Source organism: Micromonospora parva, assembly GCF_000718515.1.
Taxonomy (GTDB): domain Bacteria; phylum Actinomycetota; class Actinomycetes; order Mycobacteriales; family Micromonosporaceae; genus Micromonospora; species Micromonospora parva.
Genome location: NZ_JNZS01000015.1, coordinates 1 through 57,255, shown reverse-complemented (window position 1 = coordinate 57,255; position 57,255 = coordinate 1). Strand labels below are relative to the sequence as shown.

Below are 57,255 nucleotides of genomic sequence, written 5' to 3'. Positions count from 1 at the left end.
CTCAGCACGTCCGGCACCGTGGGGTCGCGGTCCAGGCGTTCGGCGAGTACGTCGATCGCGCGCCCGAGGATGATCTCCTCGGTGTTGTTGAGCGACTGTCCGCGTACCAGGGCGCACAGCGCCAGCAGTAGCGACATGCGACGGCCTCGGACCTCCAATCGCAGTTGCCTAGCCTCGGCGGTGCCCATGCGGGCGAGCGCGCTGCCGAGAGGGCCGGAGTCCAGTGGATTGAGTCGGTCCAGGCCACGGCCTACTCGGATGACCTGCCCGCCGAGGTGCTCAACGAGTCGGGTGTAGTCGGGCTTGGTGTCGCCGAGGATTAGGGCGCTGGTACCGAACCCGGTCATGCCGGTGATGAGTCGCTTGACCACCGTGGACTTACCGACGCCGGGTTGACCGAGGACGAACACACCGGGGTTGGTGATGAGGCCTTCGCGGAGCCATTCAAGGGGGTCGAGGCAGACGACCTCGCCCCACAGCATGTGCCGCCCGATCGGCACGCCGATCGTGGTGCGCCGGATCCGGCGACGAAGGGGAACAGTCCGCAGAGCTGGACGGTGGTGCCCTGGTACTCCATGCCCGGGGAGATGTGACTGGCTCGTCCAGTGCCGGGTGCCCGTACACCCCATGCTGGCGCCGGTGTGACTGCGTCTGCAGCGATGCTCTTCATGGATTTCTCCTGAAATTTGGCTTCAGCGGGGCCAGTGGCGGGCCAGCTGCGGCGGGCATACGCCGCAGGGCAGGGTGGTGGCGAAGCCGGCGGCCTGGCTGGCGCGCAGCTGCCGGAGCCGGATCTTTGCGACGTCGGCGCGGGACTCGACGTCGGCGATGGCCCGGCCCAGTTCGTCGGCGCAGACGACGGTGGTGGTGACGAACAGCGACATCAGGCCCACCCCGGACCCTGTCGCTTCTTCCCGCGCGGTCTGTAGGGCCCGTTCCCGGTCGGCATGGTCGCGGGCGGACTCGTCGCGTTTCTGGGCCCGGTTGTATGCCGCCCGGAATGCTGCCGCGTTGACCTCGCTCTCCACGATCCGCGCGGCCTCCCCGGCGGGGAAGGGGCGGTAGAGCAGCGAAACCCGCTTTGGGTACGGGCCGGGTGCCAGCAGCCGGGCGAGGACGTCGGCGTGCACGTGCTGGCGCGGTGCCTCATGCCATGCCCAGGACACCGAGGTGCCGGAGTCGTGCACGTACCGGTCGAGGTGCTCCTCGGCCATCACCGGGCCGGCGCTGTCCCAGTCCAGCCACCGGGTCAGATCCAGGCCCGGAGTCGCTGCCAGCCGGGCCACGTCACCGCGGCTGGCCGGGTCGAACGCCGTCCGCACGATGGCCGAGATGGTCTGCGCGCTGGCCCGGCCGAGGACGGTCAGTCCGCAGCTGCCCAGAGAGTCCTGCAGACCGGGCAGGGTCCGGCTGATCTCCTCCAGGGCTTCGTCGTGGTTCTTGGTTTTGCTGGGGGATGCGTCTGGTTTGAAGGTCACCGACACCCGCGTCTCCACGTCGGCGGCGGCCGCCGGGGACACCTCCACCAGCCGTTGCAGAACCCGCCGAGCGGAAGCCGGTCCGTGCGGGACGATCCGTCGGCTGACGTGGTCGGCCAACCGGGATCCGGGGTCCGGTGCGGTGTCCACCGTGACGGTGACGTGGTCGATGATCGGCAGGTAGCCCAGGTTCGCCAACCAGCCACCCCAGTTGGCCACCCACGCCGCGCTCGCGTCGGGGTCGGCCAGCCAGGTTGACGTGGCCGCGCAGCGCAGCGTCACCGTCATAGTGCCCAACCGGCGGTTGTAGACCACCCCGTACCCGCCGGCACCCTCGTCCTCGATGGTCAGCAGGGTGGTGGGCGCGAGCACACCCGGCAGTTGCCAGGCGTGTTCGCCGGCCACCATCACTCCGGAGCGGTACGAGGTGTAGCCGCGGCTAGTGCCGATCAGCCATCGCACTCGCTGTGCGATTCCGGCTGACAGCGGCACCCCGTCCCAGCGGAGGACCAGCAGCGCGACGAGCAGCACACAGGGACCGGCGGCAACGGCCAGCGTCTGCAGCCCCATCGATCCGGAGACGATCAGCACGGTGATCGCCGCGAGGACGGCGAAGGTCTGCATCGGTCCAAGGCCGAACAGCCCCATGCCCCGCGCCCGCCGCCAACCCCCGTAGGTACGGATCTGCGCCTGGTCGGTGCTCATGACGCCGTACTCCCGCCCCGCATCGCGGAGTTGGCCGTGTTCGCGCCCGTCTTCGCTGCCGTAGTTCCGGCCTGTCCGGCCAGGACGGTGCCGATGACAACCGGTGCCATCGGACCGGTCGCAGCTCCCGCCGCCCCGGCTGCAGCCGTGCCACCCCCAGCCGCCGCGCCGCCCGAGGCCGCAGCGCTACCAGCGGCGGACGCGGTAGCGCCGGTGCGGGCGGGCACGGTGGTCGTGGGTGTTACCGGACCTGGCTTGCCGCCCACCGTGGCGCTACCGTCGATCACCGTCGGCGCGTTACCGGTCCCACCCCCACCGGACCCGCTCGTGGGCGAGGGCGCGGACGGACTCGGCATGGCCCCGGTGGGTCCGTTACCGCCGCCGCTACCAGGTCCGCGTGAATCCATGTAGCGCGCGTGGTCGCCAGCGCTGTGACCGCCGACAGCTCCACGTGTCGAGGACGCGGCGTGCAGGCCTGCAGCCGCGCCTGCGCCGACGATGCCGAGGCCTGCGCCCCCGGACGCGATGCCGCCGGTGAAGACGGTGAAGAACTTCAACAGCGCGGGCAGGGCGATCACCGACAGGGCCAACATTCCGAGGCCCATCAGCCAGTCCCGTCCGTTACCGCGCATCATGACGAACGAGGTGCCGTACACCGATACCGCAGCCGGCTTGTACAGCGCGAGCGCCAGCGCCCAGCCGAGGGTTTTGTGCAGCCACGGACTGGTGCCTCGGGTGATGGAGCCTGCAGCCGCCAGCTGCAGCAGTCCGGCCAGGATGACCGCGGCGCCTTCGCGGAAGACCATCAGAATCGTTTGCACCACGGCGGCGAGGATGACGATGACACCGACCAGGATCATTACGAACGGAGCCACCGACGTGCCGGGAAGCAGCAGCGCGCCGAGCGCGGCACTCATCGCCTCGTTGGGTGGCTGATTGGACTCCTTGAAGATCGCCTCGTTCAGCAGCCACATCGAGTAGCTGTCCCCGGTCTTGAGGACAAGGTGGGTGCCGGCGACGCCGACGCTGCCCCACAGGGCGGTGTTCCAGACTCCCCGGACCGCCTGCAGAAGCGGCGCCCCCTTACGGCTGATGACGATGGTGATGCCCTGCCACACCAATCCACCGACCAGGACCAGGATCGTGATCGGCAGCATGAACCCACGCAGCTGCTGCGCAGGCCCGGCCGCGCCGTTGCACTGGGCCACCCAGTCGGTAGCCCACTGACTCGGGTCCGAACCGCTGGTCGGGCACAGGCTGTTCGACGGAATGAGCGTCCAGCTGGTCAGCAGGCCGGCGACCCACTGAATGGCGTCCTTGGTCGCGTCGGCCAGCCCGTCGAGGAGCGTGTCGACCATAGAATCCCGGACGACACCCGGGGCTTGGGCGCCGCCAACGATGATGCCGGCGCAGGTCGTGGGCATGAAGGGGTTGCAGAACGGCATGAGATCACCTGCCTGCGCTGAAGGGTAGGAACATGGCGGTGTAGGGATCCAAGACGACGGTCACGGCTTGGTCGAACGTCCCGCCGGCGGGCGCCTGTAGCGCCCAGTCCGACCCCGTCCAGCGCACGCGTACCTCGGTGCTGACCATCAGCGAGCTACCCGAGCCGTCCGGTGCCTCCGTCAGCAGGCGTAAGGCCACCTGGTCGTCGGTGTAGCTGAGGATCCGGTAGCCGAGAAGAGTCGCGCTCAGGCGCCCGGCGGGTTGCCCATCCGCCACGCCCATGTGGCGGCGCAACTCGTCGTACGCCTGCGCGACCTGGACCCGCATGGAGGCGGCGTCGGCTCCGACGACCTGGGTACGCAGCGTGGGTTCGAACACGCTCGGGCCGACCTGCGGGTTGGCGCGCACCAGGATGTGTGCGGCGGCCAGCACGGCGCCGCCGCGGTCATGTGTGAACCCGCGAGCCCGCCCGTCACTAGTTATGCGAGGACCTGACTGTTTCGACACGGGGACCCAGACTCCCGCGACGTCAATCCAGTCCAAGTCATCAGGTAGGGCCGCCTGTCCAGTGGAGGTGGTCTCGGGGCGGACCAGTACTGGACCCATAGGTGAGCTCGCTGAACGATTCGGGCCTGCGCTGATGGTCACCGCTGCTGCTACGGCGCAGACCGCCGCCACAGTGGCGATCAAAATTGCGGTGACCCGGCGGCGCGTGGTGCGGCGGGCGCGAGTGATGACGTCATAGGTCATGGCTCAGCCCGGCAGAATTGCGCCGACGACTACTGCCGCAACCGCGCCGCACGTGAGCCCGGCCAGCACCCACGGGATGCCAGCCGCGCCGTCGGCCGCGAACGCCGACCGATTCCGGCGCCCGACGGCCATCATGATCCCGCAATAAAGCATGCCGCCAACGCCAGCGACGACGAGGCCCCATTTCATCCAACTGATGAACAGATTCCCCGTGGCCTCAAGGCCGGGTGGGGCGGCGGGCGGGGGAGTAGGGGCTGCCAGGGCGTCCAGCGCAGTCCCAGCGAGGTAGTAAGCAAACACAGCAGTCTCCCGAAGGTCTCGATGCCCTCGGTTGGGCATCTGCCCTGGACCTTCGCCGGGTAGGGCTGACGGCAGAGTTGACGCTGGCATTGCTGCCACAGTTACCGCCGCTACCAGGCGCGACTGGCAGCGGTAACGGCCTTGGCAGCTCGGCACCGTCGTGGTCATGAATGCGCGAACTCGAGCCGCAGTGGCGCTCACCCTGACGTTGGCCGTTACCGGCTGCACCGCCGGCGGACAGCCAGCGCCGGCCAAGCCGGGGGGCACTGTCCCAAATTCGTCGGCGGTCGTCGCCCCAGCGCCACCGCCTACACAGCCGGGCTTCGCGTACACCGACCCGGGCGAGGTGTGCAGCCGATTCACGGCCGCCCTCTACAGCGGCGACACCCTGCGCGACGTAGGACCGGGCGACGCCTACGAGCGCGCCGTCCGCTTCGCCAGCAGCACGTTGGCTGGGCAAAGCCCGGCCGCCAACCAGGATGGCCGCTGGGCTACCTGGGCTGAACACCGGGCATACGTCGACGCGGTCGTGGAGCCCTTCGTCGACGCACTGCAGCCGGCTGGCACGGTGATCACCGCACGCCGCAGGGTTCGGGTGACCTCGACGCCCCTCGGCGAAGACAGCTGGCGAGGCTGGACCGAACACAGCTTGCTCGACTGCATGCTGCGTCGCGGCGGCTCGGACGGACCCGGTTGGCGGGTCGCTGAGTACGAGATCCGCCAGGCAGCTCTGCGATGAGCGGGCGCTGGCCGATCCTCGCTGGAGGGCTCGCCGTCGTAGTCCTGGCACCGCTTGCGCTGGTTGTGTTCGTTGCCTTCGCGGTGATCGGAGCGAGCCCGGCGATGGGCTGCACCATGAGCCCGACGAGCATCTCGCCTGGCGCAACTCTTGCGCCGCCGGACTGGTCGGATCAGGGCTCCTGGACCTCCGAGCAGGTCGGCTACGCGGCCGTCATCGTCTCCGTCGGAGCCGAGCTGCGCGTGCAGCCCTACGGCTGGGAGATTGCCGTGGCCACAGCCATGCAGGAGTCCACCCTGCGCAACCTCGGGCATCTCGGCGCGGACAACGACCACGACTCGCTCGGGCTGTTCCAGCAGCGACCCAGTCAAGGCTGGGGTACCCCCGAGCAGATCCTCGACCCCCGCTACGCCGCCCGGCAGTTCTACGAGCGCCTGGTCAAGGTTGATGGCTGGCAGACCATGCCGCTCACTCGAGCAGCGCAGGCCGTGCAGCGGTCGGCGTTCCCTGACGCGTACGCGAAGTGGCAGCCCGAGGCGCAGCAGCTGGTCGCGCTGATCAGCGACGGCATGAACATCATCTGCACCAGCGACGGCGGAGACCGACTACCGCCCCTGGACGACGCCGGCCTTCCCGACGGCTTTCTCCTGCCGACTGATCCGCAGCTGAGGGCAGTCGTCTCCTTCGCCCTTGCCCAGCGGGGCAAACCCTACGTCTGGGGTGCTGAAGGGCCGGATAGCTACGACTGTTCCGGTCTGATGATGGCCGCGTGGGCTGAAGCCGGTGTGCGAATCCCCCGGGTAACCGCCGACCAGGTCCACACCGGCGTCGCTGTTCCGTCCCTCGCCGCGATGCGACCGGGCGACCTGATCTTCATCCCTGGTTCGGACGGCACGATGACCCGGCCTGGCCACGTCGGGATGTACATCGGTGTTGATCGGAGCGGGCGGCAGTACCTCGTTCAAGCACCCAGGACTGGTGACGTCGTAAAGGTCGTCGCGGTCAGCAACTGGAGCCGCCAAGTTGCTGCTATCCGTAGGCCGCTCCTGATGTGATGCACCGCAGGCGCTTCGCTGTCGGAAACTTGACGCAGGTGCATTTGCGCCTTGATGCGCGCATAGGACGGCAGCCGTTCGCTCGTCGAAGAGGTGATCGCACAGCATCCAGCGGGACGCTGCCGCGTGCGGACCCGTTCAAAGCCAAGTGCGGCGGTATCACGACCGCTGCAAACCCGCATTCAACCGGCTAGATGATTGTTGAGCGCGAGGCGTGGTACCTAGCCGCGGCTCGATCGCTCTACCCTATGCACTCACTCTACGGACCGGCATGATGACGGAATGAGACGGCGCTGGGTCCTTTACGGACTCGTATCGGCAACGCTGCTGTCAGCGCTCATCGGGCTCGGCTTTCGCCTCGAGTGGTGGAAGGTCCTTGCCGACCCCGAGGCGGGCGCATGGCCCTGGGTCGAGGCTACGAGCTGGATCATCAGCATCGTCACCGGGACTTGTTCAGTGCTCGGTGTGCGTGCCGGGCAGGCGGACACCGCGCCTGCGGTCGCCGACGGCACGCCGTTTCCGCCGCAGCCCTACGTGGCGGCGGCACCGAGACGAGACGGGTCCCTGCTGAACCGGAACACCGAGTATGAGCATCTACGTGGGCTGCTGAGCGAGGACCAGCCGCCGGGCGTGGTGCTTGTGACCGGCCCAGCGGGGTCCGGCAAGACAAAATTCGTGGATACCGTGCTGAAGGACATGCAGACACAAGGCGTTGACCTTACGGTACACCAACGCAGTGTGACGCCCAGCCTCCGCTTTGACGTGCGCACGATAATCGGCGACATCGAGGGCAGGAGCCAACCGGCTGAGCTTCACCCAGGGGAAACCCGGCTGAGCCGTCTACGGCTCGCGTTGCCGTCGACAGGACTGACCCGCATCGTCATCGTGATCGAGGGCGCGGAGCACCTGGCCAACGCTGGTGACGGGCGGCGTGTCGACCTGCAGATGGATGAAGCTTTGGAGACAATTCTCCGGCCCACCGCTCCACACCGGGTGACGATCGTCCTCGTGAGCAGAGACGTCTTGGAGTCTCCGGCCCGGAGGCTCTGGGCGCAGGAGTCGCCAATCTCAATCGGCAGGCTGCCGCCACCCTACTTCAAGGCCTTCCTGGAAAGATGCGACCCGCACCTCCTGAGCAACGTTTCCGAACTCAGCCGCAAGATGCTGTACGACCGGCTTGCCGGCAACCCCAGGAACGTGCAACTGATGCTCACGGCGGTTGAACTCTCCCAGCATGGGCTGAGCTTGGAGGACCTGTTGGATATGGTCAAAGGGCTCGACCCCCGGGATATACCCCGGCGGCTCGCCGAGGTGCTGGTGGAAAATCTCAACGACTTTCACCGCGCCGTGATCGAGGCGGTCGCCGCGTTCGGAACGCCGATCGACGCCCGTGCTCTCGCCGAAGTGATCGGCCAGTTGGCCACCCCGGCACGCATCATCGCCAGCCTGCAACTGTTCGAGCGGCGCGACTTGGTGCGTATGACCGATGGCAAGTGCGCTCTGACGCACGGCGATGCCGACTGGTTCTTGCCGAAAGATCGGTCAAATCTGCTGCGTCGCGTCGCTGGGGAGCTCAAGCAACGGCTTGTGGCTACCCCTCGCTCTCTCACCGACCTTCAAGGCCACTTCGCCTACGTTGCTGTTCTGCTTGCCGCTCGGCGTTACCCGGTCGCGTTCTCAGCTTTGGAACCGATGACCGCCGCCCTCAAGCGATGGAACTGTGGCCACCTGCTGCTCGCCCAACGCGAGAGCCTGCGCGGCAAGCTCGGCATTCCCGAGTTGGAGATGTTGAACGACAACGAGCTGGGTGATGCGTACGCGACCCGGGGGGACTTCGATAAAGCCAGCGACGCCTATGGGCGGGCGCTCACCGAGGCGAACAAGCTCAAAGATCCCAAGGTGCGCGCTACCCTCCGCTACAACTTTGGGACGTACTACTGGCAGGAGGGGCGCGGCGACGAAGCCTACAACTACTACGAGAAGGCTAGAGCGGAGGCGGAGCTGCATCACCTGCCAGAGGTCATGCTGGTCGCGCTGCAAGGGTTGGCCGAGTGCCACCGGCGTTGGGGCGAATATGACCTCGCTTTTGCTCGTGTAAGTCGGGCGCTCGTTGAGCAGGCTCCGGTGGATCTCCTGTTGCGCGTCGCCCGGTGGCGGGTGGAGACGGGCAGCACTGAGCTGGCGGAAGAGCTGATACGGCGTGCCAGAGCCGCCTCACGCGATAGCGAATGGCATCTGGTCGCCTGCCAGGATGCCTATGCGGATCTGCTGCTCGCTCAAGGCGATCTCGCTGGAGCCCGCCGGGAAGCAAGCCAGGCGCTAGAACAGGCGGTCCAGGCCCACAATCCCGTCGCGGTGCTTCAAGCACGCACCACTCTCTGCTGGACTGCCGTCTACACCGGAGATTTAGACGAGGCGAGACAGCACATTGAGGATGCCGAGCACTACCGGACACCGGGCAGTGCACTCATCGTGCTCGCCCTGAACGCGCTGGTGCATCAGTCATCAGATCCCGGAAAGGCATCGAAGCTGTTCGACAGGCTGGCAGAAGAGGCAAGCGAACGGATCAAAGACGAGAGAGACCGTGGCGCTCGCGACATGATGGGATTCGCGATCTGCGGGCAAACATTCGATCCGGAAGCCGCGATCGGGTTCTTCGATACCTCCGAAGGCGCCCCGGTTCTGCGGGCACGGCGAGACCTGTTGGTGAGACGGCTCGACGAGTACGCCCGTCCAGCCGGGCGCCTCAGGCCGGTGCTCGACGTCCTTGCCCAGGGCTCTTCACGAGCCGCGGATTGACGACGGAAGCCAACCTAGCTCTTGCGCTCGCAGTACGGCCTCCATCCGGTTGCTCACGTCCATGTCGCGGTAGAGCTGCTTAAGAATGCGGAACATCGCGCGCTCGGAGTAACCAGCCGCATCTGCCAATTCCGCCACGGTGGACCCGGCGGCGAGTCGGCGCAACCACGACAGCTGCACCTCTGAGAGCATCCCCGGTTGGCCCTGCGGCCCGCTGGTGAGCGCCGCGAGCACGTCGGCTGGCAGGACCGCCTGGCCGTCCGCAGTGGCCTCCACCGTCCTGCAAAGGCTCGCCGGACCCGAGGCGCGTGCCAGCACCGACCTCGCGCCCAGGTGGACTGCCCGGACTGCGGCGGGGTGCAAATCCTGCAGCACCGCGACCACGGCTGCGGCAGGCTCGTCGCGCAGCCTGACCAGCAGCTCCCAGTTTGGCTCATCCAACAGCGTCAGTAGGACGACGACCAGCCGGCGGGAGGCCGCCCACGCAAGCACATCCTCCGGTGCCTCCACCCGGTGTCCGGCCCTAGACAGCACCGTCGCCGCGCCCTCCCGGAACAGGGGAAGCGGGTCGAGGACGGCAACATGCAGCACCGGCAGAGGTTAGACACCTGCGGGCCTCGGTGGGCAGATCGGCACGCGCGAACGGCAGAGTAGTGCCGTCCCGACGTCGTAGTCACGCCATAAGTGGTCATGGACCCGAAATGGGAATCATCCGTAGCTTTGTAGTAGAGACAGCTCAGCTGGGAGGCGCCGATGGTTCCGGATGACATCGTTAAGCCGCCGCACAAGACCGTCGAGATGACTCAGCTGACGCCGCAAGTCAGGCCTGCAGAGCTCAGCACCGAGATTTACGAACTCATCCGGCTGTGTGCAACCGAGAATCCGAACAACGACGCAGCGGAGATCCATGAGTGCCTGACAGCAGGGCGTTGCAGCGGGAAAGTCGTGCAAGGGCACGAACGCATATCGCTTCTCCTGGTGCTCTACGTCATTGCTGACCAGCGGAAGACCGAGGCGTCCTACCGCCCCGTCCACGGCCGGTGATGTCAACCCGTTCGAACTGTCGACGGCTGCGCCGTGGCTTATGAACACAGGCTCTCGCGCGCTGCGTCCCCGCTTTACAGCATTCAGTAGGTAGGTGAGTCAACGTCTAGCCCCATCGCCGGTTCAGGCGAGACAACGCGGGACCATGGCTTGAGACCGACCGGGTACATCAGCAAACTCCGCCTCGAAATTTTCAACGTCGCCCCAGCGTCATCGGAACGGCCCGGAGCCGTGCTAGTAGTCGCGACCGCGTTGGCTGACTGGCCAATGGTGCTAAGCGTGGCGGGGTGCCGAGTGCCAATATTCGCTGAGAGCCAGGTCGGCTCACGCAAGGAGGATAAACGTTGGCACAGCGATGAGGATGCCAGCCAGAGCGCCTGCGACAACCTGGCCAATAGTGTGATCACCCAGCCGCACGCGGGACCAGCCCACCAAGACGACGATCGCCAGCGATGCGATCAGCGCCGGCCCGAAGACGATGATCAGTACGGACATCGAGCCGCTGGCGACCGCAGCGTGTGCACTGAGCTTCCACACCTGGTTGATGGCGGTGACGATGAGCAGCACGGCGAACATCACCACGACCATGGCGACGAGCGGTCGAGGCGCACCGGCGAGGACGAGCACGGCGAGACCGACAAGGACGGACAACAGTCCGTAGACCAGGGGCATGCGGCGCTGCTCGCGTACGCCGATGTGGTGGTCGGTGAGTCGTCCCCGTCGTACTCCGACCCAGATGACGGCGTACGGGACGGCGGAGCAGAACAGTATGGCGAGCAGTGCCCAGCCGAGGCCGGTCACCACGGCGGGGGCGGTGCTGTGCAGAGCAATGATCAGCGGCATCAGGGCTGCGAAGACGGCCGGTGCACATGCTTCGGTGACGACCCGTGCCACTCGGGAGGTGCTGATGGCGGGCAGGTCAACGAGTGCGGGCACGATGGAGTTCTACCTCTCGGACGACTGCGTGTGAAGAGACATCGCTTCGGATGTGGCACGCGTGATGATCTTTGTGGCCATCGGCGATGTGATTGCGCGGGCTACCTGAGCGAGCCACGTCACCTGGTCGGCGGCGCCGAGGTCACCAGCGGCCGAATCTCGCGACGGGCCCAGCGGTAGGGCAAGGGCTTCGGTGGCCTCACCCGACGGGGGCGCGCCATCGAGCCGGGAGGCCAGTGCCGCACCGATGACGACGGCTTCGACCATGGCCGTCTGCTGGTCACCGAGGAGGCCACCTTTCTGGGCTGCATCTTTTGCGTGGGCGGCGACTGATGCCGACATCCATGGCCGCAGGGTGGCGTAGCCGTCGAGAATCTCCACGGTGATCCTGACCCGTCGCAGAGAGGCGTCCCGGGCGATCGAGAGAGCGCCGCGGACGCCTGACGGCGGCGGAAGCAGCGCGATTTCGGGCAGCACGGCATGGATCCGCGCCCATAGCGGGTACAGCCGGTAGTAGTCACGAGCGGCTGCGGCCCCTGCCCATAGGCGGTCCAGGCCGACGCGAGGACCCCAGGAAGGAATTGTGGAGCCGATCAGGACCAGCAGGATCGACGTGCTGAACGCCAGCACCACTACCGCATCCGTAATCTGAGCCCAATCGGCGGACCTGTTTGCCAAGGCAATGGCCACGAGCTTGGCGGCCACGTATGCGAGCCCCCACAGCGAGCCGACCGTGATCATTCGAAGGCCAAAGCGCAACAGCGGCCGATGTGCGATGGCGGCGTAACGGTTCGCCAGGACCACTACCTGCGTCAGTGACCAGCCCAGGTAAGCCAGGTACACGAACAGGTAGGCCAGGTACGCGAACTGGAATGGCGGGTGGGAAGGCCCGCCGTCGTACTCGGTCGCGCGAACGCGCGGATCGGAGCGACTGCCGTCCAGAAGTGTTGCGACAAACATCATGATCATGACAGCGATGGTGAGCGCCAGAGCGATAGTCCGCCGCCGTACCCGCCGTCGGTTACTGACGTCGCGACTGGTCATGTAGAGAAGAAATGCTTGCGCCGCTGTGGCGCACACCAGCGAGAGGCAGTTGGACAGCAGGCGAGTGACGTCCGGGATCCCGGACAGCTCGTCGATCTTTGACATGAGTGGCTGAATGGTCATCGATATGGTGATCGCGATCAGGGCAAGGCACAGTGCCCGTAGAGGGCGGTTGTCTCGGTCCCGCGCCAGGTCACGCAACTTATAGAGGCTCATACCCCAGCAGACAAGCGTCACGGCGATCATGAGGCCGTGAGCGAGCTTCACCATCAGGCGGCCCGGCCTTCCAACGTCGCCACCAGCCTGGCGGAGACTCGAGGATCAGCTGGCTCGGAGGTCGGAATCGTGGACCATGATTCGGCGCGTTGCACGGCGACCGTCCCGAAGACCTCCGCCCGGCGCTCGATCGGCTCGTCATACGCGAGACGCGCCAGCGCAATCTCGGGTACCGACGGATCTACCGACGGCATGAGCATGGCCGCAAGACATTCGAGATCATTTGGGATGGCGACATCGTCGAACATCATGTGCCCGTATTCGTGGCCGATGATCAGGCTCTGCCGCACTTTGTTGGCATTGGCGTCGTAGAAGACGTAGTCGGCGAGTTCACCAGCTACCCAGAGGCCGTGGGGGGCAAGGGCTGGCAGATGCCGGGGGATGAGGTGAACCTGCCGTCCACGGCGATGCTCGACCCGGTCGTGCAGCTGAGTGAAGGTGAACGTCGAGGGCAGCTTGAGTGCGGCGAGGAGCTGCGCCGCCTGCTGGCGCAGGTGGCTCACGCTGCTATCGGGATGACGTTGCATCGCATTCCCTGTTCATCGGGCTCCGGCATGGTTTGGTCCCGTGGCGAGCACTCGGCGGCTTCACCGCACTGACCTGCCCGCGTGGTACTCGAGAACGGAGGAGAGCTGCTCCAGCATCTGTGTCTGGGATCCTGAAGATGGCTTTGGTGCTACCCAGCCGTTCGTCAGTTGCAGCACCCGGGTGGCGAACACCTCGGCCTGGTGTTCCTCGCGATGGGTGTAGACGACCCGCTTGAGATCCCGCCGCAGGCCGGCCAGGTCGGCTGTATGGAGAGCCTTCCTGATATCGCGGCCGACGGCGGGACTACCGACGTGATCGAAGACCATATGGCCGATGCCGTGCAGGACGAGATGGTCCCGGTGGAGGCGAGGTAGAGCCGAAACGATCAAGATGTGATCCGTCGTCGCGCCGCGGCACCACATGGCGCGAGCATCTGCTCGGCGCGTCCGGACACCCTTCACCACCAGCGGTCGGCCTCGGGCCTGCTCCAGTTCCGTGCAGAACTCGCCCACCGTGAAGGACGTTGGCAGGGTCAGGCTGTGTAGGACCTCGTCGCATCGGCGAATCTGCTGCTCGTTCCACGCTGTGGTCCGGTCGTCGTACCACCACCAGCTCTGTAACCGTACGCAGCCGGCGGTGACCGGCGGCCGGTGGCTTGATTGTTTGAGGACGTCGGTCATGAGTGGGGCTGCCGATCGGTGTTCCTCAGCCGGCTGCGGGCGGCAGCCTCGAGTCGCTGCACCTGCTCGATCATGGCGACGACTGCCGCGTGGCCCTCTGGTGATAGCCGGGCGTCTATCAGGCGCATGGCTACCTGCTTGATATGCGGATCGGTCAGGGCCTGGGCGAGCCTGTGTTCATGCTGATCCTCTGACGTCTCAGCGAAGAAGGTGGGGGGCTGCCCAAAGAAGGCTGCAATGGCGTCGACAACCGAACGCCGCGGGTCGGGCGATCGACCCTGTCGGAGGTTGCTCAGGTGAGTGTGGGAGATCTTGCAACCTCGCCGCGTCAACTCGTTCGCGACGTGACGGACGCTATAGGGCTTACCCGCGGGGTCTCTGACATGGAGAAATAGCCAGTCGAGCCGTTCGGCGAACGTCTCGCCAGCTGAATCGTCCGCATCAACCATCGGGACTCCTTGCGACTTGGAACACAAGGTTTACACGAAGGTCCTTGATGGAATCAAGCATTGACATGGCTACGCGGTGTGTGCGTAACATTACGAGCCTCTGGCAGCGGGCGTGGCCAACGGGGCTGAAGTGTCATTGGCCGCTGCCAGAGTGCTCCTCCGCGACGGCTGCAGCGCCATTACTACCTGCCGCCTCTGCCCAGGCCCTGGCCCAGTCATCTCAATGCCGGGGTTGCGGAAGAGCCCGCCTTGCAGCCTGCAGTACGGCCACGGGCTGGACGCCTAGTAAAAGGGGGAAGCGTCGTTGCGTCAGATTCAACTGATCACGAGCCGCGCCGCCATCGCAGCTGCCCTAGCCCTGAACCTGATGGCATGCACCTCGGACGATGGCGGTGCCACGCCGGATGCAGGACCGGTCAGTTCACAACCGCCTCCCAGCATCGACGCGGAGGACGCCAGTGTGAAGGCGTCCGCACTGGCCGCTTACCGGAACTACGTACGGGCTTATGTCACCGCGTCGAACAAGGGCGACTACAACGCCAAACTTGACCGATTCGTGGCTGAGCCTGCGCTGCTGACCGTGCGCCAGGACCTGCTGATCAAGTTTCAGCAAGGACTCGTCACGAAGGGGGAACCCACCTCCACGCCCAAGGTGAGCACGGTCGACACGAGCCGACGTCCCTTCGCCGCAGAGGTGGAGGACTGCTTCGACACCGGCGCGTGGGATGTGGTCTCCAAGAAGACCGGCAAGTCGGTGCGGACCACGGGCCAGGCAACGAGGTACGTGGTGATCGCGAAGGCGGAGCTGTTCGACGATGGCCAGTGGCGTATTCGAGAGGTCAGCGCCCAGCGGGAGAGGCCATGTTGATCCGCAGGGTGTTCACCGCCCTGATCCTCGCGATCGGCGGCGGCAGTCTCGTAGCACCGAACGCGGCGTACGCCGACTACGAGCACTGCGACGCACTGGGCAACTGCTACTGGGTTGTGGAGAAGCCCGGAACCGGGGGCGGCGGTAACGGCGGCGGAGGCAGCAACAACGGTGGCGGTGCCGGCCAGGGCTGCAGCTACGAGGGCCAGACCGTGCCGTGCGTGGTCGATGGCCTCGGCGTTTGGGACGGCTCCTGCTACGTCAGCCGAGTCCCCCCTCCGCCGGGCGGCCGGACCGATGGTTACTGGAGCATCCGCACGTGCGGCATCTATGGAGGTGTCGCCTCGCAGACGCCGGCGACCTGGTCGGCGGATCCGCCAGCGGGAATCCTGCCGTCGTACCAGGAGCTCGCTCAACGAGCCGTCGCCCAGATGAACCTGGACGGTCCGAACATCGGAATCGCTCCACAGACAGACGGCGCCGGCCTGGTCGGACTGCCCATTTGGCTCTGGAACACGGTGAGTCCCAGTACCTGGGGCCCGATCACGCGGACAGCGGCAGTGCCAGGACGGTCAGTGACCGCCACCGCCAAGGCGCAGAAGATCGTTTGGAGCATGGGCGACGGCAGTTCGGTCACCTGCACCACGCCGGGCACCCCTCATCAGCCCTCATACGGCAACAAGAAGTCGCCGGACTGCGGCTATGACGGCTACTCCCGGCCGAGCAGCACCGAGGCCGGAGGTCGATACACGGTCACAGCGACCACGTCGTGGCTGGTCACGTGGAGCGGTGGAGGCGGGACCACCGGATCCCAGACCGTCGACCTGTCCTCCACGACCACGATCGACATCGACGAACTGCAGGTGATCACGTCATGACGAGCGCACCGATCACGCCCTCCCGCACTGCCTCGCCGGTTGCTGCACCGTACGCCGTTCCCCGGGTTGCACCCCAACGCCGCTGGCGGCCAGCACTCGTCTGGTTGGCGGTAGCGCTCGTTGCGGCCGGTGGACTGATTGCTGCTGCAGTACTACGCAAGGTCGGCACCACTGCGGAGTACCTGGCAGTGAACAGCGCGGTCGAGGCCGGCTCCGCCATCGATCGGTCGGATCTCCGCACGGTACGCATCACCGTCGACCCGGCGCTCAAGCCGATCAGAGCCAGCGCTGCCAACGAAGTTGTCGGCAAGTTCGCCGCAGTCGGACTGGTATCCGGAACCTTGCTGACCAGGGCGCAGCTGACCGAGACGGCGGTACCGAAGCAGGGTGAGCAGCTGGTGGGGGTCAGCCTGCCGCAGGAGCGCATGCCCGCCGAGAGGGTGAAGGCTGGTGCTCGGGTACTGCTCGTCGTCACCGCGGACGACGGTCCGGTCTCGAGCCAGCAGCAGCCGACGGCTACGCCGATCAGCATCAAGGCCACAGTGGTGGACGTACGGGCCGGCGCCAAGGAAGGAACAACGCTCCTCAACGTCGCTGTCCCCGATCGGGAAGGACCGCTCATCGCGTCCCGTGCGGCTGCCGGTCAAATCGTCGTCGCACTGACCACGGGGAGCTGACGTGGCCATCATTGCGATGGTTTCGGCCAAGGGTTCGCCCGGCGTCACCACCACCGCGTTAGCGTGCACTCTGTCCTGGCAGGGACGCACCGTACTTGCCGAGTGCGACCCGGCTGGCGGCAGCATCCTGAGCGGGTATCTATCCAGACTTGAGATCCCACCGATCGGCCTCCTGCCGCTGGCCGCGGCGGCCCTCCGCGACCAGCTCGCCGACGCCTTTCCTCACCAGCTCGTCGACCTCGACGCCAAGGATCCTGGACAGCGTCTCGTCCTGCCGGGCATCAACGACACAGTCCAGGCGGGCACCATCCGACCGACCTGGGAGCCGCTGACCGCATTCCTCGGCCAGTTGGAGTATCGCGATCCCGGCTACGACGTCATCGCCGACTGCGGCCGACTCGCGACCAGCACACCGCCGTGGCCGCTGCTGCTCCGCGCCGATCTTCTGCTCCTCGTGGTACGCGTGGCGACCCTGCGGACCATCGCACCGGCAGCAGGAGCGGCGGAGATGCTCCGGCGAGAACTGACCCAGTACGGCCAGGGGACCGGGTCTCTTGCCCTGGCCCTGATTGGCGATGGTCTCTACAGCCGACGAGACATCGAGCAGCGACTGCAGCTACCCACCGCGATCGAGCTTCCCGACGACCGGCGTACCGCCGAGGTGTTGAGCGACGGCGGTGGTCGACTGCGAGGCAGCGAGCGGTTACTCCGAGCCGCAGCCAGCGCGGAGCCGGTGGTACGCGACGCCATCGCACGGCGGCGCGCACGTCTGGCACCTACGTCAACGAGGGGGAGTGGCCGTGCCTGATGAGCGCCCGTCCAGCGGCCCGACATGGCCGGCGCCGGTCGACCGCGTTGCCACGAACGGTCACCGCTGGCCGACGAATGGCAATCCTGCAGCCTTCAGGTCAAAGCCTGACTCGCCCGCCGCCGTACATCACTCTGCGCCGGTCAACATCGATTACGCAGCGGTGCGACTGCTGCGTGCCCGAGTCAGCGCGGAGCTCACCGTCGCACTCAGGGAGACGCCCAACGTCTCCAACGCCCACCGACACGCCGAAGCGGAGCGCATCGCCGCTCGGCTGGTACGCGAGCACGTCGACGCGCTGCATCAGGCCGGGCAGCCGATCTCGCAGGCGGAAGAAGACGCCCTGCTCGATGCGGTCGCGGCCGACATGTTCGGCCTCGGCCGTCTGCAGCAGCTGCTTGATCGTCCGGACATCGTCAACATCCACATCCTCGGCTGCGACAACGTGCGGATCGAGCACACCGACGGTCGGATCACGGTGGGTGAGCCGGTCGCCGAGACCGACAAGGAACTCATCGACATGTTCCAGGTCCTGGCGATGCGCGCAGGCGCGACCGAGCGCTCGCTGTCGTCGACCAAGCCGTGGCTGGACATGCAGCTGCCGGATGGTAGCCGTCTCACCGTGCTCATGCAGGTGGCGGTGCGCCCCTACGCGGCCATCCGCCGGCACACCCTGATGGATGTCAGCCTGGAGGACCTCCGCGACCGGTATGGCGCCATGGATGACCTGATCTGCCAGTTCCTCAAGGCGGCCATGGCAGCTGGCCTCAACATCATGGTCGCCGGACTGGCCGATGCCGGTAAGACCACCCTGCTACGTGGTCTGGCCCGGGAGATCCCCGACCGGGAGCAGTTCGTCACTCTTGAGGAGTCCCGCGAGCTCGGTCTGCACACCACCGGACGACACCGATGGGCGATGAGCCTCGAGTCGCGGGAAGGCCACGGATCCCGCGGTGCCGACGGTCGGCCCGCCGGCGAGGTCACGATCATGGACATGATCCCGCTTACCCTCCGGATGTCCGTGCAGCGGATCATCGTCGGTGAGGTCCGATCCCGGGAGATCGTGCCGATGCTGCAGGCCATGGCTACCAGCAAGGGCTCGCTCTGCACCATCCACGCCCGGCACCCCCGCGCAGTGATGGACCGCGTCATCGAGCTGGCGCTGCAGCACGGGCCCGAGATGACCGCCGAACTGGCACGGCGGATGGCCGGCGGCGCCATCGACCTCATCGTGTACGTCAACGTCGAGGACGAAACCAAGCTCGGTGGGCGCAAACACCGCTACGTCTCGGAAGTTCTTGAAGTGGGCGGGATGAGCGGAGACCAACTCGTCACGACCCAGATATTCGGGCCTGGCCCAGATGGCCGCGCCGTGCCCCGGCACCTACCGGAGCGGCTACTCGAACCGCTGCTGCGTATCGGCTACGACCCGCGCCAACTGACCGCCTACATCCAGCAGGGCGAGCACAACCACGGCGCTTGGACGGCCGGTCTCGACACTTTGAAGAGGCAGCGATGAGCCTGCTCGACCTCGCTGCGGTGCTGGCGGGCATGCTTGCTGTCTCCGGTGCGGTCCTAGGCGTTGTCGGCGTCGCGGGGACCACCCAGCCGCCCCGGCCTCCGTCTCGTCTACACCAGCGGGCCCGCCGTTGGTGGACTGGACCTGGACGTACGCGTCGGGAGCAACGCGCCCGCCAGACCAAGTTGTTGATGGCGATTGGCGTCGGGGCCCTGACCTGGTTGTTGAGCGGCTGGCCCGCCGCGGGGGTGATCATCGGCATTGCCCTCCCCGGCATACCGTGGCTGTTCGCCGCCGGTCGCGCGGAGAAGCAGGCGATTGCCCGGCTGGAGGCCGTGGAAGCCTGGACTCGCCGGCTGGCTGACATCGTCGCCCGGGGAATCGGTCTGCAGCAGGCCGTAGTCGCCACCGCCGCGACGGCACCGCAGCTCATCGAGCAGGAGGTCCGCGACCTGGCGGCGCGTCTGCAGGGCAGCGCCGACCCGATCTCTGCTCTCCAGCAGATGGCCGACGACCTCACCGACTACACCGCTGACCAGGTCATCGCCCCGCTCATGCTGCACGTCACTGACCGCGGTGAAGGTCTGCACGAAGTGCTGACCGGCATCAGCCGATCCATCGCGGCCGAGATCGAGATGCGCTCGACGGTGGACGCGAAACGCGAGGGCCCACGCTTCGCCGTTCGGTTCCTGACTGGCATGACCATCCTGCTGCTGGCTTACGGGGTGATCAACCCGCACTACCTGCAGCCGTACGGCAGCGTGCTCGGGCAGCTCGTGCTGCTCTTCCTCGCCGGCCTGTACGTCGTGCTCATGACTTCGGTCCGCAAGCTCAGCCTGCCGCCGAAGCGGGAACGGCTGCTACCACCGGTCGAGGTGCAGACCTTGGCGGCGAGAGCATGAGCAACAGCTACCTCACCGCCATGGTCCTCGCCGGCGCGATGGCCGGGCTCGGGGTGTTCCTGCTGGTCGTACAGCTGATTCCCGCTCCGCCGGCGCTGGGTCCCGCGCTTCGGCGGCTTCACCCGCTGAGCGCTGCCAGCAATACCCCGGCCGGCATCAGCTGGCTTCGGCGACGCTTCACGGTGCCGTACGCCGACCTGCGGCTGCTGGACCGCACCACCGACCAGTACTTCCTCACCTTGGGCCTGTCGGCGCTGTTCTGTTTCATCCTGCCCGCCCTGATCACCGTCGCCGTTGCGGTGCTGTCGCTGCCAATCCCGGTGTTCATCCCTGTGGGCGCGACGATCGCCGCGGCCCTGGCCGGTGCAGTACTGGCCCACCGTGAGGTCGTGTCGAAGGCCGCGGTCGCTCGGGCCGAGTTCACCAGGGCCATGTGCACCTACCTCGACCTTGCGGCGCATCAGGTTCTTGGCGGACATGGCCCGGTGGAGTCGCTGGACCGCGCGGCCAGCGTCTGCCACGGCTGGGTCTTCGCCCGCATCCGAGAAGCTCTGCTCAGCGCCCAGCTGCAACTGCGACCGCCATGGGACGAACTGAAGGTCCTCGCCCGCGACATCGAGGTCATCGAGCTGGGTGACCTGGCGGACATCATGCGTACCGCCGGCAGCGAAGGCGCCAACGTCCATCAGACACTCCGCGCTCGCGCCGACTCGATGCGAGACCGGATCCGCACTGAGGCCCTCGCCCTGGCCGAGCTGCGTACCAACAAGCTCGACATCCCCGCTGCGGCGCTGATCCTCGTACTCCTTGTCCTCATCGGCTACCCGTTCATGGCCCGACTGTTCGTCCGCTGATTTCGACATCCCTCCACGGAAGGAACCCGCATGTTCACCATCCACGGCATCACCACCCGTCTGGTGACTCGCTGGCAGTACCTGACCGATCCAGCTCAGGCTGACCGCGGCGACAGCCCAGTCGGTACCGCCGTCATCACCGCCATTCTCGTCGCCGGCGCTGTGGTCGTCGCCGGTGCGATCGTGGCCGTCGCCAACGGCTGGGTCGCCCTCATTCCCACCCAGCCGTGACCCGTTGGCAGCCCACCGTCTGCCTGAGCCTGACCAGACGCGGGCAGACGGGTCCCTGGCTCAACGACCGTGGCAGCTCACCTGTCGAGTTCGCCATCATCGCGTTGCCGATGATCCTGCTGACCTTCGCCGTCGTTCAGGCCGGGCTGGTCTTCTTCGCGCAGTCCATCGCGCTGGGTGCGGCCACACAAGGGGTCAACGCTGCACGGGGTTACCAATCGTCAGCCGCAGCTGGAGAGACACGAGCCATCAGCTTTCTGTCGACCGCTGGGGTGGGCTTGGAGGACCAGCAGGTCGACGTCACCCGCACTGGAACAGAGGTGCACGTTACCGTTACCGGCCACGCGATCACGGTGTTACCAGGGTTCAGCTGGACCATCAGCAAGTCCGCCCACGGACCCGTCGAGCGGCCAACCACGCCATGAACACCTGGTGGATCAGCGATCAGCGCGGCTCGGCGAGCATCGAGATGGCGGTGGTGGCGCCGGCTATCCTGGCGCTGCTCGCCGGTGTCCTCATCGGCGGCCGGGTCAACCTCGCCCGCCAGACGCTTGAAGCGGCGGCCTACGACGCCGCCCGTACGGCATCCCTGGAACGCACCGCGAGCGAGGCGAACGCGCAGGCGCTGGCCGCCGCCAACTCCACCCTCGACGCCCAGGGGCTCAGCTGCGCTGACCTGGACGTCACCGTTTCCACCACCGGCTTCGGTGTGCCTGTCGGCCAGCCCACCACCGTTACCGCCACAGTTAGCTGCACCGCTACCTTCTCTGATGTCGCATTGCCCGGGATGCCCGGCACTGTGCCGCTCACGGCTTCCTTCACTAGCCCGCTGGACACGTACCGAAGCAGAGCTCTCGGGTTCGGGATGACTGAGGCCCCTACCGCTGCGAACCCGAGGACGGGTGGTGCGTGATGAGCGCAGCGTTGAGCCCCGGTTCAGGAACTGGATTGGTAGCTTCGGAGCGCGGACAGTGCAGTAGGGGTGATCAGTCTGCCTCGTCGGCAATCTCCAGCACGGTGCAAGCGGTAAGGATCGCATCGACCAGCCCGCTCGGCGGAAGAACGACGTGGGCGCCAGGAAACAGCATCTCGATTAGTGCCTCCTTCGCCAGCTGTATCGCGAGGTCGCGGGCCAGGTCCTGGGTCAGGTTCTTCATCGCGGCCCAGAACTGCCGCTGTCTGTTGCCGTCTCCGGCAGATGCCTCGCGTGTGGGATCTGTCCAGTTCTGCAGAGCGTCCAAGAACTCACGGCGTTGGTTCAGCTCGGTGACGGCTTTGGCGACGAGGTTGGCGGCCTCAGTCCAGATATCACGGGCAGCCGCCTGCACGTCCTTGTCGAGACGATCCCAGCTTCTAGTATCGAGCTGCTCGGTGTGCTCGGGGTGGAGTGCAACGAAGCTTGTGATTTCCTCCTTGAGCGACTCCTGCTCATCGGCATATTTGGACCTCAGTGCGGCGTTGATGAGCTCTCCGTACTCCCGCCATTCCTCTGCTGGCTCCCCTACTGGTTCAAGGTGTTCCAGTCCGGGTGCCTCAAGGCTCTCCAGGAATTCATCACTGCGAGGCGAGTCACCAAAACCACGGGTCTCGTCGGGCGAGGCGGACGTGGACTCTGGCACGAACGTCATGGGCTCGATGACCTCGTATATGCCAAAGGTTGCCGGGGTCGGGGGGAGGATAGGGTCGCCGAAGCAAATATCAACATCCTCGCTGCCGCCTTCCGGAATGATCGCGGATATCCCGTCCGGTTCTTCAAATCCGTCGTCAGCGGAGGATTCGTGGTCGTACTCGAATCGCAAAGGAACGTCGCCAGTTAAGTCATGGCCCTCGAATGGCGTCACAATCTACCTCCGTCGCTGGCTCCGTGTCTCCACGGTAAGGGCGGCCGTCACGCCGCGGCGCGGCCGTTCGCCGATGGCTCGGCAGACGCGTTACGGGAGCGGCCAGCAACGCTGCGGGCGGGAGTGTGTTGAGTTCGTCCTGGTCGTGAGTTCTCTCCGTGCGCTGGTGGCCTGGCTGTGCTTCATTTCCGGGACGAGCTCGGGTGTGGTCGGGATGGTCGAGGGTGGCGGTGGAGTGGGTGCCCACATGGTTGCTCAGGCCGAACAGGTCGGCGAGGCGGCGGACGTCGTCGCCGGTGCCAGGGGCCTCGTCGAGGATGCGGTGTTCGCGAAGGGCGGCGATCGAGAGGTCGGGACCGATGGTCAGTCAGATCCGCCAGCCGATAAACAGCTGCGCGACCTCGTCGTCTGCCGGCGGCACCCCTGGCACGTCTTGGTAGGGCTTGCTCGGCCGGTTGAACTCGTCGATCGGTTGTCGAGATGACGGATGAAGTCGAACAGCACGCTCGCATCTCAGTTCACCGGGTTGCCGAACGCCTTGAAATTGATGTCGATCATTCGGAATTCCGGCGAAACGTCAACGTTGCAGCATCGTGCGGCGGACCGAAAGCCACCAGGCCAGCAGCTCAGGGGCATCGGAAAATGGTCGGAAGGATCCGAAGGGTTGGCTGGCACACGGCAGCGACCACGTTCCGGCGCCGGTTGGGCGACGACGACGGGCGGATCACGATCTGGTTCGCCGTCCTCGCGCCGGCCTTCCTCGCCTTGATCGGCCTCGTCGTCGACGGTGGCGCCAAGGTGCGTGCATACCAACGGGCGGACAACATCGCGGCCGAGGCGGCCCGGGCAGGCGGGCAGGCAATCAAGGCAGGGCAGGCCATCGACGGCGGCTCCAAGGAGATCGACGCATCAATGGCCTCCACCGCCGTCCAGGCGTACCTCGGCGACCTCCACGGAGTCACGGGCACCGTCACGGTGGACGGCGCCCAGCAGCTCACCGTCACCGTCACTGTCACCTACAACCCGATCCTGCTCGACCTGTTCGGTGGGGGAGCGGGCACGACGGTGACCGGCCGGGCGACCGCAACCCTTATCGCTCAGTAACAGACAGGGAAGGAGTAACCGTGGCGCGGACCGTCCCGAAGATCGGTCGGGGTAGGCGAGCACTCGACGGCCTCGGCGCCCTCGCCGTGGTCGCGCTGATCGTCGCCCTGCCGGTACTTCTCGTCTGGGCCGCCGGCAACCCGCTGCCTGGTCTGGGAGCATGGTTCACCGACCTGGTCGAAGACCCGAGCGCAGCCGCCTCCCAGGTCTGGCACGCCCTCGGCAGCCAGGACGATGGAGACCTCTTTCTGCAGACGTTGGCGCTGATCGGTTGGGTCGCCGTCGTGCTGGCGGCGTGGGCCTGGGCCACCTTCCTGGTCGCCCTGGCCGTGGAGACCATCGCCCAACTGCGTGGGCATCGGCGAGGTCGTGTCCCGCGCAACACCACTCGAATCCCCGGCATGCGACTGCAGCAGCGCGCGGCGGCCGCGCTGGTTGCCGCGATCCTCGGTGCGCTCGCCGCTCCGGCACTTGCATCCGCATCAGTGCCCGCCGCCATCGCCAGTCCTCCCTCGGTCGCACCCGAGCAAGTGAACCCGGAGCAGGTCGCTTCACTCGCGGCCGCACCGGCGAGTGGTCCGAACGCCGTCGGCTACCTCGAACATTCGGTGGAGCGCGGGGAGAGCCTGCTCGACATCGCGGAGGAGTACAACGTCTCCTGGCAGCGCTTAGCCGAGGCCAACCATGGCATTGCGCAACCAGACGGGCGGAGCCTCCAACCAGGCAACACCAGGGTGTACGCGGGCTGGAGGCTGCGGATCCCGGTTGATGCCTCCCTGACAGCCAAAGCGGTAATGGTGGCTTCAGCCGCAACGGCCGGACCGCTGATCTATGAGGTGGCGCGCGGCGACTGGTTGGCTGGTGTCGCTCAACGCTTTCTCGGCGACGCCGACCGCTATGCCGAGATCGCCGCTGTCAATCCGGAACTCGAACGACGTGACCACCGATTCCCGAACCACATTGAGCGCGGCTGGCGCGTAACCCTGCCCAAGGACGCTCACGATCGGGGCCCTGCCGATCACGCCCAGGGTGAGCTCGTGGCCGACGACCCCGACCAACCGTCTTCGAGCGCGCCGGAAGTCGACGGCCCCAGCGTGCCCCGCCCACCGGACACTGGCGGGAATCAGCCAGGCGCACAAGCTTCGCCGCCTGCTCCTTCAGCACCTCCAACCGAAACGCCGACCGCCTCAGCCAGCCCGTCCACGGCGGCCAAACCGTCGACCACAGCAGGGGTGACAGCAGACCCTTCGACATGGAACGACCAGCCCACGGACTCGACGGACGACAGCGACCTCGACGAGGCGATCGTGCTGGGATCGCTGGCCGGCGCAGGGTTGCTCTCCGCGCTGCTGGTCGCCAGCGTGGTACGTCGCCGACGCCACCAACGTCAGCATCGTCGGCCGGGCCGCAGGCTGCCACATCCTCGAGGTGGTGCCACGGAGCGAGCTCTTCGGGTGGCCGAGCAACCCGCCGACGTCGACCGGCTCGACCTCGCCCTACGCAGCCTCGCCGCAGCGCTGGCGGAGCGGGAACAGGCATTGCCGGACATCGCCGCCGCCTGGATCGCCGACCGCGAGGTCACGGTGGCGCTCAGCGAGCCCAACCCAGAACCTCCCGCACCATGGAACGGAGACCGAAGGATCTGGACCCTGCCCGGTGACGCCATCATCCCGCCGGTCAATGAGCAGCTAGCACCGTTACCCACTCTCGTCGCCGTCGGATCGCAGCCCGGCCGACACCTGCTGATCGACCTCGAACGTCTTGGCAGCCTCACCATCGCCGGTGACAACGAACGTGCCATCGCCCTGCTGCGCTACCTCGCCTGTGAGTTGGCCTGCAACTCATGGTCCGACGACGTCGAGGTGCTGGTCACCGGTTTCCCGGTGTCGGAGACAGAGCTGCTGGTCGCCCTCAACCCGGACCGGATGCGGGCGGTCGCGTCAGTCGGTGAGGCTGTCACACGGCTTCGCCGCCGTGCCGCAGCCGTGGCGGCTGCCCTCAATGCGACCGGAGCGGCAGACACCTTTGCTGGCCGCATATTCGACGTCGGCGAAGCCTGGGTACCTCAAGTTTTGCTTGTCGCCGATCCCGATCCGAGCGACATCGGCCTACTTGCCGAGCTGGGGACAGACCTGCGGGATGTGGGGCGGTCGGCTGTCGCGGTGGCCAGCACCACCAGGGAGGCCTCTGTCGCTGGCCCGAACACCGCCGTCATCAGCGAGGACGGCCTGCTGCACCTAGCCCTGCCGTTCCTGACTGTCGAGGGTGCCGCAGCCGGACTACCCGTACGAGAGCTGGAACCGCTCGTTGAGATCATGACGCAGGCACGAGGAGCCGCGGATGAGCCGACCCCGCCGGCTAGGGAGCTGGAGCCGTGGGCGGAACACACCGACGCCGCCGGTTCAGTGCTCGACCTCCTCAGCACGAGCGAGCCCTCCGCACCGACGGCGCCAACATCCGACGAAGCAGCGATCGGCGTCGGCAACATGTCGACTCCGGCGGACCCCATCGTCGCCGTGCCCCGGATCGAAGACGCTCTTACCGTCGCCACGGTCCCGCCGCGCGAGGTTGCCGCCGCCATCCGTCAGCGTCGCCGCCAAGCCGATCCGCAGCTCGATGCGGATCTGCGGGCCTGGCGCGAGCAGGACAGGAACCGGCCCCGGATCAGCGTCCTCGGTGCGGTCGACGTCGAGGCGCCGGGCCCGGTGCCCGACCAGCGTCGCCGCTTCCATGCAGAACTCATCGTCTACCTTGCGCAACGTGGCACCCGCGGCGCATCCGCCGAGCAGCTCACCGATGCGTTGTGGCCCGATCAGCAGGTCAAGGACGCCAGCCGTCGGGTGGCCATCACCCGCGCCCGCCGGTGGCTGGGAGAGAATGCAGACGGCAACGCCTGGCTGCCCGAGATGGGATCCGACCGGCTGTATCGGTTGGCGCCCGGCTACCTGCTGGACTGGCACCTGTTCCGCCGGTTGCGCAGCCGCGGCGAGAGCCGTGGCCCTGCCGGCGTAAAGGACCTACGAGCCGCGTTGGAGCTTGTTCGGGGTGTCCCTCTCGACGGAGCCGACCGCGCCTACGCCACCGGCACTCGCAACCCCTTCACCTGGCTACCCGAGTCCGATATCTATCCGGGGCACATCACCTCCGCTGTCGTCGACACCGCCCACGAACTTGCCGAGCTCTACCTCGATGCGGGCGACACCACGGGTGCTCGCTGGGCCGTACAGCGGGCCTGGCTGGCCGATCCGGAGCGCGGCGACGACGGGCCCTGGCACGACGTCATGCGAGCTGCGCAAACCGAGGGACATACTGCGGAGCTGCGCAACCTTCTTGGTGAGCTGATGCGCACCCGGGAAGCCGAGGTGCCCGAAGACCTGACACCGGTCACCTATGCCCTACTGCGCGAACTCCTGCCAGATCTGCTGTCAGCGACGAGCGGGACCAGCTAGACCGACTAGTAAGCATCGGGCGGAATTCCGTCTGTGCGCGATACGTCAAATCACGGAGGGAAAAACCTGATGCTGACATCGAACCAAGCCCACGGCATGACCTATGCCGAGGCAGCCCGAGAGATCACAGCTCGACTTGCACAGGGTGTCGATGGCACCGTCGCGGCGGGAGCCATTCAGCTGGCGATCGAGGCATGGCAGTGCCTGGCCGGCACCGACCTTGCCTGGGACCGCTACGGCCTGGAGCTGCTTGACGTCCGGGCGAGGCTCTACTCGGACCTCGACGACGTGGTTGTTGACGCTGGGGCGCCGGTCCGAGATGACGTTGAAACCCGCCTTGCCGTGACGACGATGCTGGAGCAACTCGCGCGTTACCACGATCGTCGGGCCGGCGACGATCGCGAGGACTTGGCTCGACGGCTCAGCCATGACGCCGGCGCCCAACAGCTACGACGCGCGGTCGCGGCCCTGGTATGACCGTCGGTCAGTGGTACAACGAGGCGTACCAGGCCTTACGTACCGCGTCTGTTGCAATGGGTCAAAGCCGCGCCATGGCGGCGGCTGACATCAATGGCGCCGTGATTGCCAGGTCAGCCATCTACACACAGTTGGCACGAGCGGCGGCCCTGCTGGTTGGCGGCCGCCCGGCAGCGGAGGTGCCAGACCGGGCTCGTGCCACGGCCATTCTGGCTAGACGTGGGCAGAGTTTGACCCAGCTGTACGTCGGGCTTCAGGCTGCTGCGGTTGTCGATCGGAGTTACCCGCCGTCTCCTGCCGTCGTGGTCGCCGGGCCGGCGCGTTCGCTGCGTCGGGCTGCAGACGCGATCGGCGTGATCGGGGACATCCTCGCCAGTCACGTTCCGCCTGGACAGACACCTCGTACTCCGGAGGGTCTCGCGATTCGAGCTGGCGGTGGCGTCCAATCTGGCGTTGCCGACATCGCCAGGCTCACTTCGGCCGCAATTATGATCGACATCGCGCTGCCGGGATGGCTCGACCAGAGACGGGGCCATCTCACCGAGATCTACCGGCCGGCCGCGGAAGCCGCGAGGTGGACCGCCAGCAGCCGCTTGAGTGCCGTCACTCGGGAGTTGATCGCCCTGGGCCGTGGGCAACCGCAGCTACACGGACTCGACATTGCCCGGTCCCCGCTGAATCCCGCACCGGCCGTCAGGACCGTGGACGATGCGGTCGCAGCCGTCAGCGCAGCGCGAACCTGGATGTGGCAGAACGCAGGCGAATTGACAAGCACACACCTGCAGCTTGGTACTCAACTCGGCCTCGCGGTGCATATCCTCTCCAGCACCGGATACCCGGAGATGATCGGCGGCTGGCGGCAAGCAGCCATCGCGGCTGCCGACCTTCGTGCCACCCCTCTGGTCGGCCCAGCTCGCGACACTGCTGCCGAACTGACAGAGGTCCTACGCTGGTTGCGATCCCTCGGTACGAGCGACCGTGGCGAGCCGGCTGATCGGCACATCCCGCAGATCGCGCGCCTCAACGCGGAGCTTCCGTTCATGGCGGCGACCCTTCACAAAGGGCTCTCGGCCGCCCTGCAGCGCCGTGACCTGTTCGTGAAGGACGAGGGGGTGCTGCAGCGCCCTGCCGGCTCCCTCGTCTTCCGTGCCACGAAGCGCTGGCGTCCCGCCGTAAGAGGAGACGACGTTGTGCAGGATCTCTCCCGTGCGCTGCTACAGCGGCAGGACGCCGCTGATGATCATGGGAAGGCGAGTCTCTCGGCCAGGGCGTTTCCCAACCCGCCGCGAGCGAGGACCTCCAAATCGGAGCCGTTCTGGTTCCCGGTCGAGCCGTCCTCGCGGCGGGATGCCCATCGGTTTCGGTGAAGTCAGACTGACGGCGGATTACGGCCTTCGAGGCCGGCCGCCCGGCTGCCGACGAGTACCTCACCGCTCGGCCCACCATGTCCACGATGACGACGAGCGTCTCGAACCTCATGAGAGACCATGACGGCCGCCGCAGCCCTTGTAACGAAAGGCTCTCGCCCTCGTCGCGGCGTGGGCGCGTAACCGCACCTGTGCGGATGTCGGCAACGAGTTACGGCTCTCGCAGGGGCTCGGGCGGGCGGCTGCTGGCATTGTAGGAGTTCTTGGCGGCGACCACGGCGACCTGGACGTGCTCGGGGCCGACGCCGTGTACGTTGAGCGGCGGATGCAGACGCCGCACGAGTTCGGCCTCGATGGTCGTCGGTTCCGCGGCTTCGGCCCAGGTCAATCGCAGGTGCGTGTGCATCCACGTGGTCAGCCGCACCTCATCCTCGGCGATCAGGACGACACGGTCGGTCCAGGTCGTGCGGTAGCCCTCGGCCGTTAGAAGCCCGGCCAGGGTACGGCGCAGCGTCGAGCTGCCCGAATGCCTCAGATGGTTGCGAAGGACCCGTCCCCGCAGGCTGTTCGCCCGTCCGAGGTACAGCATCCGTAACGACGGGACGCTGTCATTCGACAGCCCGGAAAGGTCGGGAAAGACGGAGGGAGCAGCCCACCAGGCGTAGACACCGCTGCCGCGACTGAGCCGCTTAACGGCGGCATCGAGTTCGACCGGTACGCCGGAGAGTAGTCGCAGGGCCTCGTCGACCCGGGCCTCCTCGGTGGGTACGTCCTCAGGTGGCCGTTCGGGATTCGTCATCGAGAGCATCGTAGGTCCCGGGCGGATCGTGGCCCGACCCGGAAGGCTCCGCTGCCTCACGTAACGGCAGGTACACCAGCCCGGCAGCGACACTACCTAACTCGCACCTCGCGGCATGTGCGGACGTACCGTGTCCGGGCCCTGGTGCCGCAGGCTCAGTAGGGTTGCGGCAACCACTATGGCAGGCGGAACAGTTGATCAAAGCTGATGACCCTACTGGCGCGAGGCTGCTCAAGGCTTGGATAGAAGGGCTACGGACACAAAGTCGCAAGAAGAAGCCGAGATTTGAGGCGCAGCGTTTGATACATCCCGGCCTGACACCCGCCGAAGGTAAAGGTTTCTTAGCTGCGGAAGCACAATCGCGTCACGATCATCCCGGCTCTCCCAGCCCGCTCGGTGTGACGCTAGTCCGCGCGATACGTCCGACCGCAAAGGTGGCTGACTTCGATCAGCCCGAGTTCAACGCCTTGCTCGGAGCATTGCTGACCTTCGCGACCGATCGACGTTGCCAAGTCGTTCCGGAGGTCTTCCTTGGAGTCGAAAGTGGGATCATGGCTGTGCCTCTGGCCGGGCGCATCGACCCGATCCTCGATGCTCCGCTGCCACCTTGGAGGCAGGTGAACCGCAGATTCCTCGAAGCCGCCGCGCGTATCACCAGTCTAGGTCAGAAAGACATGGAGGCGATCTGTTCGGCGATTCATATGCATTATTGCGCTGTGTTGCTCCTGCCCAGCGACGTTTCCGGCGCATTTTCGCTCTTGGTCGGTGGAATCGAGGCGCTGGCGCAGCGGTTCGGTGAGAAGCTTAGTTCGTGGCCGGACTGGTCGGGTGCTGAGAGTTGGGACGAGTTCATGGCACAGCTCAACCTCGACCACTTTCAGGCCGCCGCGATACGCGAGCGCCTCCTCGATGACCGTCACCTCAAGCATCTTAAGCTTGCCGAGTCTTTCGCCAACTACGCGGCCGCCAATATACCGCTGGATTTCTGGCGCGAGCCTGTTCGTACATACGAGTGGCAATACGACTCAGTTTCGCGTAGCGCCGTTAGTGGTGTATGGTCGGAGGAAGTTCCGCAGCACTTCTTCGGCAGCGCGGCTGCGGTACGATTGGCTTTCAAGAATGCGTACAACGTGCGATCGTCTTTCATTCACGCTGGTGAACGTCGGGTCTCTTATTTGTCTGATGCGTTCCTTCCCTCCGTGTCGCCCAGCAAGCCCACGCTGACGATCGCCCAACTACGGCGGAGTCTATGCCATCTGATCCACACCGAACTGTCACGCGGGAACCCGTCGCTGAACGGGCTCGAGGAGACAGGTTTCGTTTAAGCTTCAGTTGGAAGAACATGGGCTGATACCAGAGCCGCCATGCGCCTTGCCGGTGATCGGCTGGATGGCTCAAACCGAACTGTCGGTCGTCATGGCGGCTGGAATCTGAGCGGAGTCTCTCTCATTAAATGCGGCGGGTTGGGGACCTTTCCGATGTTCCCGGCACTGACACATATATCTTGACGCTACACGATGATACGTGACTCTCCGTAACACGCGACCGGTGGCAAATGGGGACGCTTCTTCCTATCGTCTAAGGAATTGATCCTGTATATCGAAGAGATAGGAGTAGCTGTCCGCCTCTCTGGACTCGGGTGACTCAAGCATTGCAGCACCAAACGCGACAGAAGCTCCAACCGGATCGTTTTGTGAAAGGTTCCAAGCGGCACCGGCGATGCCCAGTGAAGCCTTGCCGAATGGTCGCAACCATCGTCGGCGCGAGCTACGGCGAAGGTCGCTCGCCCGGTCTGCCAGTTCTTCTGCTCTATCCTCCAGCAACTCCGCACGGTCTACCTCAGGAACCACCGCCAGCTCTCGCAGGAATCTCCTGAGATCTCGTCGGTAGAGCCTGAATTGCTGACCATGACCTTCTCGGAAGTCAAGAATTTCCTCCAAGGGCACCGAACTGAGGTCAAAGCTGACCACTTCCGTATCGAGTATCACGACATGGCCCGCGGATGGGACCTGCGGTGCGTTGAGAACGTCAAGCAGTGAGCGAGCAAGCCGTGGATCATAGGTCGTCGGAGAGAGCAGCGCCCCCTTCCTTCGCTGCAAGGCTGTGAGGATCTGGGAGAGGAGCACAAGAATCAGAACGCGCACTTCTCGATGCATCGGGATGGATACACCATCTTGCGAGTCCTGGGCGAGATTTCGAGCCTTTAGTTCCTCGAACACGAACTCGGCAATTTCGTGATAGCCATCGAACCCAAGCCGAGAACTCGATAGCGCAACGAACCCATCGCCCGAATCGCTAAGATCGTCAAGTAGGCCGCTGGCGATTAGTTCGACGAGAACGTTGGCGAGCGTTTCAGTTGCCTCCCGATCGACCACTTCCTCGGGCCGCAAGATCTGAAGCAAGCCGCGTTCCTTCATTGCGCCGCCAAGGTAATGATCATCGCCCTCACTCGGGTCATGCATATAACGCGGCATGAGCACACAGACGCCATCAAAGAAGAGTAAGAGCGTCTTAATCAATGACGAATCGTGGCGCGACCAATAGGGTTCAGGATAGAAATATGCGAATTCTTTCGGTCGCTCGATCATGCGATCCCTGTCACTGGCCAATAGGAGTAGGCGCCATGTTAGCGGGTTCGTCGCATCGATAAAACGTCGAGTTCTGTCCGATCAACGACAGGCTTGATCACGCTATCCGGGGGTAGGGCTGGTATGAACTCAATTCGGCGAATCCGGATATTGATCACGGCGGCGCGCCACAGGACTTGGCTGGGTGGCGTCGCGTTGGGTTCGGAGGTGATCCTCGTGTGGGAGCCAGGGCGGACTGTTCTCGACCTCAACTCTTCAATCGCCTTGGGGATCAATGCTGGTCGTCGAGAGACCTGCGATAAGCGTCGGAGACCAACCGCGCCACGCCCTCACCGGCCAGCGACGTGGACGCGCGGGAAGTGTAGCGGCGGACCTGTCGTGTGCGCTGCCTTCGATGGTCGGGTGGCGACTCGCGGCAGCGACCGATGCACAGAGAAGCACATTCGCACTATCGCGACGATCCCAGCCATCGATGGAACCCGCTCCGTTGCTCTTCGGGGTGAAGCGGCTACGGTAGGCTCGCGCCAACTCGGGGGAGGGCATTCAGTGGTGAAATTCCATGTCGACCTGCGGCTGGGCAATGCGGCGCTGGGCTTGAACGAGTCTCCCAATGAGCTGTTGGAGTCAGGCGCTTGGCGCGCGGCGACAGGCATGCCTACTTGCCCGGACATGTCCGGACAGGGGTGGTCATGACTGGGACGTGGGAGCGTTGCGTCCGCGAGGTGACGCTGGCAGCGGATCCGGAGACGGTTGGTGCGTTGAGCGGAGGGTGGAACAACCTCTCCACCTCCCTAGGTCATCTGCGGGACGCGTTGGTCGGACGGTCCTTCGTTGGCCCCATCGCGCCCGGTGCCGAGCGCCCGCATACCGATGGTCTCCCTGGCATGCTCGCCGGCTGGAAGGGCAGCGGCGGAGACGCCTACCGGGAGCACCTGAGCGGCATCGGCCGGAGCGTCGAGGACCTGATCACCACCGCGAGCAACGTCAGCGGTGCGTTGTCGCGGATCGAGGGTGACATCCGCAAGGCGGTCGCGAGCATTCCGATTCCGTTGGGAGACGACTTCGGCATCAACGAGTGGAGCTTGCCCAACGGCGGAGAACTCGATGGTGCTCAGGACGGCGAGAGCGCCTCAGCCTTCCTCGCCGCGTTGCGCAAGGACTACCAGAGCGACCCGACGTCGTACGCCGACGGCGCGTTTCGTGAGAAGGCCGACGACCTGGAAGCCACCATGAAAGTCGACGGCCAGGCCAACGACAACAAGCGGGGCGGCTTCTGGGACACCAGCTCACACCTGAACAACTGGTACCGCGACAACCAGCAGGCTGCCAACAGTGCTGCCGCTCCACTGAGCAAGGCGATAGAGGTCGAGCGACCGCGACTCGTCGTGCCGGGAGCGAACGATGTCACAGGTCACGACGAATACCGTCCACGAACTCCTCCGGCCGGTTACACCCCCAGCGGCCCGGAAGGCAGTTCTGTTACTGGTGGTTCCGGTCTCGGTGGCAGCTCTGGTCTCGGCAGCACGGGCATCAGTGGCAGCGCCGCTCACGGCGGTAGCCACTCGGCCGCGATAGTGCCGTCCACCGCTGGCGGCTTCGGTAACGACCTCACTGGCGGCGTGGCAGGCGGCTCGTACACCACACCCTCGCCGCGCGTCGACGGCCCCGGAGCTGAGCTCGGCCTTGGCACCACCAGCCTGGCCGGTGCCGGTGCTCCGACCACCGTCGGCGGCGGCTACAGCGGGTCGGCGGGCCCGGGCCTTGGTGGCCATAGCCCGCTCGGAAGCCCGCTCGGAGTTGGTGGCGGGGTCGGGCTCGGGCCTGGCTCGCCGAGCGGGGTTGTTGGAGGCGGCCTCGGCGCCGGGGGTGCGGGCAGCCCTGTCGTCGGCGGTGGCGGGATCAGTGCGGGCGGCATCCCCGGCATGGTCGGCGGTGGCAACGGCAGGGTGCCGCCGGTGACGAGTGCAGCCAGGGCGGTGCGTAACGCGACCGGTGCCGGTGCGGGTAGTTCGCGGGGTAGCGCCGGTGGTTTGCTCGGCGGCACTGGCGGCGGCAGTGCCGACGACAACGACGAATCCGGTCCCGGGTCGTCGTGGTTGACTGAGGACGACGATCCGTGGCGTGCCGACGACACCGGTTCTCCGGGCATCCTGCGATGAGGACGGGCAGATGAGTGTGAACGATGGTTTGCTCCGGCCTGTCGCGGCGAGCGTGCTGGCCGTACTCCTGACAGGCGTTGTCGCACAACCTGCCGTCGCCGCACCTCAACGCGCCGAGCAGTGGTACCTGGACGAACTCCGCATCGATCAGGCTCACAAGCTGTCGACTGGGCGTGGAGTCACGGTCGCCGTGGTGGACAGTGGCGTGGACGCCAGCCACCCGGATCTGCAGGGACAGGTGCTGCCGGGTGGTCGAAGCTACGGTGCTTCCGGCGACGGCCGCGTCGACGAGGACGGCCACGGCACCCACATGGCCGGCATCATCGCAGCGACGAACGCTGCCACCGACGGCGTGGACGGGATCGCCCCAGGCGCCAGGATCCTGCCCGTCAAAATCAAGAAGGGTAAGGGTCCGGCTAGCGACCAGGCGCAGGCCCGGGGAATCCGAATGGCCGTCGACGGTGGTGCCACGGTGGTCAACGTGTCCGTCGGAGGGCCGGGCGCCGCCTCGCCGGAGGAGGAGCAGGCCATCGCGTACGCCCTCGAACGTGACGTCGTCGTGGTGGCCTCTGCTGGCAACACCGCTAAGGGGGAGAGCGCGGTCATCTCGCCGGCCAACATTCCGGGCGTGATAGCGGTAACGGGTACGACCCGTGGTGGAGCGTTCTGGTCCGGTTCGGTGCAGGGGCCGGAGGCGGTGGTGGCGGCCCCCGGCGATGGCATCCTCAACATCGGCCCTGACCATGGGTACGGGTGGGGGGATGGCACATCAGACTCTGCGGCGATCGTCTCCGGCGTTGCGGCGCTGGTCCGGTCGAAGTATCCAGACCTGAGCGCAGCGAACGTGATCAACAGGATCATTCAGACGGCGCGCGACGCCGGCCCGGCGGGCCGCGACCCGCAGTACGGGTTTGGCCGAATCGACCCAGTGGCCGCGTTGACGGCGGATGTGCCAGCTGTCTCCCAGAACCCGTTGCTCGGTCCTGCGGCCTTGGCCGACGCCACCGCCCAGGCAACCGATGACAACACTTTCGACGTGACCGACTACGGCGATCAGGGCGGCCCCACTGATCAGCAGGTTGCCGTGATCGCTGTCGGAATCGGTGTGGTGTTGCTGATCCTGCTGGCCCTGGCGATCTTTCTGATCCGAAGCCGTCGCCGTCGCCGCCGCGAGGTTGATGTTCGAGCAGAAGCGCGGGACGAACGCTTCAATCACGTCTCCTCTGGTGGCTACCCGCGGCAGCCGCGGTGAGGCATGGGCTGGTAGAAGCCACTCAAAGCTGACGTTGCCTGGTGCGGCGACGGCATATTGGTCTGCGGCGATCACTGAGGGCGGCGGACCGGTAACGCCTGTTGGTAGGGTCGTCGCCATGATGGCGCTGCGACGGGGGCGCGCCGGTCGGGTGCCCGCGGGAACCCCGATGGCGACACTCCGCAATGTTGTCCGGAAGGGATCGGTCCGATGATCCCCGGATCGCGTAAGGCCCCGGACTCCGGCGCTGGCCCTGACGTGGACGTCTACTCGCCGGACCGCTCGGTTCGCATTGCCGCGACGAGTCGGGGTGACATCGCGGTCGAGGTCGATGGACTGCACCGGCATACGGAGGATTCGCTGGCCCGGCAGGTGCGGGCCGCGGCCAGGGTCGCGTTGGCGTCACTGCAACCGCCGGTACGCGACGTGGACCCTTCCGTGAACGAGCAGCGGTCCGGTTGGTGAGCCGTCGAATGAGCAGAAAGATGTTGGCCGCCGTGGCTGGCGTTGTCGTCGTAGCTCTCGGGTTGCTCGGTGCTTGGCGGTGGGGGCCGTTCGGCGAGGATGAGGCCGTTCCCTCGTGCAGTGAGTTGGCTGAGGCCCTGCCGAGTGTCGTCGAGGGAGCGTGGACCCTGACCCATGCTGAGCCAGACCGTGAGTCCAGCAAGTCTGTGGCCAGCTGCGAGTTCGACTTCTCGTCGGCTGACCGGTCGTACACGGGCAAGATCGCTGTGAGCCTCACCCAGAGCGACGACGAGGCGTATCTGCGCCAGACGGCCGCCGAGGGACCCTGCAACGGCGAGGCGGTTCCGTATCCGAGTGCCGCCACGTACCGGGTCGCGCGTTCCTGCGTAGAGAAGATCAACGAAAAGATCTTCGCGGGCGTGTTCGTGGCCTCCGACGTCAGGTACGCGCACGTCTACGCGGACTTCAGCAACCCGGGCGCTGCGGTCGAGCAGGTCGTCGCGTACGCGAACACCAGCGCGCAGCGCATCACCGACCGGGCGATGACGCTCACGTCGACCGACTAGGAGCACGCCGTGGGCAAGTTGGAGCGCTACTTCGCGGACGTGGCCCGGATCAGGGCCGAAGGTGTCTCCGCCAACGGTTGGGTGACGGTCCTTCGGGACCACGACGCCGATCTGAAGGTCGAGATTCGGCCCGGGATGCTGCGCCGATGCAGTCCAGACCAGGTGGCGTCCGAGATTCGGACGGCCCTGCTCGCTGCAGTGGCGGATCACCGGCAGCAGTACCGCCAGCTGCGCATTGACTACTTCGGCTCGCCCCTCGGCGCGGAGCTGTTCACGCCGGTCGAGCCGACACAGGGGGAGAGGCACGGGGGATGACCACGGACACGTCGGCCCTGCGGGTCGAATCACGGGCACTGGTGGCCTTCGGCGTAGAGCGCTACGAGGACGCCGTGACCTACAGTGCTGTTCGCCGCTACCTCGGCGACGTCGGTGCGGTCCCGGTTGCTGCCTGGGGCACGCTCGAGGGGATATCCGACAAGCTCAACCGAGACTGGGCGACGGCCCTTGGTAGCAGGCTGTCGGAGGCGAACATTGCCCGTAACGAGATGGAGCGCATCGCCGACGGGCTGATGCAGATCGCCGCCGACTACGAGGGCACCGAGTTGGACGTCGCCACCAACTTCGACGTGTTCAACCGGGACCTGGGCCCCTACCTGCCGCTCGGCGACGGTTACGGCAGCAGCATCCGGGTGCGTCCAGGTGGGGCCGGCATTCTCTCCCAGCCGCACGAGCGCCACCTTCCCGGCGATGAGCCGGTGTTGGTCATCCCGGAGGGCAACGACCGATTAGGCGCGACCCGCAACGAGAGATTGCCGCGTACACGCGTGGTCGAGGAGCCGATCACCATCGGCAGCACCGACGGGAACAACCTCGGCTTCTCCGGCGGCCGAACCACTCATTATGAGAACGGCGAGGGCGACCAACTCGACACGTTCATCCACGAGCACCGGGACACGCTGCTACAGCTGGAGGCGATCCTGATCGAGCTGGGCACCGGCCAGCGTCTCCCGCTGAGCGACCTGATGGTCCATGCCTGGCGGTCCGCGCCCAAGCTGATCTGGAACCGCGCCGACCTGGTGCACTCCGCCGCCGGCACCTACGCCGAACTGCGCGCCGAGATGGACGGTGAGCTGAAGAACCTCAAGCTGTACTGGGAGGGCAGCGCCTCACAGGCGTTCAGCCAGTACGCCGAACGCGCCTCGGCCTACCTGCTCCAGCTCGAAACCCAGACGCGGTGGCTGGCAGAGGAGGGCAAGAAGGCCGCGAGCATGTTGGAAGGCCTCCGCAACGCGTATGCCGGCCTCGGCTACCAGCACATTGGCAAGCTCATCGAAGCCCTCAACGGCTACATCGAAGCCGTCAACGGCCTCTTCTCGTCCTGCTCGAACCCGGAAGCGGCTCTCCTGGCCGTGGTGAAGGACTTCGTGACGTTCCTGTTGGACGCGGAGCGCCGGCACGTCGAAGCCATGTCAGACCTGATCAAGATCGACGAGCAGGAACGCAAAGAACGCCCCGACCTCGGCACCCGCGGCCACACCACGACGCCGTTCCCCCAGGCCGAGGTGGGAGCCAACGCGTGGCTGGACGGCGGCAAGTGGGCACCCAGGCCCGACCGCCCAGCCGCGTGACCGAGTGGGCGGGAGGTGCTCAGCCTCAGCCTTCCGGCTATCCCACCATCCCTGGATCTGTGGCAAGCCTCTCCGGAGGCCTACATGGTTAACGTTAGGCCTCCGGCGGAAACGAAATCCATTAGTCGAACGCGTGCTGAACATCAAGGACGGTCACCGGCTCCGCATGCTGGAAAACCTCCTGCATAACATGCGCATTGACCGAAGGTGACGGTCCGCCGGCTTCTCTCGCGTCTTGAAGACTCGAAGTGCTTTACCGTGGAGCGATCATGCTGCGGGGCGGGGCAATGGGATAGATCTATAACGTTTTTATCCCAGTTGTTGGCGTACTAATCCAACCCACATTCCTACGATTTCCTCATCATTTCCTTTCAAGTCGCGCATGTGAGAAACTCGATTTCTGATCGGCATGACCTGCTCCGTGAACCTTCTCCAGATGACGGCGTCAACACCAAGTCCGTTGAACTTGTTCGACCGCGCGATATCTAGCAATTCGCCGAGCGTCAGCCACTCAAGAGGATCTCGCAATTCTTTGACGCTCGCAGCACTGATACTTGAGTCTAATCGTGCGCGGCTGAGAACTTCTGTCGACAGGCCTCCCACAATAGAGCTTCGCCATTTCGGCCCATCGATCGACACGGCAGCCGATCGCAGCGTGGAACGGATGGTTCGCTCGATGTACCAAAGGCCATTTACGACGGCCGCCAGGTCTCTTGCTGGCACAGTTGTGGAGCTGATCACATCGGCGAGCGCACTCTTCAACTCCAGTAGTCGATTAGGAATTGTCAGAGAGCATGTTCCCGAAGTGTCCACGTCAACAAGTCCCGCGCACCGAAGGGCTTCTTTATCTCGATGCGAGAGGTATGCCAACCCTGCGGCTCCCCTCGGGTCGATCTCGAATACGCAATGATCAAGCGAGCTCAGAACGCCAGGGCCCAATTCTTTGAGTACTGAAACGAAGAGGTCTTCCAGCTTGACATCACTAGTCATGCCGATGGTAGGTAGTTTCCATCCGATTCTTGATCGACCTTCATCAGGACATTCTTCCACCGATAGAAGGGGAAGGTGAAGTAGTGCGGCATCTTCGAGAATGGAGCTCCCCGGGATGCTAGCGAACGCTACTCGTGGCGCACGAGAAACCAGGCAAATATTCTTGCCTTCGTCCATTAGCTTAATGACTGTTTCGCGGAGGGCGCCCATGGTGACTTCTGGCTTGCCGGGTGTGGGCGTAGCCAGCGTTTCGATGTCAGTTATCGCGAACGACGCCGACTTGGAAAAGTCGTGGGACTTAGATAAGACATCCGAAACAGTCACGAGATCTGCACCCAGACGCTCTAGTGTCGCCTGCCGTATGGCTTCAAAGGCCGCGCCCATCTGTATTAGCACCAGGCGGTGCCGTGCCAAGCTTGCCCGGATCGCGTCGGACCGTGCAACGACCGCTTTCATCATAGGAGACTCAGAATGGTTGTTGCTTCATAGTCATGTCCATCTGCTCGCACGAGCCCGAGGCTGAGAAGATGCTGCAAAGCCGCCGGATACTCGTTTGCTAACTCGGTGAATGATGCCGGTTCTTGCGTCAGGACCTCAAGAAGGACGCTCTCATTCGGGTAGTAGCGCCGTACATGATTCAGCATCTCTTCGATGTTCCCGGACACGGAGCGTTTCCACTGTGTAACAGTCCGAAGTACGTCGGCGCGGGTTACATGTCTCTGAAATACGTCAACGGGAAGGCTTTGGACGACAGCAGAGGCTAGACTTCGGTAGAGGAATGCGTGCCCGCCTGTAGCTTCATATAACGCCTCCAGGGCCCCTTCCTCGACATCAATGCCCATTCTGCTACTAATTGATGTTGCCAGTTCGTCAGCCTCGCTCCTGTCGAACGGTGTAAGGAAATGGGATTTCGACCAAGAGAACAAGGGGTTTGGGCGACCATACAGTCGGCCGCCCTCAGTAATTGCACTCGTCAATCCAGACAGCAGGAACGTGAAGTTAGGATTCTCCTGAACTAGACTCCGAAGCGCTCCGAGGAACTGGGCCACGGAGGTCATGTCGCCTTCGTGAATGTCGATGCGGTCGGAAGGTGTTAGATACTCGATCTCGTCAAGCATCAGCACGATGCTCACCTCACGGGCAGCCAGAGCGCGTAACACTGATTGCATCGCTCGTCTAAAATCAGAAATATCTGTGGAGTTTGCGAGCTGCTGAAGCTCCGATTCAAGGTGCGGCTCTGCGATGAATCTGTCTTTGATGTCTGCGACAAGATCTTTCAGAAGGCTTGGAATCGGGTCTATCGGCGGTGACGGCAAGCTTTCCAAGTCACGCAAGATGACCACACGTGTAGGTGATGAGATGACCTCGGAGAGTTGAGAAAGAACGCTTGTCTTCCCCGCCTTTCGGAGGCCAAATAGGCCGGCTACACGCTGGCTCTGCACGTCGTCGCGTAGGCTTTGAAGAATCTGTCGACGTCCAAAGAACCGATCGCCTCGAACCGGAGTTGACTCGTAGAATAAATCCCGGGCGTAAATATAGTCGCGGAGAAGAGAAATTAGCGCCACTGGGTCATTGCTCTGGATCGAGGCGAGTGGAATTGCCAGCAGGCCGCCGCCTTGTGACCAATCGTCCAGCTTCTGGCGTGATCGCGGATCAGGCGACCAGACGAAAATTACATCCGGCGTGACAGCTCGACGGAGGATCTTAATCGCATTCTTGGCCGCTTCAAACTCTCTGATTTGCAGGTCGGGATATGGGCTGTAGAAGAACATCACCTCGCGCGTCAGGCCGAATGCGGCCTCTACGGCCCCACTGAAACGTACCAAGGCGAGACGACAGCGATGCAAGCCTTTCTGCTCGCATCGCTGCGCGTGAACCATCTGGGAGCCCAGCTCAGATAGGGCAGCCCGATGATCCTCAACAACGGGGAAATCGGCTTCGAGTGCCGTAATGTGCCTTTGTAGAGTGTCGCTCGAGGGTGGCTTAACGGCGCCGGCATTCCAGCTACTTCCCACTCTTGGCAACGCTCTTACCCCTCGTCTTGGACGTTTGGTGGCATCGCTCGTACGGTGCCGCCTCGTCCATTGTATGACTGCTGCCGCCTTGAGCGGTACCGCCCGCTACGTTTGCAAGAGATTGGCTATGCAGGTCGAGCGGGTGGATGTGGCTATCGAGTCAAGGACAAAATGGCATGATTAGCGTAGAAGAGTCGTTAATTACCCACCTGCTCCAGCTGCAGGTTGGATCCTTCATTAGCCCGCCACCGCTGCGCTCGAAGTCCAACCGTCATGCGGTGAGAGCAGCCTGACTACAGCCGGTTTCGATGTCGCGATCGTTCTCTTGCCTGGTGTGGTTGCCCAGTGCACTCAGGTCGCCAAGCGGGGTTACCAAGGGCCTGGTTGGGCCGCGTTCGCGCGATGAGTGGGGAGCGGCACGGGGACGAACTCTCTGCGTCTGGCTCATTGCCAGGTGACGGCGATGGGGTGGTGCCGGCGCGCGAGGACGAAGCGTCCGACCGAGGGATCCGCTTCAACGGGAGCATCAGGAATCTCGAAGCGGACCGTGCGTGAGCGGTAGGTGGCACTCCAGGTGCGGATCTCCTCATTGACGTGGTGTGCGAGGTCCCATCCGGAGGGCCCGTGGCCGATGACGCCCACCTCGTACAGTCTGCTGCCGTCGGGTCTGGCCGGCGTCGGCCTGGTCGTGAGGTAGGCGAGGTCCGCGCCGCGAGTGGTCGCCATCGCGCCCCACCCGAACATCGGCGTGACGACACCGCGTTCCACGGCCGTGGGCTGCACGTTCATCCGCATGATGGCGTTGTCGAGGCGGCAGGCCAGCCAAAGGTCCATCCACTCGTACGGCACCATCGGCGGGAAGAACACGTCGGTCCAGATCTTGCGACGCTCGGTTTCGAGTACGCCGGCGAGTGCCGCGGCATCAACGTCCTGATCGTTGTGCATCTGCAGGATCACGTCCTGCTCTGGGGTAAGGGAGACGAGTCGGCGGGCGTCGTCGCCGATGCCGCGCAGCGGCGTGAACACGGCCAGCTCACTGCCCTGGTCACGCCAGCCGCCGTCGGACCTCTCAAAGATGATCGAACGCGATGCCGCGCCGCGTAGGCGTAGCGGCACGACGAGCCGTCCGCCCGGGGTTAGCTGCTCCAGCCAAGCCGTCGGCGTCTCGTAAGCACCGACGCTCGCGATGATTCGGTCGTAGGGGGCGCCCTTGGCGTAGCCGAGTGCCCCGTCGCCGTGCACCACGTCGACGTTGGTGACGTCCGCTGCTGCGAGGTGTTTGCGCGCCTTCTCGACGAGGTCCTCGTCGACGTCGATCGTGACCACACGTCCGGCGTCACCGACGATGGCTGCGAGGAGGGCAGCGTTGTAGCCGGTGCCGGCCCCGACTTCCATGACTCGCTGGCCGGGGCGTACGGCGAGCTGTTCGAGCATCATGGCCACGATCCGCGGCTGTGAGGCCGCGCTGATCGAGGTTCCGTGGGCGTCGGTCTTGGTAAAGACGGCCTCATCGGCGCAAGCGTGCCCCACGCCAGGGAGGAACAGGTGGCGCGGGGTTCGGCGCATCGCAACCTCGACGGTGGATGTGCGGATGATGTCTCCGGCCACGCAGATCACGCCTTCTTAATCCGGCTGGCGTGGTCGGACCGCGCGCTGTTCAGACCGGACCGGTGCAGTGGCCAGAGTCGTGGCCCGCTGGGTAGGTACAGCGGCAGCCCGGCGACGTAGCCGTGGGCGGTCAGGAAATCCCGGGCGCGCTCGTTCGTCACCACTACGTCCACTGGCAACCCGCGTTGGTCGACAACCTGGTGATGCCGGGCGAGCAGTCCGGTGCCAACGCCCTGCCCGCGGCGGTCGTGCGGCACGTAGAGCCATGCCAACCAGTGATGGGGCGCGTCGGACCGATAGCTGTTCAACAGGGCGCTGAGCTGCCGGAACCGAGGCATGCCTCCCCTCGTGAAGGTACCTAGGTGATGATCCGACAAGGCGGGCGCGTCGTCGGTCGGGTGCCGGCGCCACACCGCGACGCCGCTCATGTCTGGTAACACGTCAACATCGCCCCACTCGACAGCGTGGTCGACCTCCATCGCCAGGAGTCCCTGGAAGACGGCTTGCCGCTCGGTTGGGTCGGGCACAAGCCACTCAGCCACCGGGTCCTGGGCGAGACCTCGGGTCAGCAGAGCGGCTATCGCCGCCACATCGCTGGGCTGAGCGGGTCGTGCGAGCAGGGTCGACACCGTAGGGGTCACCTGGCACTCCGGCGTGGGAGCAATCCGCTCTCGGGGAAGCCCGCAGGCCGGGCGGCATTGGGTTGCCCGCGCCACATCCGCCAGATCGTCGGCCCGGTGGTAGGAAGGATCATCGGCGGCCCCGCCCGGTACCCAAGTCTTACGTACAGCTCGCGGTTGCGGAGGTTGCTGGCCTCCAGGTAGGCGGGCATGCCGAGCGCGTCGAGTTGGCGGTGGTGGTGGCTCAGCAACGCGGCGCCGATTCCGCGGTTCTGCTGCTCGGGGTTGACGGCGACGTAGGCGAGGTAGTGGTGTGGCTCGCTTGGGTGGAACGCCTCGAACATGGCGTCGAGAAGGGTAAATTTCGGCGCGTACACCCCGGTGGCCGCTTCCATCGCCGCTGAATACTCCAGTGCGCTCTTCGGCTCGGGATCGGTGCGCGGGTACCAGATCGCGACGGCGGACAGGTCTGCCGTGGTGTCGACGTGGCCTTTGTCGAGGCCGTGGTTCAGGGCCAGCTCGAAGTACCGCTGGTAGACGGTCCGGCGGTCGGTGGGGTCGGGGACCAGCCAGTCGGCGACGGGCCCGTCGAAGAACGCCTTGGCGAGAACTGAGATCAAGCCTTCCGTGTCGCCTCGGGTTGCCTGGCGCACCGTCACGCCGGTGCTGATGTCGGTCATTGAAGCTCCTGGCAGGGGTCAGGCCGGTTGGCGGACGATGGTGGGATTGCGAAGGGACGCGGTAGCGCTCTCCGGGCCGAGGCCGATGGCGCTGTAGACGTCTGGTTTGGCCGCGCGGAGGATCAGCGCCCAGGTCGCGCCGATGAGGGCGACGATGGCGTACGCGGCCGGCAAGAGCCAGCGCAGCGGCGAGTGTGGGTGAACACCCAGGAGGGTGTCGAACTCCTGCAGGGTGACGACGAGGATCGCGGTCAGCGCGATCGTGGCGATCAGCGGTGCGCCGACGGCCCGCCAAGGCCCCTCGCCATGCCTGATGCGGGCGAAGAAGCTGACCACCGCGGCAGAGGTCACGGTCATCAGGGCCAGGACGCCGAGACCACCGGTCACGGTGACCCAGAAGAACAGGTGGACGATCGGGTCAGCGTTCGCCGCCGCGTAGCCGACGAGTACGACCACCGCGATGAGGCTCTGGATGATGGAGCCGATCTTCGGCGCGCCGGTGCGGCGGCTGGTCCGACCCAGTGCGGCAGGGAGAACCCGCTCACGCCCGAGGGCGAACAGGTACCTGGCCACGGTGTGATGAAACGACAGGAGCGCGGCGAACAGACTGGTGATGAAGAGGATCCGGCCGATCGTGACGACGCTCGTGCCGAGGTGCGGTGAGACGAGGTTGAAGATCAGGTCGGTCCCGTCGGCCCGGGCAGCGTCCACGATCTTGTCGGGGCCGGTGGCTACGGACATGGCCCACGCCGACAGGCCGTAGAGCAGGCCGGTGAGCACCACGGCGATGTAGGTGGCACGCGGTACGGTCCGTCGAGGGTCCTTGGTCTCCTCGCTGAAGACGACGGTGCCCTCGAAGCCGACGAAACCCGTGATCGCGGTGACCAGTGCCGCACCAATTCCGGCGGCGAAGATGTGCGCCGGGGCGAGGGTGTCGAAAGCGACCGTCCCGCTGGCAGGATGGCCGAGCATTACCGCATCGAAGACGAGGGCGACGGCGCACTCGGCGACGAGCATTACCGCCAGGACCTTGCCGTTCAGGTCGATGCGTAGGAGACCGAGCACCGCGACGACGGCCCAGGCGATCAACGCACACAGCCACCAGGTGATGTCCCAGCCGTACCGGCTCTGTAGGAACTGGGCGAGGACCGCGCCGAACCCGCCGTACAGACCGATCTGCATGGCGTTGTAGGCCAGTAGCGCGACCATGGCTGCGGCGACACCGGCTGGGCGGCCGAGTCCGTGGGTGACGTAGGTGTAGAAGGCACCGGCGTTGACGATCCGCCGGGACATGGCCACGTAGCCGACTGCGAACATGGCGAGTACGGCGGCGACGACCAGGTACGACACGGGTATGCCTGTCACACCGGTAACGGCGTACCCGGTGGTTGCTCCGCCGGCGATGACGGTGAGTGGCGCGGCTGCAGCGATTACGAAGAAGACCACGGAGGGGATCCCGAGTCGGCCGCGGGCCAGGACGGCTGTGACCGTGTCAGGTTTCGAGCGGGGCATGGCTTCTCTTTCGTCTGGGTGGTGTGTGAACGCACGTCAGGAGGTGCGGTGGCTGAGAACGCCGGCGCCGATGACGCTGCTGAGGTCGGCGAGGAGGTCGCGAAGCGGCAGCCAGGACTGGTTGACCAGTTGGCGTAGGTGCGCCTGAGCGCTGTATGGCGCGCCGTCGAGCAGGGCTGTGTCCAGCTGGGTGTGCAGCGTCAGGCCGGCCAGTGCGATGTCGAAGTGGTCGAGCTGGCGGTAGTTGCGTACCTGCTGAGACAGTCGGGCCCACGACCAGGCGGCAGTGTTGATGTCTGTCGGGACCCAGACGGTGCGCTGCCGCCAGAGCAGGCCGATCTGCTGCTGCTGAAGGAGCCCGACCTGCCACATGCGTGTGGCGACCTGCTCGTACGCGGTGGTGGCCAGGAACGCCAGCCAGGTTCGGGTGTCGGTGTGCTGTGGCTGTGCGATCAACTGGTCGAGGACGAGGTGTTGCAGCCAGTCCTTCGGCGGGAGCCGCTGGAGGACTTCGACCTTCCCGTGCTCGAACGTGATGCGGCGTTCGTAGTACAGCTCGACCAGCAGCGCGGCAGCGAGGCCCGAGGCCAGTGCCGTATCGAAGAGGCGGGGCCGGCCAGTCTGGTCGTCGTGCGCCATGTAGAAGAATTCGTCGGCGATGCGAGGGCTGACTGCGGCAGCGGTACCGATGGCTCTTACCGGCCGACGCGGCGGTGCCGGCTCATTGTGGGCGGGCATGGCCTGCTCATCGGCTGCGTCAGGTGGTCTGTTCACCGCGGCTCGCCTCTCAGAGCTGAGCTATCGGCGGCGGGCAGGACCCCGAGTTGGCAGAGGAGGCGCCGGCCGCCGTCGTGGTGAGTGAGCTCCTCCATCGCCCAGGCGTGCTGCGGGCATTCGCTGTCGCTGCAGTGGAAGCAGGTGCCGTCATCCACGTGCTGGAGCACCGTCAGACGGGCCGACTCGAAACGGTCGACGGGGCGGGCGCTTTCGTCGGTGCCGGTCACGGCGTCTGCGCAATCCGCCGTAGCGCGGCGACGCTGACACGTAGCTCCATACAGGCCGGGTGCAGATCAACCTGCGGGTAGTCGCACTGGGGTCGATGGCCACGCACCCACATCCACTCGTCGCTGAGGTGCGCGAGGTCGGTGCGAAGCCAGGCGACGACAACGTCGACGTGCGTGCCAGGCGTCAGGTCCCGCCCGAGAGACCAATCGTCGGGGCCGAGCCTCAAGAGCGTCCCGGGCTCGATGGCGGGCACAGCATGGGGGACGCTCACGATGCCAACTCCTCGTCGACGTGTGAGCCGAGAGCAATCTGCTGATCGATGGCCGGCACTCCAGAATTGGCCCAGAAGGCGCGGTTTTCAGCGGCGAGCTCACGAGCTGATGGCTGATTCGGGCCGCCCACGCCGGTTCGGTTCCATCCGCCGCGGTGACCGAACAGCGTCGCCGCGCCTTCGCAGTCGATGCCGAACGGCCGGTACTGCCGACCGTCCTGGGCCGGGACGAACCATTTGAATCGTTTCGCCACCGTCATCTCCCCTCACTTGGTGGTGCGCGGCCGGACCCTCCCCGGCCCAGCCGCGTACCTGTCCGGCGGGTGCAGGGACCGTCTCGTACGGGGGGACGTGACGGGCCCTGCACCCTGCTCGACCGAGTGGTGCCGTCGCAGGCACCTGCCCCGGTGGATCTCGGGCGATCGAGCAACCGCCAAGTGGACTGTGGCCGACCGGCGGATAACTGATTGCGAATCAACGATCACGGAATGCTGCACACCTGGGAATGCCGACCTCTGGTCCGACCTCGTGTACCGACCTCGGGGCCGACCGTGCTCTGAGCTGGCCATTCGTGCCTGCACAGGGCCACAGCCAAGATCCTTCTGCCGTTTATCGGGGTTACATTGAGCTCACCGAGCCAGTCGCATGGTCGACGGGCTTGAGACGACGCCGTGGAGGCTGCCGGTGACCAGACCCAGTCCGCTTGTCCGACGGCGATGGCTTGGACGCGAGATCAGGCGCCTACGCAACGAGCACGGCATGACGGCCGAACCACTCGCACGCGCCGTCGGCTTTCCGCGACAACAGCTCAGCGCCTTGGAAAATGGGCACCTCGGTCCCGACATCGACCTGGTCAGCGCGATCTGTGACTACCTGTCCGTCGGCGCCAAGCGGCGCAGCGCCATCATGGAGGCCGCGACCGACGGCTGGGCACACGGTTGGTGGATGGCTGACGCGGAGCGGATGGGCACCCGGCAAGCCACCTACGCCGATCTCGAGAGCGGTACCAAAACCATTACCGAGTACGCCCTGGCGCTGGTGCCTGGCCTCCTCCAGACGACAGCGTTTGCGAACGCCCGGTTGCGGAGCGACCCGGCCCGTCACGCGCCGACCCGCACATCGTCGCCGACCAGATCCGGCACATCGTCGCCGTCTGCGCAGAACACCCAACCGTCACCGTCCGCGTGCTGCCGATCGGCGCCTCCATCAAGGGCCACAGCGCGCCCAGGTCCGCGTACTCGATCTACCGCTACCGCGACACGCCGGACTCCGTTGCTGTCGCCGCCGACACGCTCACGAGTGATCTGATTTACACAGAGCCGGACGAGGTCCAGCCTTATCTGAGCCTGCACAGTCGGCTGAAGGCCGCAGCGCTTGCGCCCGACATCAGCGTCCACCTGCTCCGTGTCGCGGCGCAGGGCCTGTCACCCATCAAAGGAGTCTCGGCATGACCCCGCGATACACGAAGTGGCGTAAGTCCACCCGCAGCGACGACGGCAACTGCGTCGAGGTCGCCAACGCCCTCGACGGCACTATCGGCGTACGCGACTCGAAGGACGTCACCGGTCCGATACTGGAATTCCACCTCGCTCCGTGGAGCGCCTTCGCCGGCGCGCTCCGCGCCGGCGCGTTCAGCCGCTGATCCTGGCTCTGAGGCTGCCACGGGCCGCTGGATCAGCCTGCGACACGCGAGCGCCGCGCTTCTACGGCGCAGCGTCGCTGACCCAACGAGGACCTGGCTGGCGCGCGATTTGGTGGTGGGGTCGCGCGGCGAATGCTGCTGCTGGGATGCTGAACGTGAATGCCCGAGCGTCATCGCGCCATCACAGGTTGATAGAGGCTCATGTGTCGTGGAGGTAGCTTGTGCCGCGCCACCCTGAAGCGATCATCGAACCGAATACGCTTCTCAGCGACGCTAGAAGGTCTTGGCCGTCGCCGAATCGGCGTGGCCAGCACATGTCGCGCGCTGAGCTTGCCGATGCCGTAAACAGCAGCCTTGACCGGCTCTATCCGGGCCGGGACATGACCGCTCAGTACGTCGACTTTCGCTGGGTCGGCAAGCTCGAACGCGGCGAGCACCGGTGGCCCAGTGTCGAGCGCCGCGCTGCCCTCCGCGATGTGTTGACCGCCGCCAACGATGCCCGACTCGGCCTGTACAGCCCACGCCGTTCGGCTGAAGCGATGTCCCAGCCCGGCCCTCTACTGCCGGAGGCAGCTACATCGCTGGCCCAGTCCCGAGTCGATGACTCGTTCATCGCCGGCCCGCCCGACGCAGTCGAGGTATGGCTAAGAGAACTCCACCACCTCACACAGCAGGCCCAACCCTACGTAACCCCCCAGCTCGGTATCAAGGTCCGCCGACATCTCGAGACCCTCGACCAGATGCAGAGCAAGGACGGCCGGTCGCAACTAGCGAGCGTAGATGCCAGGTTGTCGGAGTTCATGAGCTGGATTGCTGACAACATCGGAACTTCCGACGGCGGGTCGTGGTTGGACCGATCACAGCGCCGTGCGGGGGAAGCTGGAGACCAGCTACTCGGCGCATACATCCTCATGCGCCAAAGTCAGCGCGCGCTCGACGACGGCGCGGTCCGCGCCGCAATCGAACTGTCCCGCCGATCACTCGCCCATCGTTCGGTGCCGCCTCGCACACGCTCGCTGTGCTTGACGCGACTGGCTGAAGCGTTGGCAACAGGCGGTGATGACGACACCAAGACGGTGATCGCTGCCGCCCGCCGTGGCCTTCAGCTAGCCACCGACGACGGCGAAGATGAGTTCGCCAGCCACTGCGACCTGCGCTACGTCGCTGCAGCCGAGGCGCGTTGCCGACAATTGCTGGGTGACCCGCTCTCGGCCGTAGCAATTCTCAACGAACTCCTAGCCGGTGATGACGCGGTGCCCCTCCTTGACGCTGGCATTTGGTATGCCTACCTGGGCGAGTGCTACCTGCGCGACGATCCCGAACGGGCGGCGAGTTACGGCATGAGCGCACTTGAGTTGGCTGGCAGGACTGGCTCATACCGTGCGATCCGGGCGACCCAGCCGCTCGCGACCGCGCTGCGCCGGCAGCGGACCCTCGCTCCCGTGAGGGCCTTCGTCGACGCTCATCGTGTCGCGGTGATCGGTCGGTGACAAGATAGGTGCGTGGACCTGATCCCGATGACCACCAGCACGGAGGTCGCTGCCCGCACACCCAGCGTAGCGGTGCTTCCGGTCGGCAGCTTTGAACAGCATGGGTCGCACCTGCCCCTGACGACGGACACGGTCGTCGCCTCAGCCATCGCGGCCTCCATCGCAGCGCGGCATGACGTACTGGTACTGCCGCCTGTCACTATCTCCTGCTCGCACGAGCACGCCGCCTGGCCCGGCACCGTAAGCATCAGCCATCAGACGCTGTCGGCCGTAGTGGAAGACATCCAGGCTTCGTTGGCCGGCAGCGGGATCACACGGCTGGCAATCGTCAACGGGCACGGCGGCAACTACGTACTTAGCAACATCGTGCAGACTGCGAACGCGCGCAACCCGGGGACGATGACGCTGTTTCCGAGCCGGACCGACTGGGACCGTGCACGAGGCGCCGCCGGACTCCAGACTGACGGGCATCGCGACATGCATGCGGGCGAGCTGGAGGTTTCGGTTCTACTGCACTGCTGGCCGGAGGCTGTCCGCGCCGGCTTTGAACAAGGCGACCACTTCGCAGATGAGCGTGACATGCTCCTTGTCCACGGCATGAGCGCCTACACCAAAACCGGTGTCATCGGCCAGCCATCGGCCGGTACCGCGGAGAAGGGACGCGCGCTGCTCGATAGCCTGGCCGAAGCTTTCGGCAGTCACCTAACAGCGGTCAGGATCGATCGTCAGCCCTAATACTCCAGCCGTAGATCGTGATCTTCATGCCTGAGCAGCTTCTCGGTGGTAATGGCGTGCCTGGGAGCGGGCCTGGCGGCGGCGTCGCCAGTCGGACCACCCGAGCCGGTGGGCGGCGGCGTGGCCGGGCCGCACGATCAGCGAGATGAACAGGTGCCTGATCTCGTTGCGGGTCATCGGGACCAGCCCGTCCGGTGCGGCCGGTGAGTGCGTTCACCTGCGGTGGCAATGGCGAGGAAGGCATGCGCGAGCATCGCGAGGGTGACCCATCGGTACCAGGACGTCCACCTGCGGACCTGGTGCTCGTCCAGTCCGGCCAGCCCTTTTCCCGACTGGAATGTCTCTTCGACAGTCCACCTGCGGCCGGCTACACGTACGAGCGTGGACAGTGCCACCGCCGTGGGCGAATAGCAGCGGTAGAAGGCGAGTTCGCCTGTGCGGCGGCGGACCAGGAGCTGGCGGTGTCCGGAGCGATCGTCGGCAATGTGGGCGATGGCCAGTCATAGAAGCGGTGGCCCTTCGCTTCGGTCCCGGCAGAGAGCTTCTGCCAGGCTCGCTTGGGCGCTTCCCTGGCCAGGGCATCCGCCCGTAGTTTCCCGCCATCGTGGCGATCTGGTGGCCGCAGGCGACTGCGAGGACACAGCGGACGTCGCGATGCTCGAGCACGGTGCGAAGAGCGGGATTGCCAACGTAGACCTCGTCGCCGGCCACCCATCACGCCAGGACGCCGGAGTCCAGGGCGCGGTGATCATCCGTGCCGCCAGGGTGGGCTTGGTGGCGAAGCCGATCTGTTCGGGGATGCCAGCCGGCGTGCACCGCTGGCGGTCCTCGCTCCAGGAGTGCGGGACGTACAACTCCCGGTCGATGGCGGCGTGCCCGGCTTTCCCGGAGTAGACCAGGTAGACCGCGACCTGGGCGTTCTCGGTCCTGCCCGCCGTGCCGGTGTACTGTCGCTGGACTCCCACCGTCGCGGTGCCCTTCTTCAGGTCGCCGGTTTCGTCCACGACCAGGACTGCCTTCTCGTCCCCGAGGTGGTCGACCACGTAGGTGCGGATGTCGTCGCGGACCGCGTCGGCGTCCCACTTGGCACGGCCCAGCAGGTGCTGCATTCCGTCCGGTTTGGCATCTCTGGCGTGCTCGGCGATGGTCCAGCAGTTCTTGCGGGGCAGGTCCGACAGCAGCCCCAGCACCAGCGAGCGTGCCCGGCGGCGTGGCTCAACCCGGGCCCAACTCGGCAAGATTACGATCACAGCCGGAGTGTGCGGGCTCCGCCCGAAGATGAGGGTTCCGATGAGCCGCTATTCGATGGACGAGCGTGAGGCCTTCGTGGCCATGTCACGGTTCGTGTGGCAGTTCGCGAACCGCGCCGGGGACGACCTGCTCACGCTTCTGGGAGACATCGGCATGGAGGCAGACGGCGGGACAACGGACCCCGCCGCGTGGAACGACTGGCTGGCCTGCGTTCGCTCCGTAGTGGACGGCGCACAAGACCCGGCCGGCGGTTCGGCCGAATAGAGACCAGCCCAGCGAGCATCAACTCCATCAGGAGAAGAGCTTCCGACTGGCTCCGACAACATGATCACGATCTACGGCTGGAGCACTAGTCCCGGGAACCGAGTTCGTGGATCGTAATCTCGCCATGCTGGACCTTAGATTTGCGCTGTTCGGCCAGCAGGTGTTCCGCGGTTGGCCCGCGCCGAATCCTTCACCACTCGACCGGCTTGGGTCCGCTGTTCATGAACACCCGTCACTTGGCCGACGTCAGTGCGTTCCTCGACGACCTTGTAGAGCCTCCGTTATGGCGTTAGGCCCCGAGTGGTCGGCGATGCGGCCTCCCACAGCACTCTCCGGTCGTGGGCTGGGTACCACGAGCGCGAACCATCCGTTGGATGCGTGATCCTGGAGCAGCATGGAGAAATAGTTGTTGCAGTAGCTCTGACCGTTCTTGAGCCGTGGCTGACCGCAATCGCGCACCGTCGTACCGGACGTGGGCGTTTGCAGCGGTGGCAAGCAGCAATAGTCGGTCTAAGGACATCTCCGGGCTCGGCGCTTCGCGTGAACGCCGGGCCTGGCCGGGCCTCGTCATCGCGGGCAAGATCCCCAACGAGGGCATCTCACGAGGGTGCGATAGTGCACACTTTGCGCTATCCGGCGTCGCGGGCATTGGCATCGATTTCTCTTGCGTCGCCTGGTGAGCGTCGAACGTATTTTAGCGGCATTCCCAGCTCCTTCCAGACCTGGGTAAGGTCAACTTCATTCAGTAGGGGAAGAAGCAGTTCCGATGCCAGGAGCACGAGTCGCCTCTCGTCCATCCAGTTGCGAAGGGGTGCAAGATCTGTAACGCATTTATCGACCTTGAGGCGGAGGTCTCTGGGAAGTCGGTCGAAGATTTTACGGACTGGAGCGCGGTCGACATTCCAGATCAATATGCCGGCCAAGAGTGGGGCAATGTACGTGCTATCAGCGCAGCTGTCCGCAAGGTGTTTGCTGAGCTCTGTGTCGCTTGCCAGTTGGGGATACTGTCCGAGTAGTAGGGAATACGGCCATGTATCGTCGTGGTGGTGTTCCCTGATCGGTGAGGTATTCAGTAGAAGCCGAACATCGGTTGCGGAAAAGCACTCTGGGTTTCGAGCAGCGAATTCCATTAGGAAGTAGGGCGCGACGAGGCCTTTTCCGGATGTCGAGAGTCCGCGAATTAATTGAGTCGCATTGGTGGTATTGGTCGAGGTGCTGGTCGGATTCGTAAACGCGCGCGCCGCGTATCCCGCGAATGCCACCTCGGGGTCATTGCTGTCGATGACGAAACGGTTCCCAACAACCCCGAATCCGGCGTTTAGGATTATTGCCGAGGAGGGTCTGAACATCAACCAGTATGTGTGCACTAGTGGCTGATGATCACTTCCCTCGGATCGCGTTACAGCAATCTCTGGGAAGAGGGGCTCGATTTTGGTGAGGTTGAAATCTGGAACGCACCCTTGCCACACGTGGACCATCTTGGCCCACCATTCGGTCGGGTCTTGATCAGTCGGTGCGATGGAATCGAGTTTCACGGGGCCCGCATCGACTCGGAGCAGCAGCATGACGAGATTCGCCGTGTAAGTGGCAAACCGCTTAAGCGGAGACTCGTCCGAAGGGGAATATGAAGCGAATCGACCACTTTCCCATCTGCCTTCCGACTGTGCTAACAGGGTTCGAAGAATCCGTTTTACGCCACGACGCTCCAGTTCAGGCAGGGACTCGTTTAGCTGCGCGACGAACGGCAGGATGGCCGCACCGCCAATACTGATAAGCTGGTGCGACAGTAGCGCATAGAGGCGGTCGTCGTCCCAATTCTGCGACGACGGCCGGTCCCTTGAGCCCCAGAGGTCGACCAGTTCATCCAGAGTCAGCCTGGCGATTAGGTATTCACTAAAGGTGGCGTGCAGAAACTCGTAACTTCGGCCTTCAAGGCCCTCATCCGCCTCTGCGGCATGTATGAAAAAGAACTTGCCGAGCAATAGTCGCGCCGCCGTGAGGGGGGTTCCTCGCCGTTGCACCTGTCGATGGCGCATCTGCTGGTCAAGCGCCTCTAGGTCGCCCAGCAGCAAGTGTTCCTCTATATAGTGTCGCCCGCGGTTGAACATGCCGAAGGCGGCTATGCCTAGGCGCCAAAGTTCGGCCCGCGTCTGCCCTTCGCGCGTATCTGAAGCGTCGGAATTCGGCGACTTCAACAATTCGCGCTGGATAAATCGACGAAGGACGTCCCCGTATATTTGCGCCGGTGTCGATTCCTCCACGCGAGGGAGGGGATTGGTGGCACCATATAGAATCAGCAGTAGAAGCAATAACGGCTGTTGGGCGATCTCGCCATAAGACAGAAGTGCATCCAGGGACGGGATGACCGACCGGCGTCCCGGATTGGTCTCCATCCAGATCTCATGGCATTTCTGCACCTGCTCTGGACTGAAGTTATCCAGTTTGATGACTAAGGAGCCGCTAGGGATCCGGGCGAGGTCAGCCACTAGCGTCCGCGAGGTGACGACGACCGATACGGGATGCCCGGAGATCCGTTCGATTCGCTGGAAATCGGCGACGTTGTGCAAATAATTCGACTCGGCGTGCCCGGAGGCCTGCATGAACTCGTCCAAGCCGTCGATCAGCAGTACTCGGGTTGCATCCAAAGCGCTCTCGCTTAGATCTGCCCATGAGACACGCCCGTTGGTCGCCCTGTCGAGGACGCCAGAGACCTGCTGATGGATGGGAGCGGTTGGGTCCGACACCTGGCGCAGGGGCACTCTCGCGACGGCGTACGCGTCACTTCCGGACAAACGCGCTGCACATACCTTTGTGAACAGGCTTTTACCGGCCCCGGGAAGGCCCAAGACCACGAGTGGCCGGTCGTGGCTGCGTGGGGAGGAGAAATACGCTGCCAGAAAGGTGTCGAGGTCACTCCCTTGTTCCTTGAGCGCCCACCAGTTGTCGTCCGCGGGTCGGGACTTCTCGTCCATTACTGCCCATCGGAACGTCGGCGTCAGGTAACCGTCCTGCACAGCGGGGACCCGAAGCTGTGCTAGATCCTCGGAGGAATCGGTCGCTACTAATGGCTCGGCGAGGACAGCTCGGTTAACGGCAGCGTTGACTTCGCGGACCCGGGTCCCGGCCCGATCGGCCTTCACGGAAATCGACATCAATAGTCTTTCAAGGCGGCTCAATGACTCGCCGGCCCGCTGGACCGCGCCCAGGGTGGCGTCACTCTGGCCCAGTGTCGCCCAAATTCCGAACTCGGGTACCTTGGCGGCGAGTGATTTGTACTCGGATTCGTAGCGGAGCATCGCCCGCCTGACGATGTCGTGTACCAGTGGGTCAGTGGCTCGCACCGAATCAATCCGACGCCAGACCTCGAAATTCTGCAGAAAGCTAATGCAGCGCAAGGTCAGGTTCCTGTAGAATGGCTTCACTACTTCATCACAGTTGGCTCGGAACCCACAGCCGGCCCATGGTAGATCAATTGGGGTGCTAACAAGGCTGTGCCGCAGACTGTCTTGTGCGAGCTCCGGCTGGGCATCCCGGGTCAGACGGCGTTTGTCGTCTTCGGTTAGTCCGATCTCATCGCAAACCGGACCTACCACCTCACGGAACACGGCGAAGAACGCTCCGTACGTCAGGGCGGTATGGGTCGCCGCGAGTACGTCGTAGCGTTCGGGAGTACGTCTGCCGCTTAGGCGCGCGCGTCCGGCTGCGGTGGCTTCGCCTAAAAGCTTAATCAGCTCGTTCTTTTGATCGACCCAGCCCCAGGCTGCCAGCCCGAAGGGACCGGTGGCTAGGATGCCAACACCGAGCAGCGCGTCCAGCGCCGTTAACCACCCGCTGTCCGGTCCGGACAAGATCTTTCGTGCGCCGTCTAATGTGTATGGGGAGGAGGCCACTTGACTGATGATCGGATGACTTGAGGCGATCGTCAAGAGAGGGACGGCCCCTGATGGTTAAACTGTTCTGTCGAACTTGTGGCCGTCCTCGTCCCACCAACCGTCATCTGGCCGCTGGTCCTGCTCGCCTGATAAGCCACCCGGAAGGTCGTTAGGTGATTCCAGATAGCGCCTGGGCGGGTGTTTTCGCGGGTGTGATGCCGGTTGGCAGCAGCGATGCTGGCAACTCCGGCCGAGCGTAGGGTGCCGATCGCGGCGTTGCGCATAGCGGCAATGGCCGCGGGTCCGGTGCGATCTTGGCTGCGGTCCTCGTCGTAGGTGACATCGCGAACTCAGTGGACATTGTTCTCCATCGACCAGTGGTGCGATCCAGCCGTCCAGATGTGCCGGCTTAGCCTGATGGCCGTGGAAGTCGGCGACAGCGTGGACGGTTCCGGCGGTGAAGCCTTTCGGCTGGTCCAGGTGCCTAGTGCGGCGGCGGATCTGCAGGCACAGGCAGCGTCTCCCTCTTCGTGCCTGCGGTGTGCGCCCGGCGCGAAGCGAAATCCAACTCCTGGACAAAGATCAGTAGACGGGTACCCGGCGGCGTGGCGCGGCTATCACGCCGAACAGCTGTCCCCC

General features: G+C 65.2%; 56 protein-coding genes and 2 pseudogenes (1 of these 58 only partly in view). 32 read left to right on the top strand and 26 right to left on the bottom strand.

The window, feature by feature from the left end; genetic code table 11:
• From IF22_RS33240 to IF22_RS36000, 5 genes are all read right to left on the bottom strand, one after another.
• Positions 1-500 carry the beginning of a hypothetical protein gene (locus IF22_RS33240; protein WP_245233692.1) on the bottom strand. The gene continues 772 nt to the left of window position 1, outside the view, so 500 of the gene's 1,272 nt are visible here — the first part of the coding sequence; the start codon lies at positions 498-500; its stop codon lies beyond the left edge, outside the window.
• Positions 501-692: 192 nt separating this feature from the next.
• Complete coding sequence (locus IF22_RS0121275; RefSeq protein WP_030334680.1) at positions 693-2,183, bottom strand: SCO6880 family protein; 1,491 nt, start codon at positions 2,181-2,183, stop codon at positions 693-695.
• Positions 2,180-3,628 (bottom strand): hypothetical protein, encoded by a 1,449-nt coding sequence (locus IF22_RS35120; RefSeq protein ID WP_156057772.1) that lies wholly within the window; start codon positions 3,626-3,628, stop codon positions 2,180-2,182. The genes IF22_RS0121275 and IF22_RS35120 overlap by 4 nt, the downstream gene beginning before the upstream one ends.
• A 4-nt stretch (positions 3,629-3,632) precedes the next feature.
• The gene (locus IF22_RS33930) at positions 3,633-4,235 is read right to left on the bottom strand and encodes a DUF8175 domain-containg protein (RefSeq protein WP_483414221.1); all 603 of its coding nucleotides are present in this window, start codon (positions 4,233-4,235) and stop codon (positions 3,633-3,635) included.
• Between the two features lie 147 nt (positions 4,236-4,382).
• Entirely contained in the window at positions 4,383-4,568 is a 186-nt protein-coding gene (locus IF22_RS36000) for a hypothetical protein (RefSeq protein ID WP_245233691.1), read from the bottom strand.
• Between the two features lie 301 nt (positions 4,569-4,869).
• Between IF22_RS36000 and IF22_RS0121255 the strand changes: the two genes are divergently transcribed.
• From IF22_RS0121255 to IF22_RS0121245, 3 genes are all read left to right on the top strand, one after another.
• On the top strand, positions 4,870-5,418 hold the full coding sequence (locus IF22_RS0121255) for a hypothetical protein (protein WP_156057769.1): 549 nt from the start codon (positions 4,870-4,872) through the stop codon (positions 5,416-5,418).
• On the top strand, positions 5,415-6,473 hold the full coding sequence (locus tag IF22_RS0121250) for a C40 family peptidase (RefSeq protein ID WP_030334670.1): 1,059 nt from the start codon (positions 5,415-5,417) through the stop codon (positions 6,471-6,473). Before IF22_RS0121255 ends, IF22_RS0121250 begins: the two co-directional genes overlap by 4 nt.
• A gap of 282 nt (positions 6,474-6,755) precedes the next feature.
• Positions 6,756-9,272, top strand: coding sequence for a tetratricopeptide repeat protein (locus IF22_RS0121245; RefSeq protein ID WP_030334668.1), 2,517 nt, complete (start codon positions 6,756-6,758; stop codon positions 9,270-9,272).
• Here the strand turns inward: IF22_RS0121245 and IF22_RS0121240 are convergent.
• Positions 9,255-9,863 (bottom strand): helix-turn-helix domain-containing protein, encoded by a 609-nt coding sequence (locus IF22_RS0121240; protein ID WP_051708685.1) that lies wholly within the window; start codon positions 9,861-9,863, stop codon positions 9,255-9,257. The two genes, IF22_RS0121245 and IF22_RS0121240, sit on opposite strands and share 18 nt — an antisense overlap.
• A 162-nt stretch (positions 9,864-10,025) precedes the next feature.
• On the opposite strand from IF22_RS0121240, the gene IF22_RS0121235 reads away from it, so the two are divergent.
• The gene (locus IF22_RS0121235) at positions 10,026-10,316 is read left to right on the top strand and encodes a hypothetical protein (RefSeq protein WP_030334665.1); all 291 of its coding nucleotides are present in this window, start codon (positions 10,026-10,028) and stop codon (positions 10,314-10,316) included.
• Positions 10,317-10,640: 324 nt separating this feature from the next.
• Here IF22_RS0121235 and IF22_RS0121230 read toward each other — a convergent pair whose 3' ends face one another.
• The 5 genes from IF22_RS0121230 to IF22_RS0121210 all read right to left on the bottom strand — a co-directional run bounded on the left by IF22_RS0121230 (position 10,641) and on the right by IF22_RS0121210 (position 14,229).
• Positions 10,641-11,159, bottom strand: a complete 519-nt coding sequence (locus IF22_RS0121230) for a phosphatase PAP2 family protein (protein WP_245233701.1) — start codon at positions 11,157-11,159, stop codon at positions 10,641-10,643.
• A gap of 102 nt (positions 11,160-11,261) precedes the next feature.
• Positions 11,262-12,566, bottom strand: coding sequence for an MAB_1171c family putative transporter (locus IF22_RS0121225; RefSeq protein ID WP_030334661.1), 1,305 nt, complete (start codon positions 12,564-12,566; stop codon positions 11,262-11,264).
• Positions 12,566-13,075: a hypothetical protein gene (locus tag IF22_RS33925; protein ID WP_156057763.1), complete on the bottom strand. Its 510-nt coding sequence runs from the start codon at positions 13,073-13,075 to the stop codon at positions 12,566-12,568. The genes IF22_RS0121225 and IF22_RS33925 overlap by 1 nt, the downstream gene beginning before the upstream one ends.
• An 84-nt stretch (positions 13,076-13,159) precedes the next feature.
• On the bottom strand, positions 13,160-13,780 hold the full coding sequence (locus tag IF22_RS35115; RefSeq protein WP_156057760.1) for a hypothetical protein: 621 nt from the start codon (positions 13,778-13,780) through the stop codon (positions 13,160-13,162).
• Complete coding sequence (locus IF22_RS0121210; protein WP_030334658.1) at positions 13,777-14,229, bottom strand: hypothetical protein; 453 nt, start codon at positions 14,227-14,229, stop codon at positions 13,777-13,779. Before IF22_RS0121210 ends, IF22_RS35115 begins: the two co-directional genes overlap by 4 nt.
• Positions 14,230-14,533: 304 nt before the next feature.
• Between IF22_RS0121210 and IF22_RS0121205 the strand changes: the two genes are divergently transcribed.
• Genes IF22_RS0121205 through IF22_RS0121160 form a run of 10 tightly spaced genes read left to right on the top strand, consistent with a single transcriptional unit; the run spans position 14,534 to position 21,879 of the window.
• Positions 14,534-15,097, top strand: a complete 564-nt coding sequence (locus IF22_RS0121205) for a hypothetical protein (RefSeq protein WP_156057757.1) — start codon at positions 14,534-14,536, stop codon at positions 15,095-15,097.
• Entirely contained in the window at positions 15,091-15,975 is an 885-nt protein-coding gene (locus IF22_RS0121200; protein WP_030334653.1) for a hypothetical protein, read from the top strand. Before IF22_RS0121205 ends, IF22_RS0121200 begins: the two co-directional genes overlap by 7 nt.
• Positions 15,972-16,652, top strand: a complete 681-nt coding sequence (locus IF22_RS0121195) for an SAF domain-containing protein (RefSeq protein WP_081883933.1) — start codon at positions 15,972-15,974, stop codon at positions 16,650-16,652. The genes IF22_RS0121200 and IF22_RS0121195 overlap by 4 nt, the downstream gene beginning before the upstream one ends.
• A gap of 1 nt (position 16,653) precedes the next feature.
• The gene (locus tag IF22_RS0121190; RefSeq protein WP_030334649.1) at positions 16,654-17,460 is read left to right on the top strand and encodes a hypothetical protein; all 807 of its coding nucleotides are present in this window, start codon (positions 16,654-16,656) and stop codon (positions 17,458-17,460) included.
• Positions 17,453-18,979, top strand: coding sequence for a TadA family conjugal transfer-associated ATPase (locus IF22_RS0121185; RefSeq protein ID WP_156057754.1), 1,527 nt, complete (start codon positions 17,453-17,455; stop codon positions 18,977-18,979). The genes IF22_RS0121190 and IF22_RS0121185 overlap by 8 nt, the downstream gene beginning before the upstream one ends.
• Positions 18,976-19,881 carry a type II secretion system F family protein gene (locus tag IF22_RS0121180; protein WP_030334645.1) on the top strand — a complete coding sequence of 302 codons (906 nt, stop codon included), beginning with the start codon at positions 18,976-18,978 and terminating at the stop codon, positions 19,879-19,881. Before IF22_RS0121185 ends, IF22_RS0121180 begins: the two co-directional genes overlap by 4 nt.
• Complete coding sequence (locus IF22_RS0121175; RefSeq protein WP_030334642.1) at positions 19,878-20,735, top strand: type II secretion system F family protein; 858 nt, start codon at positions 19,878-19,880, stop codon at positions 20,733-20,735. The genes IF22_RS0121180 and IF22_RS0121175 overlap by 4 nt, the downstream gene beginning before the upstream one ends.
• 30 nt (positions 20,736-20,765) lie before the next feature.
• Positions 20,766-20,966: a hypothetical protein gene (locus tag IF22_RS0121170; protein ID WP_030334640.1), complete on the top strand. Its 201-nt coding sequence runs from the start codon at positions 20,766-20,768 to the stop codon at positions 20,964-20,966.
• Positions 20,963-21,391 (top strand): TadE/TadG family type IV pilus assembly protein, encoded by a 429-nt coding sequence (locus tag IF22_RS0121165; RefSeq protein ID WP_030334638.1) that lies wholly within the window; start codon positions 20,963-20,965, stop codon positions 21,389-21,391. The genes IF22_RS0121170 and IF22_RS0121165 overlap by 4 nt, the downstream gene beginning before the upstream one ends.
• On the top strand, positions 21,388-21,879 hold the full coding sequence (locus tag IF22_RS0121160; RefSeq protein WP_081883932.1) for a TadE family protein: 492 nt from the start codon (positions 21,388-21,390) through the stop codon (positions 21,877-21,879). Before IF22_RS0121165 ends, IF22_RS0121160 begins: the two co-directional genes overlap by 4 nt.
• 73 nt (positions 21,880-21,952) lie before the next feature.
• Here the strand turns inward: IF22_RS0121160 and IF22_RS0121155 are convergent, their stop codons facing one another.
• A complete protein-coding gene (locus IF22_RS0121155) occupies positions 21,953-22,807 on the bottom strand; it encodes a hypothetical protein (RefSeq protein WP_030334633.1) in 855 nt (284 codons plus the stop codon).
• 247 nt (positions 22,808-23,054) lie between these two features.
• Between IF22_RS0121155 and IF22_RS35110 the strand changes: the two genes are divergently transcribed.
• The 5 genes from IF22_RS35110 (at position 23,055) to IF22_RS35105 (ending at position 29,204) form a co-directional block, all read left to right on the top strand.
• Positions 23,055-23,291, top strand: coding sequence for a hypothetical protein (locus tag IF22_RS35110; RefSeq protein ID WP_156057751.1), 237 nt, complete (start codon positions 23,055-23,057; stop codon positions 23,289-23,291).
• Entirely contained in the window at positions 23,288-23,911 is a 624-nt protein-coding gene (locus tag IF22_RS34555) for a TadE/TadG family type IV pilus assembly protein (RefSeq protein WP_081883931.1), read from the top strand. The genes IF22_RS35110 and IF22_RS34555 overlap by 4 nt, the downstream gene beginning before the upstream one ends.
• Positions 23,912-23,931: 20 nt before the next feature.
• The gene (locus IF22_RS34550) at positions 23,932-27,360 is read left to right on the top strand and encodes an AfsR/SARP family transcriptional regulator (protein WP_081883930.1); all 3,429 of its coding nucleotides are present in this window, start codon (positions 23,932-23,934) and stop codon (positions 27,358-27,360) included.
• Positions 27,361-27,429: 69 nt separating this feature from the next.
• Entirely contained in the window at positions 27,430-27,837 is a 408-nt protein-coding gene (locus IF22_RS0121135) for a hypothetical protein (protein WP_030334626.1), read from the top strand.
• Entirely contained in the window at positions 27,834-29,204 is a 1,371-nt protein-coding gene (locus IF22_RS35105; RefSeq protein ID WP_156057748.1) for a hypothetical protein, read from the top strand. Before IF22_RS0121135 ends, IF22_RS35105 begins: the two co-directional genes overlap by 4 nt.
• A 211-nt stretch (positions 29,205-29,415) precedes the next feature.
• Here IF22_RS35105 and IF22_RS0121125 read toward each other — a convergent pair whose 3' ends face one another.
• Positions 29,416-30,003, bottom strand: coding sequence for a GIY-YIG nuclease family protein (locus IF22_RS0121125; protein WP_245233690.1), 588 nt, complete (start codon positions 30,001-30,003; stop codon positions 29,416-29,418).
• A gap of 164 nt (positions 30,004-30,167) precedes the next feature.
• Here IF22_RS0121125 and IF22_RS0121120 point away from each other — a divergent pair, with 164 nt between their 5' ends.
• On the top strand, positions 30,168-31,328 hold the full coding sequence (locus IF22_RS0121120; protein WP_156057746.1) for a hypothetical protein: 1,161 nt from the start codon (positions 30,168-30,170) through the stop codon (positions 31,326-31,328).
• A 246-nt stretch (positions 31,329-31,574) separates the two neighbouring features.
• Here IF22_RS0121120 and IF22_RS35100 read toward each other — a convergent pair whose 3' ends face one another.
• Positions 31,575-32,591 (bottom strand): hypothetical protein, encoded by a 1,017-nt coding sequence (locus tag IF22_RS35100; RefSeq protein ID WP_156057743.1) that lies wholly within the window; start codon positions 32,589-32,591, stop codon positions 31,575-31,577.
• 632 nt (positions 32,592-33,223) lie between these two features.
• Here IF22_RS35100 and IF22_RS0121110 point away from each other — a divergent pair.
• The 6 genes from IF22_RS0121110 to IF22_RS0121085 all read left to right on the top strand — a co-directional run bounded on the left by IF22_RS0121110 (position 33,224) and on the right by IF22_RS0121085 (position 38,661).
• Positions 33,224-34,750 (top strand): hypothetical protein, encoded by a 1,527-nt coding sequence (locus IF22_RS0121110; protein ID WP_245233689.1) that lies wholly within the window; start codon positions 33,224-33,226, stop codon positions 34,748-34,750.
• Between the two features lie 10 nt (positions 34,751-34,760).
• Positions 34,761-36,002 (top strand): type VII secretion-associated serine protease mycosin, encoded by a 1,242-nt coding sequence (gene mycP / locus IF22_RS0121105; RefSeq protein WP_051708676.1) that lies wholly within the window; start codon positions 34,761-34,763, stop codon positions 36,000-36,002.
• A gap of 210 nt (positions 36,003-36,212) precedes the next feature.
• Complete coding sequence (locus IF22_RS0121100; RefSeq protein WP_030334614.1) at positions 36,213-36,467, top strand: hypothetical protein; 255 nt, start codon at positions 36,213-36,215, stop codon at positions 36,465-36,467.
• Positions 36,468-36,487: 20 nt separating this feature from the next.
• Entirely contained in the window at positions 36,488-37,033 is a 546-nt protein-coding gene (locus tag IF22_RS0121095) for a hypothetical protein (protein WP_030334611.1), read from the top strand.
• 9 nt (positions 37,034-37,042) lie between these two features.
• Positions 37,043-37,348: a hypothetical protein gene (locus tag IF22_RS0121090; RefSeq protein WP_030334609.1), complete on the top strand. Its 306-nt coding sequence runs from the start codon at positions 37,043-37,045 to the stop codon at positions 37,346-37,348.
• On the top strand, positions 37,345-38,661 hold the full coding sequence (locus IF22_RS0121085) for a hypothetical protein (protein WP_030334607.1): 1,317 nt from the start codon (positions 37,345-37,347) through the stop codon (positions 38,659-38,661). The genes IF22_RS0121090 and IF22_RS0121085 overlap by 4 nt, the downstream gene beginning before the upstream one ends.
• Before the next feature lie 309 nt (positions 38,662-38,970).
• Here the strand turns inward: IF22_RS0121085 and IF22_RS35095 are convergent, their stop codons facing one another.
• The 10 genes from IF22_RS35095 to IF22_RS0121045 all read right to left on the bottom strand — a co-directional run bounded on the left by IF22_RS35095 (position 38,971) and on the right by IF22_RS0121045 (position 47,622).
• A complete protein-coding gene (locus IF22_RS35095) occupies positions 38,971-40,107 on the bottom strand; it encodes a hypothetical protein (RefSeq protein WP_156057740.1) in 1,137 nt (378 codons plus the stop codon).
• Positions 40,107-41,531, bottom strand: a complete 1,425-nt coding sequence (locus IF22_RS35090; protein ID WP_156057737.1) for an ATP-binding protein — start codon at positions 41,529-41,531, stop codon at positions 40,107-40,109. Before IF22_RS35090 ends, IF22_RS35095 begins: the two co-directional genes overlap by 1 nt.
• Before the next feature lie 579 nt (positions 41,532-42,110).
• A complete protein-coding gene (fxlM, locus tag IF22_RS0121080; RefSeq protein WP_156057734.1) occupies positions 42,111-43,274 on the bottom strand; it encodes a methyltransferase, FxLD system in 1,164 nt (387 codons plus the stop codon).
• Positions 43,275-43,279: 5 nt separating this feature from the next.
• Positions 43,280-43,903 (bottom strand): GNAT family N-acetyltransferase, encoded by a 624-nt coding sequence (locus IF22_RS0121075; RefSeq protein WP_156057731.1) that lies wholly within the window; start codon positions 43,901-43,903, stop codon positions 43,280-43,282.
• An 8-nt stretch (positions 43,904-43,911) separates the two neighbouring features.
• Positions 43,912-44,574, bottom strand: a complete 663-nt coding sequence (locus IF22_RS0121070; RefSeq protein ID WP_030334602.1) for a GNAT family N-acetyltransferase — start codon at positions 44,572-44,574, stop codon at positions 43,912-43,914.
• Positions 44,575-44,592: 18 nt separating this feature from the next.
• Positions 44,593-46,086: an APC family permease gene (locus IF22_RS0121065; RefSeq protein ID WP_030334601.1), complete on the bottom strand. Its 1,494-nt coding sequence runs from the start codon at positions 46,084-46,086 to the stop codon at positions 44,593-44,595.
• 36 nt (positions 46,087-46,122) lie between these two features.
• Complete coding sequence (locus IF22_RS0121060) at positions 46,123-46,824, bottom strand: GOLPH3/VPS74 family protein (RefSeq protein WP_051708672.1); 702 nt, start codon at positions 46,822-46,824, stop codon at positions 46,123-46,125.
• A gap of 32 nt (positions 46,825-46,856) precedes the next feature.
• Complete coding sequence (locus IF22_RS0121055; RefSeq protein WP_030334596.1) at positions 46,857-47,090, bottom strand: hypothetical protein; 234 nt, start codon at positions 47,088-47,090, stop codon at positions 46,857-46,859.
• Positions 47,087-47,362 (bottom strand): hypothetical protein, encoded by a 276-nt coding sequence (locus IF22_RS0121050; protein WP_030334594.1) that lies wholly within the window; start codon positions 47,360-47,362, stop codon positions 47,087-47,089. Before IF22_RS0121050 ends, IF22_RS0121055 begins: the two co-directional genes overlap by 4 nt.
• Entirely contained in the window at positions 47,359-47,622 is a 264-nt protein-coding gene (locus tag IF22_RS0121045) for a hypothetical protein (protein ID WP_030334592.1), read from the bottom strand. The genes IF22_RS0121050 and IF22_RS0121045 overlap by 4 nt, the downstream gene beginning before the upstream one ends.
• Positions 47,623-48,007: 385 nt before the next feature.
• On the opposite strand from IF22_RS0121045, the pseudogene IF22_RS36520 reads away from it, so the two are divergent.
• The 5 genes and pseudogenes from IF22_RS36520 to IF22_RS0121025 form a co-directional block, all read left to right on the top strand.
• Positions 48,008-48,409: pseudogene (locus IF22_RS36520) on the top strand (helix-turn-helix transcriptional regulator); the annotation flags it as partial.
• Positions 48,410-48,480: 71 nt separating this feature from the next.
• Complete coding sequence (locus IF22_RS36515) at positions 48,481-48,813, top strand: Scr1 family TA system antitoxin-like transcriptional regulator (RefSeq protein WP_483414220.1); 333 nt, start codon at positions 48,481-48,483, stop codon at positions 48,811-48,813.
• Complete coding sequence (locus IF22_RS0121035; RefSeq protein WP_030334590.1) at positions 48,810-49,004, top strand: DUF397 domain-containing protein; 195 nt, start codon at positions 48,810-48,812, stop codon at positions 49,002-49,004. The genes IF22_RS36515 and IF22_RS0121035 overlap by 4 nt, the downstream gene beginning before the upstream one ends.
• 314 nt (positions 49,005-49,318) lie before the next feature.
• The gene (locus IF22_RS33900; RefSeq protein ID WP_051708671.1) at positions 49,319-50,494 is read left to right on the top strand and encodes an NsdA family TPR-like regulatory protein; all 1,176 of its coding nucleotides are present in this window, start codon (positions 49,319-49,321) and stop codon (positions 50,492-50,494) included.
• A gap of 12 nt (positions 50,495-50,506) precedes the next feature.
• A complete protein-coding gene (locus tag IF22_RS0121025; RefSeq protein WP_036411996.1) occupies positions 50,507-51,229 on the top strand; it encodes a creatininase family protein in 723 nt (240 codons plus the stop codon).
• 24 nt (positions 51,230-51,253) lie between these two features.
• On the opposite strand, the pseudogene IF22_RS33895 reads toward IF22_RS0121025, so the two are convergent.
• Positions 51,254-52,479 (bottom strand): annotated as a pseudogene (locus IF22_RS33895) (IS701 family transposase).
• 40 nt (positions 52,480-52,519) lie between these two features.
• Here IF22_RS33895 and IF22_RS0121015 point away from each other — a divergent pair.
• Positions 52,520-52,744 (top strand): hypothetical protein, encoded by a 225-nt coding sequence (locus IF22_RS0121015; RefSeq protein WP_030334583.1) that lies wholly within the window; start codon positions 52,520-52,522, stop codon positions 52,742-52,744.
• A 629-nt stretch (positions 52,745-53,373) separates the two neighbouring features.
• On the opposite strand, the gene IF22_RS35085 is transcribed toward IF22_RS0121015, so the two are convergent.
• Positions 53,374-56,634, bottom strand: coding sequence for an NACHT domain-containing protein (locus tag IF22_RS35085; RefSeq protein WP_156057728.1), 3,261 nt, complete (start codon positions 56,632-56,634; stop codon positions 53,374-53,376).
• Positions 56,635-57,255 lie beyond the last annotated feature (621 nt).

Bases quoted from the DNA above. Each gene is read 5' to 3' on its own strand.
- IF22_RS0121135 (WP_030334626.1), top strand. From the start codon at position 27,430: ATGCTGACATCGAACCAAGCCCACGGCATGACCTATGCCGAGGCAGCC.
- IF22_RS0121235 (WP_030334665.1), top strand. From the start codon at position 10,026: ATGGTTCCGGATGACATCGTTAAGCCGCCGCACAAGACCGTCGAGATG.
- IF22_RS0121225 (WP_030334661.1), bottom strand. From the start codon at position 12,566: ATGGTGAAGCTCGCTCACGGCCTCATGATCGCCGTGACGCTTGTCTGC.
- IF22_RS35095 (WP_156057740.1), bottom strand. From the start codon at position 40,107: ATGAAAGCGGTCGTTGCACGGTCCGACGCGATCCGGGCAAGCTTGGCA.
- IF22_RS0121200 (WP_030334653.1), top strand. From the start codon at position 15,091: ATGTTGATCCGCAGGGTGTTCACCGCCCTGATCCTCGCGATCGGCGGC.
- mycP (WP_051708676.1), top strand. From the start codon at position 34,761: ATGAGTGTGAACGATGGTTTGCTCCGGCCTGTCGCGGCGAGCGTGCTG.
- IF22_RS33930 (WP_483414221.1), bottom strand. From the start codon at position 4,235: ATGGGTCCAGTACTGGTCCGCCCCGAGACCACCTCCACTGGACAGGCG.
- IF22_RS0121230 (WP_245233701.1), bottom strand. From the start codon at position 11,159: ATGCCGCTGATCATTGCTCTGCACAGCACCGCCCCCGCCGTGGTGACC.
- IF22_RS0121210 (WP_030334658.1), bottom strand. From the start codon at position 14,229: ATGGTTGATGCGGACGATTCAGCTGGCGAGACGTTCGCCGAACGGCTC.
- IF22_RS0121170 (WP_030334640.1), top strand. From the start codon at position 20,766: ATGTTCACCATCCACGGCATCACCACCCGTCTGGTGACTCGCTGGCAG.
- IF22_RS34555 (WP_081883931.1), top strand. From the start codon at position 23,288: ATGACGGATGAAGTCGAACAGCACGCTCGCATCTCAGTTCACCGGGTT.
- IF22_RS0121065 (WP_030334601.1), bottom strand. From the start codon at position 46,086: ATGCCCCGCTCGAAACCTGACACGGTCACAGCCGTCCTGGCCCGCGGC.
- IF22_RS0121160 (WP_081883932.1), top strand. From the start codon at position 21,388: ATGAACACCTGGTGGATCAGCGATCAGCGCGGCTCGGCGAGCATCGAG.
- IF22_RS0121060 (WP_051708672.1), bottom strand. From the start codon at position 46,824: ATGCCCGCCCACAATGAGCCGGCACCGCCGCGTCGGCCGGTAAGAGCC.
- IF22_RS0121180 (WP_030334645.1), top strand. From the start codon at position 18,976: ATGAGCCTGCTCGACCTCGCTGCGGTGCTGGCGGGCATGCTTGCTGTC.
- IF22_RS0121035 (WP_030334590.1), top strand. From the start codon at position 48,810: ATGACCCCGCGATACACGAAGTGGCGTAAGTCCACCCGCAGCGACGAC.
- IF22_RS35110 (WP_156057751.1), top strand. From the start codon at position 23,055: ATGGTTGCTCAGGCCGAACAGGTCGGCGAGGCGGCGGACGTCGTCGCC.
- IF22_RS33900 (WP_051708671.1), top strand. From the start codon at position 49,319: ATGTCGCGCGCTGAGCTTGCCGATGCCGTAAACAGCAGCCTTGACCGG.
- IF22_RS35120 (WP_156057772.1), bottom strand. From the start codon at position 3,628: ATGCCGTTCTGCAACCCCTTCATGCCCACGACCTGCGCCGGCATCATC.
- IF22_RS0121070 (WP_030334602.1), bottom strand. From the start codon at position 44,574: ATGACCGACATCAGCACCGGCGTGACGGTGCGCCAGGCAACCCGAGGC.
- IF22_RS0121085 (WP_030334607.1), top strand. From the start codon at position 37,345: ATGACCACGGACACGTCGGCCCTGCGGGTCGAATCACGGGCACTGGTG.
- IF22_RS35105 (WP_156057748.1), top strand. From the start codon at position 27,834: ATGACCGTCGGTCAGTGGTACAACGAGGCGTACCAGGCCTTACGTACC.
- IF22_RS0121275 (WP_030334680.1), bottom strand. From the start codon at position 2,183: ATGAGCACCGACCAGGCGCAGATCCGTACCTACGGGGGTTGGCGGCGG.
- IF22_RS0121125 (WP_245233690.1), bottom strand. From the start codon at position 30,003: ATGACGAATCCCGAACGGCCACCTGAGGACGTACCCACCGAGGAGGCC.
- IF22_RS0121045 (WP_030334592.1), bottom strand. From the start codon at position 47,622: ATGACGGTGGCGAAACGATTCAAATGGTTCGTCCCGGCCCAGGACGGT.
- IF22_RS35090 (WP_156057737.1), bottom strand. From the start codon at position 41,531: ATGGTTCACGCGCAGCGATGCGAGCAGAAAGGCTTGCATCGCTGTCGT.
- IF22_RS35100 (WP_156057743.1), bottom strand. From the start codon at position 32,591: ATGATCGAGCGACCGAAAGAATTCGCATATTTCTATCCTGAACCCTAT.
- IF22_RS0121175 (WP_030334642.1), top strand. From the start codon at position 19,878: ATGAGCAACAGCTACCTCACCGCCATGGTCCTCGCCGGCGCGATGGCC.
- IF22_RS0121095 (WP_030334611.1), top strand. From the start codon at position 36,488: ATGTTGGCCGCCGTGGCTGGCGTTGTCGTCGTAGCTCTCGGGTTGCTC.
- IF22_RS0121250 (WP_030334670.1), top strand. From the start codon at position 5,415: ATGAGCGGGCGCTGGCCGATCCTCGCTGGAGGGCTCGCCGTCGTAGTC.
- IF22_RS0121015 (WP_030334583.1), top strand. From the start codon at position 52,520: ATGAGCCGCTATTCGATGGACGAGCGTGAGGCCTTCGTGGCCATGTCA.
- IF22_RS0121100 (WP_030334614.1), top strand. From the start codon at position 36,213: ATGATCCCCGGATCGCGTAAGGCCCCGGACTCCGGCGCTGGCCCTGAC.
- IF22_RS35115 (WP_156057760.1), bottom strand. From the start codon at position 13,780: ATGACCGACGTCCTCAAACAATCAAGCCACCGGCCGCCGGTCACCGCC.
- IF22_RS0121195 (WP_081883933.1), top strand. From the start codon at position 15,972: ATGACGAGCGCACCGATCACGCCCTCCCGCACTGCCTCGCCGGTTGCT.
- IF22_RS36000 (WP_245233691.1), bottom strand. From the start codon at position 4,568: ATGAAATGGGGCCTCGTCGTCGCTGGCGTTGGCGGCATGCTTTATTGC.
- IF22_RS0121245 (WP_030334668.1), top strand. From the start codon at position 6,756: ATGAGACGGCGCTGGGTCCTTTACGGACTCGTATCGGCAACGCTGCTG.